Origin of the sequence: Pseudomonas sp. TNT3 (assembly GCF_010095445.2) — a bacterium.
In the GTDB taxonomy this organism is placed as follows: Bacteria; Pseudomonadota; Gammaproteobacteria; order Pseudomonadales; family Pseudomonadaceae; genus Aquipseudomonas.
Window position 1 is genome coordinate 1 of sequence record NZ_WFGV02000013.1, and the last position, 57,671, is coordinate 57,671.

Annotated in this window: 52 protein-coding genes (1 of these 52 running past the window's edge); 24 read left to right on the plus strand and 28 right to left on the minus strand. The window is 58.8% G+C overall.

Features of this window, described 5'->3' with window-relative positions:
* The 3 genes from GBC55_RS10345 to GBC55_RS10355 all read left to right on the plus strand — a co-directional run.
* A partial coding sequence (locus tag GBC55_RS10345; RefSeq protein WP_247266893.1) for a cysteine hydrolase occupies positions 1-446 on the plus strand: 446 nt, incomplete at its 5' end.
* Positions 443-1,231 (plus strand): SDR family oxidoreductase, encoded by a 789-nt coding sequence (locus GBC55_RS10350; RefSeq protein ID WP_162437376.1) that lies wholly within the window; start codon positions 443-445, stop codon positions 1,229-1,231. The genes GBC55_RS10345 and GBC55_RS10350, both read left to right, overlap by 4 nt.
* Before the next feature lie 28 nt (positions 1,232-1,259).
* The gene (locus GBC55_RS10355; protein WP_162437377.1) at positions 1,260-2,492 is read left to right on the plus strand and encodes a dienelactone hydrolase family protein; all 1,233 of its coding nucleotides are present in this window, start codon (positions 1,260-1,262) and stop codon (positions 2,490-2,492) included.
* 66 nt (positions 2,493-2,558) lie between these two features.
* On the opposite strand, the gene GBC55_RS10360 is transcribed toward GBC55_RS10355, so the two are convergent.
* Complete coding sequence (locus GBC55_RS10360) at positions 2,559-4,076, minus strand: nucleobase:cation symporter-2 family protein (RefSeq protein WP_162437378.1); 1,518 nt, start codon at positions 4,074-4,076, stop codon at positions 2,559-2,561.
* Between the two features lie 254 nt (positions 4,077-4,330).
* On the opposite strand from GBC55_RS10360, the gene GBC55_RS10365 reads away from it, so the two are divergent.
* Positions 4,331-4,612, plus strand: a complete 282-nt coding sequence (locus GBC55_RS10365; RefSeq protein ID WP_162437379.1) for a BrnT family toxin — start codon at positions 4,331-4,333, stop codon at positions 4,610-4,612.
* A 3-nt stretch (positions 4,613-4,615) separates the two neighbouring features.
* Entirely contained in the window at positions 4,616-4,948 is a 333-nt protein-coding gene (locus GBC55_RS10370; RefSeq protein ID WP_162437380.1) for a BrnA antitoxin family protein, read from the plus strand.
* Between the two features lie 72 nt (positions 4,949-5,020).
* Here GBC55_RS10370 and GBC55_RS10375 read toward each other — a convergent pair whose 3' ends face one another.
* Both GBC55_RS10375 and GBC55_RS10380 read right to left on the minus strand, forming a co-directional pair.
* Positions 5,021-5,848, minus strand: coding sequence for an arylamine N-acetyltransferase (locus tag GBC55_RS10375; RefSeq protein WP_162437381.1), 828 nt, complete (start codon positions 5,846-5,848; stop codon positions 5,021-5,023).
* A gap of 111 nt (positions 5,849-5,959) precedes the next feature.
* Positions 5,960-6,754 (minus strand): exodeoxyribonuclease III, encoded by a 795-nt coding sequence (locus tag GBC55_RS10380; protein ID WP_162437382.1) that lies wholly within the window; start codon positions 6,752-6,754, stop codon positions 5,960-5,962.
* Between the two features lie 34 nt (positions 6,755-6,788).
* On the opposite strand from GBC55_RS10380, the gene GBC55_RS29805 reads away from it, so the two are divergent.
* The gene (locus GBC55_RS29805) at positions 6,789-6,917 is read left to right on the plus strand and encodes a hypothetical protein (RefSeq protein ID WP_268932847.1); all 129 of its coding nucleotides are present in this window, start codon (positions 6,789-6,791) and stop codon (positions 6,915-6,917) included.
* Positions 6,918-6,940: 23 nt separating this feature from the next.
* Positions 6,941-7,258 (plus strand): hypothetical protein, encoded by a 318-nt coding sequence (locus GBC55_RS10385; protein ID WP_162437383.1) that lies wholly within the window; start codon positions 6,941-6,943, stop codon positions 7,256-7,258.
* Positions 7,259-7,316: 58 nt separating this feature from the next.
* On the opposite strand, the gene GBC55_RS10390 is transcribed toward GBC55_RS10385, so the two are convergent.
* From GBC55_RS10390 to GBC55_RS10400, 3 genes are all read right to left on the minus strand, one after another.
* Complete coding sequence (locus GBC55_RS10390; protein WP_162437384.1) at positions 7,317-8,888, minus strand: GGDEF domain-containing protein; 1,572 nt, start codon at positions 8,886-8,888, stop codon at positions 7,317-7,319.
* A gap of 205 nt (positions 8,889-9,093) precedes the next feature.
* Positions 9,094-9,891, minus strand: coding sequence for a lipopolysaccharide biosynthesis protein (locus tag GBC55_RS10395; RefSeq protein ID WP_162437385.1), 798 nt, complete (start codon positions 9,889-9,891; stop codon positions 9,094-9,096).
* A gap of 10 nt (positions 9,892-9,901) precedes the next feature.
* On the minus strand, positions 9,902-11,650 hold the full coding sequence (locus GBC55_RS10400; protein ID WP_162437386.1) for a L,D-transpeptidase family protein: 1,749 nt from the start codon (positions 11,648-11,650) through the stop codon (positions 9,902-9,904).
* A gap of 81 nt (positions 11,651-11,731) precedes the next feature.
* Here GBC55_RS10400 and GBC55_RS10405 point away from each other — a divergent pair, with 81 nt between their 5' ends.
* A complete protein-coding gene (locus GBC55_RS10405) occupies positions 11,732-12,436 on the plus strand; it encodes a murein L,D-transpeptidase catalytic domain family protein (RefSeq protein ID WP_162437387.1) in 705 nt (234 codons plus the stop codon).
* A 111-nt stretch (positions 12,437-12,547) separates the two neighbouring features.
* On the plus strand, positions 12,548-13,339 hold the full coding sequence (locus tag GBC55_RS10410; RefSeq protein ID WP_162437388.1) for a transporter substrate-binding domain-containing protein: 792 nt from the start codon (positions 12,548-12,550) through the stop codon (positions 13,337-13,339).
* 99 nt (positions 13,340-13,438) lie between these two features.
* Here GBC55_RS10410 and GBC55_RS10415 read toward each other — a convergent pair whose 3' ends face one another.
* Positions 13,439-14,431, minus strand: a complete 993-nt coding sequence (locus GBC55_RS10415; RefSeq protein WP_162437389.1) for a pyridoxal-phosphate dependent enzyme — start codon at positions 14,429-14,431, stop codon at positions 13,439-13,441.
* Positions 14,432-14,604: 173 nt separating this feature from the next.
* Between GBC55_RS10415 and dusA the strand changes: the two genes are divergently transcribed.
* Both dusA and tal read left to right on the plus strand, forming a co-directional pair.
* Positions 14,605-15,600 carry a tRNA dihydrouridine(20/20a) synthase DusA gene (gene dusA, locus GBC55_RS10420; protein ID WP_162437390.1) on the plus strand — a complete coding sequence of 332 codons (996 nt, stop codon included), beginning with the start codon at positions 14,605-14,607 and terminating at the stop codon, positions 15,598-15,600.
* A 178-nt stretch (positions 15,601-15,778) separates the two neighbouring features.
* Complete coding sequence (gene tal / locus GBC55_RS10425) at positions 15,779-16,705, plus strand: transaldolase (protein WP_162437391.1); 927 nt, start codon at positions 15,779-15,781, stop codon at positions 16,703-16,705.
* Positions 16,706-16,912: 207 nt separating this feature from the next.
* On the opposite strand, the gene rssC is transcribed toward tal, so the two are convergent.
* Together rssC and rssB are read right to left on the minus strand one after the other, a co-directional pair.
* On the minus strand, positions 16,913-17,395 hold the full coding sequence (rssC, locus tag GBC55_RS10430; protein WP_123403442.1) for an anti-sigma factor antagonist RssC: 483 nt from the start codon (positions 17,393-17,395) through the stop codon (positions 16,913-16,915).
* A complete protein-coding gene (rssB, locus tag GBC55_RS10435) occupies positions 17,392-18,576 on the minus strand; it encodes a two-component system response regulator RssB (RefSeq protein WP_162437392.1) in 1,185 nt (394 codons plus the stop codon). The genes rssC and rssB overlap by 4 nt, the downstream gene beginning before the upstream one ends.
* Before the next feature lie 274 nt (positions 18,577-18,850).
* On the opposite strand from rssB, the gene GBC55_RS10440 reads away from it, so the two are divergent.
* On the plus strand, positions 18,851-19,150 hold the full coding sequence (locus GBC55_RS10440) for a PilZ domain-containing protein (RefSeq protein ID WP_162437393.1): 300 nt from the start codon (positions 18,851-18,853) through the stop codon (positions 19,148-19,150).
* A 61-nt stretch (positions 19,151-19,211) separates the two neighbouring features.
* Here the strand turns inward: GBC55_RS10440 and GBC55_RS10445 are convergent, their stop codons facing one another.
* Positions 19,212-19,901, minus strand: a complete 690-nt coding sequence (locus GBC55_RS10445) for a VacJ family lipoprotein (RefSeq protein WP_162437394.1) — start codon at positions 19,899-19,901, stop codon at positions 19,212-19,214.
* A 196-nt stretch (positions 19,902-20,097) separates the two neighbouring features.
* Between GBC55_RS10445 and GBC55_RS10450 the strand changes: the two genes are divergently transcribed.
* Together GBC55_RS10450 and GBC55_RS10455 are read left to right on the plus strand one after the other, a co-directional pair.
* Positions 20,098-20,718 (plus strand): HAD family phosphatase, encoded by a 621-nt coding sequence (locus GBC55_RS10450; RefSeq protein ID WP_162437395.1) that lies wholly within the window; start codon positions 20,098-20,100, stop codon positions 20,716-20,718.
* 125 nt (positions 20,719-20,843) lie between these two features.
* Positions 20,844-21,107 carry a DUF4404 family protein gene (locus GBC55_RS10455; RefSeq protein ID WP_162437396.1) on the plus strand — a complete coding sequence of 88 codons (264 nt, stop codon included), beginning with the start codon at positions 20,844-20,846 and terminating at the stop codon, positions 21,105-21,107.
* A 156-nt stretch (positions 21,108-21,263) separates the two neighbouring features.
* Here GBC55_RS10455 and queF read toward each other — a convergent pair whose 3' ends face one another.
* Together queF and GBC55_RS10465 are read right to left on the minus strand one after the other, a co-directional pair.
* The gene (gene queF, locus GBC55_RS10460; RefSeq protein WP_162437397.1) at positions 21,264-22,094 is read right to left on the minus strand and encodes an NADPH-dependent 7-cyano-7-deazaguanine reductase QueF; all 831 of its coding nucleotides are present in this window, start codon (positions 22,092-22,094) and stop codon (positions 21,264-21,266) included.
* 102 nt (positions 22,095-22,196) lie between these two features.
* Positions 22,197-22,724 (minus strand): cupredoxin family protein, encoded by a 528-nt coding sequence (locus GBC55_RS10465; protein WP_162437398.1) that lies wholly within the window; start codon positions 22,722-22,724, stop codon positions 22,197-22,199.
* A 155-nt stretch (positions 22,725-22,879) separates the two neighbouring features.
* On the opposite strand from GBC55_RS10465, the gene GBC55_RS10470 reads away from it, so the two are divergent.
* Positions 22,880-23,560, plus strand: coding sequence for a heavy metal response regulator transcription factor (locus GBC55_RS10470; RefSeq protein ID WP_162437399.1), 681 nt, complete (start codon positions 22,880-22,882; stop codon positions 23,558-23,560).
* A complete protein-coding gene (locus GBC55_RS10475; protein ID WP_162437400.1) occupies positions 23,560-24,909 on the plus strand; it encodes a heavy metal sensor histidine kinase in 1,350 nt (449 codons plus the stop codon). Before GBC55_RS10470 ends, GBC55_RS10475 begins: the two co-directional genes overlap by 1 nt.
* A gap of 273 nt (positions 24,910-25,182) precedes the next feature.
* Here GBC55_RS10475 and GBC55_RS10480 read toward each other — a convergent pair whose 3' ends face one another.
* From GBC55_RS10480 to GBC55_RS10490, 3 genes are all read right to left on the minus strand, one after another.
* Entirely contained in the window at positions 25,183-26,427 is a 1,245-nt protein-coding gene (locus tag GBC55_RS10480) for a lipoprotein-releasing ABC transporter permease subunit (RefSeq protein WP_162437401.1), read from the minus strand.
* Between the two features lie 66 nt (positions 26,428-26,493).
* Complete coding sequence (lolD, locus tag GBC55_RS10485; RefSeq protein ID WP_178114293.1) at positions 26,494-27,177, minus strand: lipoprotein-releasing ABC transporter ATP-binding protein LolD; 684 nt, start codon at positions 27,175-27,177, stop codon at positions 26,494-26,496.
* Positions 27,178-27,184: 7 nt separating this feature from the next.
* The gene (locus tag GBC55_RS10490) at positions 27,185-28,435 is read right to left on the minus strand and encodes a lipoprotein-releasing ABC transporter permease subunit (protein WP_162437403.1); all 1,251 of its coding nucleotides are present in this window, start codon (positions 28,433-28,435) and stop codon (positions 27,185-27,187) included.
* A gap of 94 nt (positions 28,436-28,529) precedes the next feature.
* Here GBC55_RS10490 and GBC55_RS10495 point away from each other — a divergent pair, with 94 nt between their 5' ends.
* Positions 28,530-29,111, plus strand: coding sequence for a PilZ domain-containing protein (locus tag GBC55_RS10495; protein ID WP_162437404.1), 582 nt, complete (start codon positions 28,530-28,532; stop codon positions 29,109-29,111).
* Between the two features lie 14 nt (positions 29,112-29,125).
* Complete coding sequence (locus GBC55_RS10500) at positions 29,126-29,848, plus strand: glycerophosphodiester phosphodiesterase family protein (RefSeq protein ID WP_162437405.1); 723 nt, start codon at positions 29,126-29,128, stop codon at positions 29,846-29,848.
* A gap of 42 nt (positions 29,849-29,890) precedes the next feature.
* Here GBC55_RS10500 and sthA read toward each other — a convergent pair whose 3' ends face one another.
* Positions 29,891-31,285, minus strand: a complete 1,395-nt coding sequence (gene sthA / locus GBC55_RS10505; protein ID WP_162437406.1) for a Si-specific NAD(P)(+) transhydrogenase — start codon at positions 31,283-31,285, stop codon at positions 29,891-29,893.
* Positions 31,286-31,485: 200 nt separating this feature from the next.
* Positions 31,486-32,436: an FAD:protein FMN transferase gene (locus GBC55_RS10510; RefSeq protein WP_162437458.1), complete on the minus strand. Its 951-nt coding sequence runs from the start codon at positions 32,434-32,436 to the stop codon at positions 31,486-31,488.
* A gap of 435 nt (positions 32,437-32,871) precedes the next feature.
* Between GBC55_RS10510 and GBC55_RS10515 the strand changes: the two genes are divergently transcribed.
* Positions 32,872-34,170 (plus strand): MFS transporter, encoded by a 1,299-nt coding sequence (locus GBC55_RS10515; protein ID WP_162437407.1) that lies wholly within the window; start codon positions 32,872-32,874, stop codon positions 34,168-34,170.
* Positions 34,171-34,299: 129 nt separating this feature from the next.
* Here the strand turns inward: GBC55_RS10515 and GBC55_RS10520 are convergent, their stop codons facing one another.
* The 5 genes from GBC55_RS10520 to GBC55_RS10540 all read right to left on the minus strand — a co-directional run bounded on the left by GBC55_RS10520 (position 34,300) and on the right by GBC55_RS10540 (position 42,330).
* Positions 34,300-35,739, minus strand: a complete 1,440-nt coding sequence (locus GBC55_RS10520; protein ID WP_247266894.1) for an efflux transporter outer membrane subunit — start codon at positions 35,737-35,739, stop codon at positions 34,300-34,302.
* A gap of 9 nt (positions 35,740-35,748) precedes the next feature.
* A complete protein-coding gene (locus GBC55_RS10525; RefSeq protein ID WP_162437408.1) occupies positions 35,749-37,899 on the minus strand; it encodes a glycosyltransferase family 2 protein in 2,151 nt (716 codons plus the stop codon).
* A gap of 1 nt (position 37,900) precedes the next feature.
* On the minus strand, positions 37,901-39,145 hold the full coding sequence (locus GBC55_RS10530) for a hypothetical protein (protein ID WP_162437409.1): 1,245 nt from the start codon (positions 39,143-39,145) through the stop codon (positions 37,901-37,903).
* A complete protein-coding gene (locus GBC55_RS10535; RefSeq protein WP_162437410.1) occupies positions 39,142-40,347 on the minus strand; it encodes an HlyD family efflux transporter periplasmic adaptor subunit in 1,206 nt (401 codons plus the stop codon). Before GBC55_RS10535 ends, GBC55_RS10530 begins: the two co-directional genes overlap by 4 nt.
* Positions 40,348-40,866: 519 nt before the next feature.
* Positions 40,867-42,330, minus strand: coding sequence for a glyceraldehyde-3-phosphate dehydrogenase (locus tag GBC55_RS10540; protein ID WP_162437411.1), 1,464 nt, complete (start codon positions 42,328-42,330; stop codon positions 40,867-40,869).
* 363 nt (positions 42,331-42,693) lie between these two features.
* Between GBC55_RS10540 and mfd the strand changes: the two genes are divergently transcribed.
* From mfd to GBC55_RS10555, 3 genes are read left to right on the plus strand one after another with little or no spacing between them, the layout of a single operon-like run.
* The gene (gene mfd / locus GBC55_RS10545; RefSeq protein ID WP_162437412.1) at positions 42,694-46,143 is read left to right on the plus strand and encodes a transcription-repair coupling factor; all 3,450 of its coding nucleotides are present in this window, start codon (positions 42,694-42,696) and stop codon (positions 46,141-46,143) included.
* A 10-nt stretch (positions 46,144-46,153) separates the two neighbouring features.
* Complete coding sequence (locus tag GBC55_RS10550; RefSeq protein WP_162437413.1) at positions 46,154-46,720, plus strand: CsiV family protein; 567 nt, start codon at positions 46,154-46,156, stop codon at positions 46,718-46,720.
* An 11-nt stretch (positions 46,721-46,731) separates the two neighbouring features.
* A complete protein-coding gene (locus GBC55_RS10555) occupies positions 46,732-49,425 on the plus strand; it encodes a DEAD/DEAH box helicase (RefSeq protein WP_162437414.1) in 2,694 nt (897 codons plus the stop codon).
* 336 nt (positions 49,426-49,761) lie between these two features.
* Here GBC55_RS10555 and GBC55_RS10560 read toward each other — a convergent pair whose 3' ends face one another.
* The 4 genes from GBC55_RS10560 to GBC55_RS10575 all read right to left on the minus strand — a co-directional run bounded on the left by GBC55_RS10560 (position 49,762) and on the right by GBC55_RS10575 (position 55,737).
* Complete coding sequence (locus GBC55_RS10560) at positions 49,762-53,061, minus strand: DEAD/DEAH box helicase (protein WP_162437415.1); 3,300 nt, start codon at positions 53,059-53,061, stop codon at positions 49,762-49,764.
* Positions 53,062-53,101: 40 nt separating this feature from the next.
* Positions 53,102-53,848: an S-methyl-5'-thioinosine phosphorylase gene (locus tag GBC55_RS10565; RefSeq protein WP_162437416.1), complete on the minus strand. Its 747-nt coding sequence runs from the start codon at positions 53,846-53,848 to the stop codon at positions 53,102-53,104.
* Positions 53,849-53,860: 12 nt separating this feature from the next.
* Positions 53,861-54,871, minus strand: a complete 1,011-nt coding sequence (gene nagZ, locus GBC55_RS10570) for a beta-N-acetylhexosaminidase (protein ID WP_162437417.1) — start codon at positions 54,869-54,871, stop codon at positions 53,861-53,863.
* Between the two features lie 158 nt (positions 54,872-55,029).
* The gene (locus GBC55_RS10575) at positions 55,030-55,737 is read right to left on the minus strand and encodes a TetR/AcrR family transcriptional regulator (RefSeq protein ID WP_162437418.1); all 708 of its coding nucleotides are present in this window, start codon (positions 55,735-55,737) and stop codon (positions 55,030-55,032) included.
* Positions 55,738-55,966: 229 nt separating this feature from the next.
* Here GBC55_RS10575 and lexA point away from each other — a divergent pair, with 229 nt between their 5' ends.
* Both lexA and sulA read left to right on the plus strand, forming a co-directional pair.
* The gene (lexA, locus tag GBC55_RS10580) at positions 55,967-56,575 is read left to right on the plus strand and encodes a transcriptional repressor LexA (RefSeq protein ID WP_046026989.1); all 609 of its coding nucleotides are present in this window, start codon (positions 55,967-55,969) and stop codon (positions 56,573-56,575) included.
* 10 nt (positions 56,576-56,585) lie between these two features.
* Positions 56,586-57,059 (plus strand): SOS-induced cell division inhibitor SulA, encoded by a 474-nt coding sequence (gene sulA / locus GBC55_RS10585; RefSeq protein WP_162437419.1) that lies wholly within the window; start codon positions 56,586-56,588, stop codon positions 57,057-57,059.
* Positions 57,060-57,148: 89 nt separating this feature from the next.
* On the opposite strand, the gene GBC55_RS10590 is transcribed toward sulA, so the two are convergent.
* On the minus strand, positions 57,149-57,382 hold the full coding sequence (locus GBC55_RS10590; RefSeq protein ID WP_162437460.1) for a hypothetical protein: 234 nt from the start codon (positions 57,380-57,382) through the stop codon (positions 57,149-57,151).
* A gap of 105 nt (positions 57,383-57,487) precedes the next feature.
* Positions 57,488-57,671, minus strand: the end of a protein-coding gene (locus tag GBC55_RS10595) for a DUF6586 family protein (protein WP_162437420.1). 341 nt of this gene lie beyond the right edge of the window; 184 of the gene's 525 nt are visible here — the last part of the coding sequence; its start codon lies off the right edge, out of view; it ends in the stop codon at positions 57,488-57,490.

Sequence of the window (57,671 nt, forward strand, 5' to 3'; positions counted from 1 at the left end):
AGGGCTGGCCCATCGTCCACGTGCGCGTGGCGTTCCGTGCGGACTACGGCGACCTGATCCAGAACGCCCCGATCCTGCGCACGGTCGCCAGCCTCGGCGCAGTCCGGGAAGGCAGTTGGGGCGCGGAGTTTTTCAGCGCCCTGGCGCCGCTGGACAGCCGCAATGAGTTCGTCATCACCCATCACCGGATCAACGCTTTTTTTGGCTCGGCGCTGGAAACCGTGGTGCGCCAGTTCAATCCTTCGCACCTGCTGATCGCTGGCGTGGCGACCCATTCCGTGGTGGAAAGCACGGTGCGCCATGCGGTGGATTGCGGATTCGAGGTGACGGTGGCGGCAGATGCCTGCGCCAGCGCAGACAGCGGCATGCATGCGGCCTCGCTGGCGAGCATGGCGGTGATAGCCCGTATCAGCTCCGTCACGCAAGCACTGGAGGAATGGTCATGATGCTCGAAGGCAAAGTTGCGATTGTCACCGGCAGTACTCAGGGGCTGGGACTGGATATCGCACGGCAACTGTTAGCCGAGGGCGCCCGAGTGATGCTGGTGGGGCGCAACGCCGACGCTGGCCAGGCATTGGCGCAAACAATGAACTGCGCGTTTTCAGCCTGCGACGTGGAGCGTGACGAAGACATCGACGCCTGCATCGCGGCCACGCTGGAGCGCTTCGGCAGGCTCGACATCCTGGTCAACAACGCGTGCCTGTACGCCGATCAGGGACTGGCCTCGGACCGCGCACAATGGCTGAAAACCCTGAACGTCAATCTGGTGTCGGCGGCCATCTTTACCCAGAAAGCCGCCGTGCATCTGCCCGCCGGTGGCGTGGTCATCAACATGGGCAGCACCGGCGGCAAATTCGGCGCGGCCGGGCGCGCGCTGTACCCCGCCTCCAAGGCCGGCATCCTGCAACTGACGAAGAACCTGGCCATGACCCTGGCCCCGGAACACATCCGGGTGCTGAGCGTATCCCCGGCCTGGACCTGGTCGCCCAGCGTCGCCGACTTCAGCGACAACGACCCGGAGCTCGCGGATCGGGTCGGGGCACCTTTTCACCCGCTCGGGCGCATCGGCCGTGGCCATGAGATCGGCAGCGTGGTGGCTTTTCTGTGCAGCGCCGGTGCAAGCTGGATGACCGGTGTCGATGTGCCAGTAGACGGCGGCTTTTCGATTCTCGGGCCAGACCGTGGCGTGTCGCCGCGGGTGTGGTTCCAGCAATACCGTGACAGCCAATAAAACCTGATAACCGAATGGGGTAGATGACATGGGCAAGATGATTGAGATCCAGGCAACGGACAGCAGCGCCACGTTCGGCGCTTACCTGGCCCTGCCCGCCAGCGGCAAGGGCCCCGGCGTGGTGATCGGCCAGGAGATTTTCGGGGTCAACGCCAACATGCGCGCAGTAGCCGATTTCTATGCCGAGGAAGGTTATGTGGCGCTGGTGCCGGACCTGTTCTGGCGCCTTCAGCCGGGCGTTGACCTGGGCTACACCGAAGCGGACTTTGCCGTCGCCATTGATCTGTTTCAGCGCCTGGACATGGACAAGGCCGTCGGCGACATCGACGCCTGCTTCACCGCCCTGCGTGCATTGCCTGAAGTCGAAGGCTCGGGCCTGGGTTATGTCGGGTTCTGCATGGGCGGCAAACTGGCCTGGCTCACCGCCACGCGAACCGATGTGGCCTGCGCCGTCGGCTACTACGGCATGGGCATCGAACACCTGCTGCACGAGTCGGAAAACCTCAAGGGCCGGCTGGTGCTGCATTTTGCCGAAAACGATGGCTACTGCGACGCCAACGCACGCGCCCGGATCAGCGAGCACCTCGGCGGCAACGACAAAACCGAAATCTACGTATACCCAGGCGTCGACCACGCCTTCGCCCGGGCCGGCAGCGCGCACTTCGACAAGTCCGCCTCGCTGATGGCCCATGAACGCAGTATCGCCGCACTCAAGCGCGAGATCGGCCCGCACTTCAACCTGTCCGCCCTGTGGGAAGAACACATCCGCCATGAGTTCGACACCCGCGACGTGCCCGCCACCATGGCAACCATGGTCGCCGAACCCTACGTCAACCATATTCCGACCATGACCGGCGGTGTCGGAGCCAAGGAACTCAGCCGCTTCTACCAGCACCATTTTGTCCACGGCAACCCGCCGGACATGAAGCTCATCCCGATCTCCCGCACCATCGGAGCACTGCAGATCGTTGATGAATTCATCATGTGCTTTACCCACAGCACCGAAATCGACTGGATGCTGCCCAACGTGGCACCGACCGGCAAGTACGTCGAGATTCCGATGCTGGGGGTGATCAAGTTCCGCGGGGACAAGCTGTACCACGAGCACATCTACTGGGACCAGGCCAGTGTGCTGGTGCAGATTGGCTTGTTGAACCCTGAGGGGCTGCCGGTGGCCGGGGTAGAAACAGCGAGAAAGTTGCTGGATGAACAGCGGCCGTCCAACACGTTGATGGGGCGCTGGACGCAAAGCGAGCAATAACGACCGGGTAATAAAAAGGCCGATCTGTCATGCAACAGATCGGCCTTTTTTCATTCACTGCAAACGTCAGACATGTTCACTGCTTTTCGCATGCGACGGCCGCGGTTCTCCGTGCCCGTGATCCACCTCGATCACCGGGATTTCCTTGCCGTCGCAGTCATGCAACTTGCCTTCGCTGAAGTAATCCCCTTCGCGCAACGCTGCCAGATCCTGATAACGCAGAACACGCTCAGTCCCTGCTGCAAACACCGATTGCTGATCGGAGTTGCCGGCAGTGAGGTGGTTGAACGCCAGGTTAAGCACGATCGCCATGATCGCCGACGAACTGATGCCCGAATGGAAAATGGTCGCGAACCAGCTTGGGAAATGATCGTAGAAGTTGGGTGCGGCGATAGGAATCATGCCGAAGCCGATGGAAGTGGCAACGATGATCAGGTTGACGTTGTTGCGATAGTCGACCTTGGACAGGGTGCGAATACCGCTGGCCGCCACCGTACCGAACAGCACGATACCGGCACCACCGAGCACCGAAGTCGGCACCGCGGCAATCACCCGTCCCATGAACGGCAGCAGACCCAGGACCACCAGGAACAAACCACCGGTGGCCACCACAAAGCGGCTCTTGATCCCGGTCACCGCCACCAGCCCGACGTTCTGGGCGAAGGCACTTTGGGTGAAGGAGCCGAAGATCGGCGCGATCATGCTCGACAGCATGTCGGCACGCAGACCATTACCCAGGCGCTTGGAATCCACTTTGGTGTCGATGATTTCACCGACGGCCAGAATGTCGGCGGAGGTTTCCACCAGCGTCACCATCACCACGATGCACATCGACAGAATCGCGGCGAAGTGGAAGGTTGGCATGCCGAAGTGGAACGGTGTCGGGAAGCCGAACATCGGCCCCTGGGCCACGTTCGAGAAGTCCGCCATGCCGAGGAACACCGCGAGAATGGTACCGATCACCATCGCCAGCAGAATCGACAGCCGGGAGATGGTTGCGCTGCCGATCTTGCTCAACAGCAGCACCAGCACCAGGGTCACCGCCGCCAGGCCAATGTTCGCCATGCTGCCGAAGTCAGGGGCATGGCTATTGCCGCCCATCGCCCAGCGTGCGGCCACCGGCATCAGCGTCAGGCCGATGGTGGTGATCACGATGCCCGTCACCAGCGGCGGGAAAAACTTCGTGATGCGCGAGAACACCGGCGTGATCAGTAACCCGATCAACGACGCGGCAATGACCGCCCCAAGAATCGACTGGAAACCACCCTCCCCGCCACTGCTGACAATCGCCACCATGGTCGCAACGCCAGAGAAGGACACGCCCTGTACCAGCGGCAACTGACAACCGAAAAACGGTAAACCAAGGGTCTGGAGTAACGTCGCCAGCCCCCCTGCAAACAACGAAGCAGCAATCAACAAACCGATGTCCGCCGGCGAAAGCCCGGCCGCCTGGCCGATAATCAATGGCACTGCGACGATACCGCCGTACATGGTCAGAACGTGTTGCAGGCCATAAGCCATATTTGCGCCGACTCCAAGATTTTCATCCTCGGGCCGTTGGTGTGAAACATGGGGCGTTTTCATGGTTGGGGGGTTCCCTGGTTTTTATTCTGCGCACACTGTATGCAAGACTCAGGACAAATGTCTATAGAGTTGTATACAACTCATCAGTCAGATAATGGACATATGTCCATTTGCCTCTGCCTGCGTTGACTTTTCCCCCAGAAAAATCCTTGAAACACATCCTGCCTGTCCCGCCTCCTTCCCCCGCTAATCTTCATCACTCCTAGCGACCGTTGGCACGGACGCCTCTCGCTTATACATATAAAGTATGCATAATGAACTCATTCGAAATTCAATATGACAAGGCAAAGAACGCAGCTAACAAATCAAAGCACCGAGGCATCAGCCTGGCAGAGACGGAAGCGGTGTTTTACGACGACCGAGCGATGACGGTGCAGGACAACCATCATGACGAACAGCGGTGGATCATCATGGGGATGGATGCCAAAGGGCGCTTGCTCGTGGTTGCGTTCACTTATCGGGACCCGAATTTCGTTCGAATCATTTCCGCGCGAGTTGCCACAAAAAACGAGCGCCGCAGCTATCAGGAATTCTGACCTATGAAAAACGAACACGATTTCAGCGATGCCAAGCGTGGAGCCATCGCATCCAGCAAAGGAAAAACCCGCATCACCATCATGCTCGATGATGTGGTTATAGAGGCTGCTCGCGCTTTGGCTGAGAGCGAGGGCTATGGCTATCAGACGGTTATCAACAATACCTTGCGCCAGGCCTTGCTCAACGAGAAAGGCAAAACGGTCGGTGCCGATCAACACACCGCTGTTGGCAATGCGCCGCATATCAACGAAGGAATAACGACCGCTGAACTGCAAAATCTCGAGAAAAAACTGGCCGAGGCACTCAACGAAATCCATCGGGTGATGAAGCCTTGAGTCCGATGCCGGTAATGGGCAACCAAGGGCAGACTTGGCAGCGCTGCCCTTTTCAATCTGTCCTGCAGGTATTCATACGCCCTGAATCAACCGCTCCAACACTTGCCGCAAGCGCGCATGCGCCGGCACTTGAATGCCGAATTCCGTCTTCAGCAGATCAATCAACTCATCCACATTCGCCACCTGATGCCGCTCACTTTCAGCGTCCATCCGGTGAATGGCGAAACTGCCGTTGTTGAGCGTGCGTCGCCACCCTTCCCCCGTGCGCGCCACCATCAATTGCCTGGTGAAAGACGATTCAGGATGGGTCGAGACATACCAGTTGCCGACGACGTAATCGATGTCTTCCTGGCGTTGCAGATCGAAGATGTACATCGCGCGCCAATCACCCGCGACGTTGGCGCGAAGCGTGTAGCCATCGGCATGCGGCTCGATGCGATACGGCTCATGCGGCGTGAGCTGTTCGGCAAGTGAATCGAGCAGCAGTGGCGCGGTGGGGACCATGCCACCGAAGCCGACATCAGTGATGTAGCGCACGCCCTCCAGGCTTACCAGACTCAGACGATGCGTGCGGGCGGTCCACGCGCCTTCGGGTTGCCCCATCACCACTCGACCGCTGATGCCCCGCGCATCGAAGCCCAACGTTTGCAGCAAGGCCAGGAACAGACAGTTGAGTTCGTAGCAGTACCCGCCCCGCCTTTCGTGCAGCACTTTGCGCTCGATCGACGGCAAATCGATCAGTACCGGCTCGCCGGCCAAAGTCGAAAGGTTTTCAAATGCAAAAGCGCCGGTATGGCGCAATTGAAGGAGGCGCAGTGTTTCCAGCGTGGGTGCCGGAGGGGTGTCAAAACCGAGTCGTTGCAGGTACTGCGCGAGATGTGTCAGGCGTGGCTCGCTCATTGTTCAGTCCTTTTGAAGTGGCCGCGGATCGCTCCACCGATGGGCCACAGGTATAGGCCAAAAGCTCATCGGACCGACAATTGATTTAGCCAATAGCGCTGCGAGAAAACTTCAACGGCGTTTGCGCGAGCCCAACCTGATCCACGTTGGGGCATGGTCGCTGGCATGGGGCTCGTTGCGCACCCAGGCATCCACGCCCGCCTCCTCCAGATAAGGGCTCAAGGCCGGGTTAAGCAGCAGATGGTCGATGCGCAGGCCGGAATTTTTCTGCCAGTGCTGGCGAAAGTAGTCCCAGAACGTATAGAGCCGATCTTCCGGGTACAAATGACGCAGGGAGTCGGTCCAGCCTTGATCGAGCAGGCGCTGATAACACTCACGACTTTCCGGTTGCAGCAGCGCATCCTTGAGCCACGAGCGCGGGTTGTAGATGTCCAGATCGGTTGGCACCACGTTGTAATCGCCTGCCAGCACCACCGGATGGTCACTGGCCTGCAAGTCCTTGGCGTAGGCGATCAGCCGCTCGAACCAGGCCAGTTTGTAGTCGAACTTCGGTCCCGGTTGAGGGTTGCCATTGGGCAGGTACAGGCAGCCCACCAGAACGCCATGTACGGCGGCTTCCAGATACCGGCTGTGCGTATCACTGTCATCGCCCGGCAAACTGCGCCGACTCTCCAGCGGTTGCGCATCCCGCGCCAGAATCGCCACCCCGTTCCACGACGACTGGCCCTGCCAGATCGCGCCATAGCCGGCAGCCTCAAGCTCGGCGGCGGGAAAGGCACTGTCGACCGATTTAAGCTCCTGCAAGCAAGCAATATCCGGCTTCTCGCGCTCCAGCCAGGCGAGCAGATTGGGCAGTCGGGCACGCATGCCGTTGACGTTGAAAGTGGCGATTCGTAGTTTTTTCACGGGCCAACGCTCCTGATAGCGAGGTGTCTAGCGTGTGACACCTGCGCGTTTGGGTGGTTGCGTCCCGGTATTGAACTGGCTGGATGAAGCGCGCTTGGCGTTGTCGACCACTCGTCATCCAAAAGGCACCAATTACGCGGTCCGTGACACCAATTTCAGGTAACGACTCACTTTTGGAGACGTACCATGATCAATCTCAAAATCTCTTCCCTGATACTGGCAGGCGTGTTGTCCGCGGCTTCTTTCGCCACTTATGCAGCCTCCGGCGATGGCGCTGATGCAACCGGTACCCCATCAGGTTCGACCGGTGGTTCGACGATGTCGCCCAACAACACCAAGGGCGCACCTGCACCGGGCAGCACTTCGGGCAGCAGCAGTGGATCGAGTTCATCAAGCGGCTCAGGCGTTAACTCCAACGGCGGCACAAGCGGTTCTGGCGCAGGCGGAGGTACCGGCGCGGCCGGCGGAGGCACAGGTGGCGCGGGGGGTGGGACTGGCAGCTGAACGCGTAAAGGCAGTCGATAATCAACTGTCGGCTGCTTTGTTCGCCCGCTCGCTCATCTCAACGATCAGACCGCATCAACGCCTCGGCGCCGCCTTCGATCGACAGCGCCGCAGCGCGATTGCGACCTGAATGTTTGGCCTGATACAACGCCGCGTCTGCGCGCTCGACGAACACTTCGAGACTGTCGCGCCCTGTTGGCACGAACGAATAGCACCCCAGGCTAACCGTGAGATTGCCTGTGGGCGAACCCGTGTGGCTGATGTTCTTGTCGATGACACTGCGGCGTATTTGTTCGGCAATCACCATCGCTCCCCGAATGTCCGTGTCCGGCAGCAACACCGCGAACTCTTCCCCGCCGTAACGCACGGCCAGATCAGCCTTGCGATGGCAGCAACCCTTTATTGCCCGGGCCACTTCCGCCAGGCAGTGATCACCGGCCACGTGCCCGTAGGTATCGTTGTAACGCTTGAAGAAATCAATATCGAGCATGATCAGACTCAATGAACTCGCCTGGCGGGCCCCACGTCCGAACTCGATGTCCATCGCCCGTTCGAACAGCCGTCGGTTGGCCAATCCGGTGAGACTGTCATGGGTCGCGATCAACTCCAGCGCTTCCTGAGCCTCACGCAAATCAGCCTCTATTCTTTCGCCATTGCGCACCTGCTGAATGAACACCCAACCGAACAGCCCCACACCGAGCAACACCAACGCGACAATTACGATGGATTGAAACGCTGTGTCGTACCAGTGCTTGAGAATCGCATCCTCGGAGGACGCGGCGGACACGACCAGCGGGTACGCGTCCAGCTGACGGTAGCCATACAACCGCACAATGCCGTCCACTACTGAGCCGATCATGGCGTTGCCGGTGGATGCTTTGGGCAGCAATGTCTGAAAAATTTCCCCCTGGGCCAATGACGTACCGATCTGCGCCTCCACAAACGGTCGTCGAGCCAGCAAGGTTCCATCGGTCAGCGCCAAGAACATCGAACCGTTGTCATCAATGCTGAAGCTTTTGAAGAATTGGTCGAAGTAAGACATCTTGATCCCGGCCATCAAGACGCCCTGAAACTTGCCGTTTCGGTCGTTCACCCGCTTGGACACCGGAATGATCCACTCTCCGTTTTTCTTGCTGCGGATAGCCGGACCGATGTGAGCCACGGATGACACGTTCTGCTGGTGAAACTTGAAATACTCACGATCTGCCACACCCGCACCGCGAGGCAGGTCGTCAAACGAGGTCACCACCCACTGCCCCTGCTTGTCGAACAGAAAGATGCCGTGCAGTTGATCCAGCGCCAGCACTCGCCGCGCGAAGGTTTTGCGTAGGCGTGGTAACTGCGCAGCACCGTAACCGTCGGCCTGAATCCAGTCGGCCAGGCTGCTCAGTACCAGGTCGGCCTTCATGAAGGTGTCTTCGGCCTGCTGCGCCATGGCACGGGTCAGGTTGGACGATGCCACCTGCGCTTCAATCAGGTCATGGCGGCGTGACTGCTCCAGTTGCAGGTACAACAGGCCACAGAGACACAGGCAGACCGCCGCAATAAACAATACCGCGGCCTTACGCAGCGGTAATCGTTTCAACGTACCACCGGGGGTGTGAAGCGGATCGTGAAGGGGAATTGGCAAAAGCTCATCCTGAGAGGGCAAGGCGTGGGCACCGACCCAAAGCCCTTGTTTTTTGTGAGCGTAGTCTACGCCTTAGTGACGAGACAATTGTCCTTTAGAGGCATCGCTTCGCTCTACGCATAGCAGCCGACGACCTTGAACCGCTTTATGTAGCAGCCGGACGCAGGCTTCGCCAGCTGCTACAGGTTTGGTTTCATCAGGGGGGTTAACCAGCAATCATCCTGTCGACGTCCTCAAACGTCACTCGGGAAACCAGTTCGGCGGGAATCCTTGAGGACCTGGACAGGTTGTAGACCTGAAAGTCTTTGTTCATGACGTACTTCGACAAAATCTTGAACGACGGCAGGATACGGGTATGAAAATGCTCGTCCAGCGTACAAGGTGACACGAACGAGCCCGGCGTTTCATAAAAACGATTCGCCGACTGATCGAGATCGACGCCCACCAAAAACACTTTGGTAAATCCCACGTGATAGGCAATTTGCAACGCCAGATAGGCCACGGTGCGGGCATCAAAAAAACCGCGTTTGAGGTTCTTGCTGAACCCCAGGCTTCTATTGCGACCTGCCCCCAACTTTCGACTTCTGATGAGCTCCTCGTCGCGCCGACACATCAGATCGAACCAGGAAAGTTTCGGCGCACGGGTCAATAGATACAGCTGGCCCGCAGGATCAAGTGCCTCGTAATGCATGTGGTTTTGTGGCACGGCCACACGCTGACTAAGGCGCATCGCTTCCCCACTCAGACGGGGCTGCTCCCTGTAGAAAGCGTCATCCGAGCAGATGTAAAAGTACGGTTTGACGCCAGAGCCAATGAACAAAGAAATCGCGCCGTTCATTGTGATCATCGGCACGTCGGCATACTTCGCCAGGGGAAAGTCTTTGGCCGATGCACCCGAGGCGATGATAAAAACCGCACCACTTTCAATATTGCGGCACTCCTCCAGGTCACGCACCTGTCGCGGACTTTTGAGCAGTTCCCTGGCTTCTTGCGCAACATCCATATTCAGCCCCCTATTGTTTCGGGTTGATCACCACGGCGGGAGCTCCTGCCCGCAGCAAATCCAGAATGGGTAACTTCGACGGCAGATTCAAACCCCGCAGGACCGCCGAATCGTAGTCGTAGACATCCGGTTTGAAGGTCACCCGTCCGTCCTTACTCAGGTCCACCGTCCAGTACGCCAACAACACCGGCACTTTGACCGGCAGCTTGATGTTTTGCGTCTTGCCATTGGCCAACTGTTTCCGAATACCGGCACTGTCCCAATGTACCGGGTCGTTAAACAGCAGCTCGACCAGTTGCAACGGGTTCTCTACGCGGATGCAGCCCGAACTGGTGGCGCGCACGGTTTTGGAGAACAACTCGCGATGGGGCGTGTCATGAAGATAAATTGCGTAGTCATTGGGGAACCGGATGACCACCTGACCCAACGAGCTGTCCGGACCGGCGTCCTGGCGCAGGCTGATGCCACGCGGGTTGCTCCAGTCAACGCTCGACGGATCAAGCTCCGCGCCCTGCCGGTCGATCACTCGAATACGGTTCGCGGCGAGGTAACCTGGATTCTTCTGGATTTTCGGTATCACATCTTCCTTGAGAATCGTCGGCGGCACCGTCCAGGTCGGGTTGAACGTCACATAAGTGATCTCGGCCTGAAAAACCGGGGTATTGCGAAACGGTTTACCGACCTGCACCCGGGACCGCCAGATCGGTTTGCCGTCACGGTACATCGCCACTTTGTACCCGGCGATATCGACAATCACGAACGTACCTTGCAGCTTGTACAGCAGCCAACGCGCACGCTCCATGTTCACTCGCACCTGATCGATACGCGCGTCGACGGGCACGTTCAGCGCCGCCAGGGTCGTTGCCCCTGCCACGCCATCGGCGCCAAGGTATTGATCGGTCTGATACTTCTTCACCGCCGCAGTGACGGCGGCATCGTACTGGGTTCCCCGCGCCAGGCGCGGATCAAGAAAACCGCCGGCCACCAGCCGCGCACGCAACTGCGCAACGGCAGGTAGATCCATACCTGGCTTGAGCGATTGACCTTCGGCGACTTTCGGCCAGCCACCGATCTCGCGCACCTTGCGCAACTGCGCCAAGCCTTCACGCAAGCCTACGTAAACGGCCTCTTGAGGCGGCGCCTGGGCAAAGGCCCTGGCCACATCATGCTCATCGAGTGCGATGAAAAACTTGTTCACGTCTTCACGCGGGTCAACATCGGCGGGGTCGAAATTCCAGTGAATATCCAGTCGAGACGGGTCGACCTTGCCCCGGCGCAACTGCAGCAGCGCCGTCAGGAATGTGTGGGTCGCGGCAATATCAAACGCGGCGCGTTGCTCGGGTGTCGACGTCTCGGCCTGCATCAACGGCTGGGACCTGGCCAGCTCATCAATGTGAAAATCCGCCGGGTTCAACCCTTCAACCTGAGTGGCGTGCAAGCTGGTGAACAACTGCGCGACGTCCTTTTCGTTTGTCCAGGCCGCGCGGTAACCGCGATGGGAGTAGAAATCCAGCACCATGCGGCTGATATCGACTCGCTTGTAACGCGACGAAGTCAGCAATGGTGGAAAGGCGGTGGTAAGTGGAGAAAGCTTCGCTTGAATCGCCTGGCCGACGTTGTCGTCGACGGCTGCACCCCTAAGGATGTTCGGAGCAATTGTCGGCTCAATCGACGAATTTTCTGCAAGCGCAGAACCGCTGATCAGAAAGACCATAAAAAACACGCGGCTTATGACGAATAACCTTGTTAATTGCACCATGGATAATCCTTAATCTCCCGAATTAAACGGCTAGCTTCCCGCAAACAGCTAGACTCGAAACTATCACGATGAGACATCTATATGGCGCGAGACCGCATTCGTTCGTTATTCACGGCCCTGCTGCTGACATCCCTTTCAGTACCGGCAGCGTACGCCGATTCACTTGCAGCCGCTCTCGTCAAAGCCGCTCCCGATGCCAACGCCACTGTTATAAACCTCGCCGTACGTGCTTCACAATGCTCACAAGTCCAGGGCGCAATTCCTGCCCAGCGTCTGGCCGTGATCGATTACTCACTGCCTTCGACCGAACAACGCCTGTGGGTGTTCGATCTGAAAAAGCGCAAATTGCTTTTTCATGAACTGGTTGCCCACGGCCGAAACAGCGGCGAGAACATGGCCGTGAACTTCTCCAATCAAAATGAAAGCTTCGCCACCAGTCTGGGGTTGTATCGCACCCAGGCGAGTTATGTCGGCCAAAATGGCTATTCACTGCGCATGGAAGGCCTGGAGCCCGGCTTCAATGACAACGCCTTTGACCGCGCCATCGTCATCCACGGCGCGCCCTACGTCAGCCCGGTGCTGGCCCGTGCCAACGGCCGGATCGGCAGAAGCCTGGGTTGCCCGGCCGTGCGACCTGCGGTTGCCCGCCGACTGATTGATTCGATGAAAGATGGGCAGCTGCTGTTTTCGTATTACCCGGATCAACGCTGGCTGAAATCTTCTTCTTATATTAATTGCAGCGGCGCCACTGTGGCCTCGGCAGGGAAAACCACCCATCGCAAATAGGTTACGCGTGAACTTTTCGCCCTTCCCCAAAGGGCATGGTTCAATGCTGGATTCTGCTCTGCTTTGATGGTTTGATCGGTTCACCCGAACCATCAAATAAGCCCAAAAATAATGAAAAATCTTAAAAGCACGATGCTACTCGGAAGCCTGCTCGCCCTGTCGATGGGCGCGCAGGCCCAGGAAGGCCCCTCTCATCTGGACAGCGTTCTGCAGCAGGGCCAGCTGCGCGTCTGCACGACCGGCGACTACAAACCCTATACCTACAAAGCTGAAGACGGCGAATACTCCGGCATCGACATTGCCATGGCCCGCTCACTGGCCGATAGCCTGGGCGTAAAGGTCGAATGGGTGCCAACCACCTGGAAAACCCTGATGCCCGACCTGATCGCGGGCAAATGCGACATCGGCATGGGCGGTATCTCCGTCACCCTGGAACGTCAGAAGAAAGCCTTCTTCAGCACCACGCTTGATGTCGACGGCAAAATCCCCTTGGTGCGCTGCGAGGATCAGTCGCTGTACCAGACAGTCGAGCAGATCAACCAGCCAACGGTACGTTTAGTTGAACCGGCGGGTGGTACCAACGAAGCGTTTGTTCACGCGTTCCTGCCCAAGGCGCAGCTGCGGTTGCACGACAACGTGACCATCTTTCAGGAGCTGCTCGACAAGAAAGCAGACGTGATGATTACCGATGCGTCGGAAGCGTTGTTCCAGCAAAAACTCAAGCCTGGGTTGTGCGCGGTGAATCCGACTCAATTCATGCAGTACGGCGAAAAGGCCTACTTGCTGCCTCGCGATGACATGACCTGGAAGCTATACGTCGATCAGTGGCTGCACCTGGCCAAGGTCACCGGGAATTATCAGAAAGTGCTGGGACAATGGCTGGCAGCGCCCGCCCCTAACTAACAACGCGTCACCTGTAGCCGCTGGCGAAGCCTGCGTCCGATCGCGAAGCAATCTCTAACTCAGCGCCCTCCCAAAAGCAGGAGGGCCGCTGTCGCCCAATCAGGACATTCGCGGAGCGTCCGCCCACTTCCCCATCTCTTGATGCGATATATTCCCGCCGCACACCACAAGGCCGATGACAGCGTTGTCAGGAAGCTCAGGTGCGGTAGCAAGTACCGCAGGAATAAGCGCCCCCGTCGCGAGCTCTACCCAGAGTCCCGCCTCCTCTCCGAAGGCAAGCATGCCCTCGATCGCCTCCTGATCAGACACGATCACCATGTCTTCTACATAGTGTTGAGCGTGGGCCAGCATCAGCTCATCGATAACCGGCACGCCCAGCGTTGAGATGATTGAACTGATCTCGACGTCAACCGGCTTTCCTGCCTGCAACGCCTGGTACATGGAACTCGCCCCGACGGTCTCGACGCCCCAGATCCGGATGTCGGGTTTGATCGCCTTCAACGCCGTCGCCACCCCCGCCAGCATCGCCCCGCCACCGACAGCAACGAAGACGTCAGTGAGTGCAGGGCAGTCCGCAATAAACTCAAGGGCAAGCGTTCCGTGGCCTTCAGCGATCAGCGTATCGCTGCAATCATCAATGACCACATACCCCTCTTCCTCCAGCGCTTTCGCCCTGGCAAACGCAGCGTAAACATCGCTTTCCACAATGACCGAACTGCCAGAGGCACGAATCCGGTCAATCGACGACGACGGCGCACTCTTCGGGACAATGACCGTCACGTCAGCACCGAAGCGCTTCGCGGCTTCGCCGATGGCAATACCAAAATTACCGCCACTGACCGCGACGAACTTTGCGCTGCTTACATCTTCAGTGGAGGCCGAGAATTTATTGATTACGCCGCGGGCTTTGAACGATCCGCCAACTTGCAAGTTTTCAAGCTTGAGGAAGACGGGCCGTTGGGTCTTTTCAGTCAGACGAGGGCTTGGAACCGTTGGGGTGCGGATCACTGAACCAGCTATTCGTTGCGCGGCGGCGACGATGGAGTTGAAGTTGATGAGATCTGGGCGTGAATTGGGCGATTTTTTAAACATGGAATCCGTTCCTTGAAAAACTCGGTAGGCGGATGCTAGCAGCCTGTTTTATGACTGTCTTGCGTAATCCACCTCGCTGCTACAGGGCATGGAAGCAGGACTCGCCCGAACCTCACAGCCGCAATCCTGATAAACTCCACCACCTCCCAGCCTTACCGATTTCAGATCCCCCCATGCTCCCAATCACCGCTGCACCTGCGCCATTGTCCCGCCGCTTCTCCGTCGCACCCATGATGGACTGGACTGACCGCCATTGCCGCTTCTTCCTGCGCCTGCTCTCCAAGCACGCCCTCCTCTACACCGAGATGGTCACCACCGGCGCGTTGCTCAACGGCGATCACGAGCGTTTCCTGCGCCACAACGAGGCCGAGCACCCGCTTGCGCTGCAACTCGGTGGCAGTGTTCCGCTGGACCTGGCCGCGTGTGCGCGTATGGCTCAGGAGCATGGTTATGACGAGGTCAATCTGAACGTTGGCTGCCCGAGTGATCGGGTGCAGAACAATATGATTGGCGCGATGCTGATGGGGCATCCGCAGTTGGTGGCTGATTGTGTGAAGGCGATGCGCGATGCGGTGTCGATTCCGGTGACGGTGAAGCATCGCATCGGGATCAATGGACGGGACAGTTACGAGCAGTTATGTGATTTCGTTGGCACGGTGCGGGATGCCGGGTGTACGAGCTTTACGGTGCATGCGCGGATTGCGATTCTTGAGGGGCTTTCGCCGAAGGAGAATCGCGACATCCCCCCGCTGCGTTATGACGTGGCGGCGCGGTTGAAGACGGATTTTCCGGAGCTGGAGATTATTCTCAATGGCGGGATCAAGACGCTGGAAGCCTGTCATGAGCATTTGCAGACGTTCGACGGTGTGATGCTGGGTCGTGAGGCGTATCACAATCCTTATGTGATGGCCGAGGTGGATCAGCAGTTGTTCGGCAGCACGGCACCGGTGATCACTCGGGCCGAGGCGCTGGCGCAGTTCCGTCCTTATATAGCCGCGCATATCGATGCGGGTGGTTCGATGCACCATATCACCCGGCATGTGCTGGGGCTGGGCACCGGTTTTCCGGGTGCGCGCAAGTTTCGGCAGTTGTTGTCGGTGGATATTCACAAGGCCAAGGAGCCTTTGGCGTTGCTGGATCAGGCGGCGGAGTTGCTGGAGGGGCGTTAACGGTCGCCCGGGTTGAACCTGTTCACTGTTTCGGCATCGTATTTATCAACACCGCGCCCCACCTTTCAAACAGCTGTTTTCAGGTTGTTGCCGCTGGGGCCTTCGATAGGTACACGCGCCCTTGAGTGGCTGTCAGCGCTCGGGTAATGTCATCAAATCCAAAGGACAGAGCACACTCATGACTTCCAAGCTGGAACAACTCAAACAAATGACTACCGTGGTTGCCGATACCGGCGACTTCGAAGCGATCGCTCGCGTTAAACCGGTGGACGCCACCACCAACCCTTCCCTGTTGCTGAAAGCGGCGGCCATTTCCGGTTATGCCGAATTGCTGAACGCTTGCGTTCATGACTGCAAGGGCGATGTCGGCCTGGCCAGCGACCGTTTTGGCGTGGCCGTAGGTCAAGAGATTCTGAAGGTTGTACCAGGGCGCATTTCCACTGAAGTGGATGCGCGACTGTCGTTCGACACTGACGCCGTATTGAAGCGTGCGCACCGTCTGATCGAGCTGTACGACAAAGCCGGCATTGGCCGTGACCGTGTGCTGATCAAGATCGCGTCCACCTGGGAAGGCATCCGTGCTGCCGAGAAGCTGGAGCAGGAAGGCATTCAGACTAACCTGACGTTGCTGTTTTCGTTTGCCCAGGCAGCGGCCTGTGCCGATGCGGGTGTGTTCCTGATTTCGCCGTTTGTAGGCCGTATCTACGATTGGTACAAAAAGGCTAACGGCAATGACTACACCGGCGCGGATGATCCGGGCGTGCAGTCGGTGACGCGTATCTACAACTACTACAAAGCCAATGACTACAAGACTGTGGTGATGGGCGCGAGCTTCCGTAATCTGAATCAGATTGAGCAACTGGCCGGGTGCGATCGCCTGACCATCAGCCCGGAATTGCTGGAGAAACTGGCGGCGGACAACGGCAAGCTTGAGCGTAAACTGGCGCCGGGGCATGCCGGGGAAGCGCGTTTGAGTCTGAACGAAGCGCAGTTCCGCTGGTTGTCCAACGAAGATGCGATGGCGACAGAGAAACTGGCGGAAGGCATTCGCCAATTTGCCCGGGATCAGGAGAAGCTTGAGGCGCTGTTGCAAGCCAAGCTGTGATCTAGGACTAGGCAATGCAAAAAGGGCGAACCCTGGTGGGTTCGCCCTTTTTTGTGCGCTGGGATTGATGCGAGGTTCAGGCTAATTTGGTTTGCCAGGGGCTGTCTGACGCAACGCCATGAAGGGTTGGGGGCGCAACGCGCCCAGCGGGACGGTGCGACGATTCGACAAGCTCCCTCGCCACAGGGCAATGCGGTGCCTACCGTATCAATGCCGCTCTAGCGCGTTCACGAGGTCGTGGAAGGCTTCACGGTTGGAATCGTTGAGGCCCATCAGGATCTTGTGCGCTTCGAGCACCTTGATCCGTACGATCTCTTCGGACTGATCCTGGTCTGGCAAGTCGGTCAGGCATTCAGGGCATGGGATCGGGCGGTCAACGATGTTGAACACTTGCTCGAAGCCCATGGACTGCAGCAGACGCGTGATGTCTTCGTGGGTGGTCACGACGGTCGGCAGCAGGCCGACCTTTTGCCGCGACAGGATCGACAGTTTGGCCAGCAGGCCAAGGGTGGTGCTGTCGATGCTGCGGGTTTCGGTCAGGTCGATCACGATCGCGTTGAAATTCAACGCGGTGAAGATCCTCTCAATAGTCGCATCCAACGCCGAACATAGGGTCAGGCGAACTTCACCGACGAACTTCAGGACGAAGGTGCCGTCCTGCTCGGCGAACTGGATTCTACCGGTACTCATTGAAGATTCCTGCTCAACACCAACAGGGCGATATCATCCGGCATCTCCCCTAGCGTGGCCAATCCAAAAACCTGCCGCAACCCATCCAGGGTGCCGCCCGCAGCCTTGACCCGTTGGGGCAACGCCGCTTCTTTTTCTTTGAGTGTAGGCTCTGGCAGAAGGTCCAGAATGCCATCGGACATCAGCGTCAGGCTGAACGTCGGCGGCAGCTCCAGCACGTGGTCTTCGTAAGTGGCTTCATTGAAGAGGCCCACGGGCAGACCACGCCCTTCCAGATAACGAACACTGTCCGGCGTGTACAACACTGGCAACGGTAAATGACCACCGATGCTATAGGTCAACAAACCTGTCTCCTCGTCGATGACTCCACCGACCATTGTGACGTGTTTACCCAGCTTACAGCTGATCAGGCCTCGGTTGATATGACCAAGCACCTCTGAAGGCTTGAATTCGGGCAATGTACCGCTGCGCTTGGATTCGAACAGCAAACGCGTGGTCATGAACTTCAACAGCACGGTAACGAAGGCTGATGAAGCGCCGTGACCGGAAACGTCCGCCAGATAGAACGCTACACGGCGCTCGTCGACCCGAAAGTAGTCGACGAAATCACCCGAGAGGTACAGCGACGGGATGATCTGGTGGGCGAACTGGAAATCGTCGATTGTCCACGGGCTCACCGGCAGCATGTTCATCTGCACCTGGCGACCGGCGTTCTGGTCTTCCTGGAGCAGGTTCAGGCTGGCTTCGAGCTCGCGGTTGGCCTTCTCCAGCTTTTCACGATAGCGCTGGTTTTCCAGCAGCAGGCGCGCACGATCAAGAGCCCGGCGCACAGAGTGCTCGAGCACAGCCAGGTCTTCGAGAGGCTTGATCAGGTAGTCCGCCGCGCCCAGGCGCAGGGCCTCGACCGCGTCGTTCATCACGCCGGCGCCCGAAACCACGATCACCGGCGTTTGCGGCGAAAGCTCGGTGACCTGACGGATTAGTTCGAGTCCGCCCATCTGCGGCATGCGCAGATCGCAGATGACCAAGTCGGGCTTGTCTTGCTCGAATACCTGAAGACCTTGCTGACCATTGCTGGCCTGCAGGACGCTGAAACCACTGTCTTCCAAATAGGCGGCGAGGCTCGCGCGCACTACTTCGTCATCATCGATTATCAGCAGCGTGGCACTGGTTTTTGGCATGTGGGCAAACGGCGCCAGAATTAGGTTGGCGTAGCCGGCAGGTTTTCAACCTCACCGTACTACTGGATTCGCTTTCTAGCCTCTCTGTCGCACCGCTTTCAGGCATTTGCCCTACACACAGTTACACCAGAGGTGCCCTTCTAAGGCGCAGACGGTACTCCCATCCGCGGGGCGTTTCAAGCATACGGCGATGGTCGCTTGAGCTCTTTACTTGTCAAATGACCGGGAGTTATAAGAACTGTCAAAACCGTAACCCAATGGAAGGTTGAACCCCATGAGTCAAACCGATCGGGACTATAGCGAAAAACGCGATTTCATCCGCATGCGAGTGGATGCCGAGGTGGCGCTGATTCATGAGGGCGATGAGGTTCCAGCCGTCTGTATCGACCTTTCCAGCAGCGGCATGCAGGTTGAAGCGCCCCGCTTGTTTAAGGTCGGCGACCTGTTGAACGTGCGGATAGATTCAGAACATGCTGCGCTCAAGGGCCTTGAAGCCGACACCGAGGTGGTATGGGTCAAGGATCAGGACGGCGGGAGCCAGAAACTCGGGCTTACAATCTTGAAGATGAAATAACGGCGATTTCAAACGAAAGAAGGCGGCCTGATGGCCGCCTTCCTTGTTTTACCGGTCGAAATCAAAAATCGTCTTCGACCTGACCGTCCTTGACCCTGAATTCGCGGTTTTGCAGGTACGCATTGCGGATGAAGATGTACTTGTCGCCATTGATCAGCTTCTCGGCCGACAGCAAGCTCGCACGGGTATCGACAACATCCAGCGCCATGAACGAGTTACGCACTGGCACATCGTCCACGTAACGATAAGCGCCGACGTAGGAGTCAGCATACTTCGCTGGCGCATCGCGCAAGCTGCTCGGACCGTAGAGCGGCAGCATCAGGTACGGACCGCTCGGTACGCCCCAGTAGCCGAGGGTCTGGCCGAAGTCTTCGTCGTTGCGCTGCAGGCCCATTCGGGTGCCGACATCGATAAAGCCCAGCAAACCAAACGTGGTGTTGAAGATCAACCGCGCGGTATCAACACCCGCCGCGGCCGGCTTGGCTTGCAGCACGTCGTTGGCCAGGTTGCGAACATCACCGATGTTCCTGAAGAAGTTGTGAATACCGTCTTCAACGAACTGCGGCGTCACGTACTGGTAGCCCTGGGCCAAAGGCTTCAGCGCATAGGTGTCGAGCACATCGTTGAATTTGTAGATTGGACGGTTGATGCTTTCCAAAGGGTCATCTTCCGATGCTGCCTGAGCAACAAACGGAATCAGCAATACGCTGGAACACACACAAAGCTGAGCTAGAAGATTGCTCCAGCGCATAGAAAAACTCCTTGGATTGTACTGACGTGGGCTCACGGCCCAGACGTTAAGCTCGACAGTATAAGACGGAAACGCCGCTTTAGGCAGCATCGGCGTCCGCTGCTTTAGGGACAGTGGCGATGTCAGGCGATTCACTTGATTGTCACTCAACTGTCATCGGCGACGCATAGCCTCGTACTATTTCAGGGACGTTGATATGCCGCACGCCGAAGTCTTGCCCCTCGTTGCTCCGCGCCTGACCGCCGTTTTGTTTGGTCTCAGTGGTTGCCTGGTGGATTTCGGCGCCCGAACCCGTGAACGCCGCGACCTCTGCACCACTCACGCGGAACTGACTCCCGGCGCATTGGATAGCCTGCACAGCCTGCAGCGCCAACAGATTCCATGCGCATGGGTGGATGAATTGCCCCCTTCCCTCAGCCATTCCCTGGCCCTCGCACTGCCGGAATGGGTCAAACCGTCGAAACAAATCGAAACAAACAATCCATGGCCGGCGCCTCACGCCTGCTGGGAAGCGTTGATGTCGCTCAACGTTGATCGACTGGAGGGGTGTGTCCTGGTCAGCGGTGAACCACGCCTGCTGCAATCAGGCCTGAACGCCGGGTTGTGGACGATTGGCCTGGCGTCGTGCGGTTCGCTCTGCGGACTGGCACCCACTGAGTGGCAGGCATTGACGGCACAACAGCGGGAAATCAAACGTGGCAAAGCGACGGTTCAGCTGTTCGGCCTGGGCGTGCATTCAGTGATCGATCACCTGGGCGACCTCGATACCTGCCTGGCAGACATCAATCAGCGCCGACTCAAGGGCGAAAAGCCCTGAACGCCACCTCTTTGACATGAACACATGCAGCTTATACGCGAGTGGATTAATCTAGAGGCAAGCCATAGACCTTTGGCATGCTGCTGCGGTCTATGCCAGTGCCTATCGATAAAAGGAAGAACGCCATGCCTGCCCGCGAACTGCAAGAACAGCTCAATACTCTGCGCGAGCAATTGGAACAGAATCCGCCACTGTCCGAAGCCGAGCGCGAGAACCTCCACGATCTGATGCAACAGATCGAGCTGGAGATCGAGCTTGAGACCAAGACCCAGGATTCCAGCCTTGCCGACGGTGTAAACCTGGCGGTAGAACGCTTCGAACTCGAACACCCTGCCATTGCCGGCACGTTGCGCAACATCGTGCTGACCCTGGGCAATATCGGGATCTGAACCCGTTAAATGCAAAAAAGCCCCGCCAGTGATGGCGGGGCTTTTTGTTTTCAACGGCCGACAAAATGTTTTGAACTGCTCACCCTTTGTAGCAGGTGGCGAAGCCTGCGTTGAAGCCAAACGCAGGCTGCGCCAGCTGCTACATAAACAAGATCGTTACTGACGGACCAGACGATGGTTCGGCAGTTGCACCTCTTCAGTGCTGCGATACGGGTTGATGTCCAGCCCGCCGCGTCGTACGTAGCGCGCATACACCGTCAATTTCTCCGGTTTCAGCAGCCGCTGCAGATCAAGGAAGATCCGCTCGACGCACTGCTCATGGAAATCCGAGTGCTGGCGGAAACTCACGATGTATTCCAGCAAGCTCGCGTGATCCAGAGCCGCGCCGCGGTATTCCACAGTCACACTGCCCCAGTCCGGCTGGCTGGTCACCGGGCAGTTGGATTTGAGCAAATGGCTGTGCACGCTCTCTTCCACAATGCGTGAATCGTCACAACGCAACAGCTCCGGACGTGGGTGCTCGTAGTTGCTGACAGTGATATCCAGATCGTCGATGCACACGCCCGGCAATGCCACCACGCCTTCGGCTTCAACGTCTTTCAGGCTGCGGATGCGCACGCCGACGGGTTTGCCGGCAGCGGCGGACAAATCCTTGACCAGCGCAGCTTCGAGGCTCGAAGTATCGGCAAACGGTGTCTGATTCAGCGAATTGAGATACAGCTTGAACGACTTGGATTCGATGATATTCGGCGAATCCGCCGGGATGCTGAACTCGCCGATCGCGACGACGGGCTTACCCGATGGCAGCAACCAGGACAGCTCGAAGCAGTTCCAGAAATCCACACCTTTGTAAGGCAAGGTTTCTGCGGTCAGGCCCAGCTCGGCCCATTTCGCGGTGCGCGGAATCGGGAACAGCAGGGACGGTGTGTACGTGGCGATGTATTCGCTGGATTTGCCCAGCGGCGAGTGTTCGGCTGCGGGATGCATGGCGGAAACCTGACTGAAGAATCAGCCGATTCTAACAGCCTTTGCGCCCGCCTTTGAGTGCTGTTACAGAGGGTTTTCCTCTACACCGGTTTCCGCGGTGTTTTACTTAGCTGCGTCTACGGTCAACTTGCCGACCATGCCCGCCTGGTAATGGCCAGGAATATTGCAGGCAAATTCCAGGTTGGTGGCTTTGCTGAACGTCCAGGTCAACTCGGCGGTTTTGCCGGGCTCCACCAGTACGCTATTGGGGTCATCGTGCTTCATACCATGATCCATTTTGCCCATGGCGCCGTGGTCCATTTTCTTCATGCCTGTCGGCGTCAGCATGCCGCTTTGCTGCATTTGCAGCATTTCCTGTTGATGACGGGCATGCATCGCCGCGTCACCCAGGTTGAATTCGTGCAGCAGCTGACCTTTATTCACCAGCACAAAGCGCACCGTTTCCCCTGCCTTAACCTCGATGGCCTTGGGGTCGAACGACATATCGCCCATCACCACTTCAATGCTGCGCGTCGCCTTGGACGCTGGCGCCGGCTGACCGAAATCGTAAGAGTGCGCGGGCGCCGCCCATGTCGGCGTGCTCAGCGCCAACAGGCAGGCGCACAGCAGAAGAGGTTTGTGCAAAAACATAGTCATACTCCAACAAGATAAGGTTCAGCCTGCAGAAGACATTAAACTGCTGTCACTGGCTTGAACCTGACAGCCAGATTACAACTTTGTCAGGTTGGCCAGCATTCACGCTGCCCACGGTATAAAGCATTCGCTCCATTAGCCTCGAGTTATCCATGAAACTGCTGATCGTCGAAGACCAACTGAAAACCGGCCACTACTTGCGCCAGGGCTTGACCGAGGCCGGGTTCAACACCGAACTGGTGGCCGATGGCAGCACTGGTCAGCAGCTGGCATTGAGTGGCGATTACGCCCTGTTGATCCTCGACGTGATGCTGCCCGGTCGCGATGGCTGGCAGATCCTGCAAGCGGTCCGCGGTGCCGGACTGGATACGCCGGTACTGTTTCTGACCGCCCGTGACGCAGTGGAAGACCGGGTTCATGGTCTGGAGCTGGGAGCCGACGACTACCTCGTCAAACCGTTCGCCTTTTCCGAGCTCCTGGCCAGGGTCCGCAGCCTGTTGCGGCGCGGCAGTGCGCCGCCTCAGGACACCAGCCTGCAACTGGCTGACTTGCGCCTCGACCTCATCCGCCGCCGGGTCGAACGCAGCGGTCAGCGCATCGACCTGACAGCCAAGGAATTCGCCCTGCTGGAGATGCTGTTGCGCCGACAGGGCGAAGTGCTGCCCAAGTCATTGATCGCGTCCCAGGTCTGGGACATGAATTTCGACAGCGACACCAACGTCATCGAAGTGGCCATCCGCCGCTTGCGCCTGAAAGTCGATGATGAATTCCCCAACAAATTGATTCATACCGTACGCGGCATGGGTTACGTCCTTGAAGAGCGCCCCGCCTGATGCGTCGATTGTCCTTGAGCAGTCGCCTGGCGCTGTTGTTTGCCGCCTGCACGGCCGTGGTGTCGTTGTTCGCTGGCGTGTTGTTCAACCGTGCCAGCGAGGCGCACTTCATCGAACTTGATCAACAGTTGCTGGAGGGCAAGTTGATTGGCCTGCGCCGGTCGCTGCAGGACATTCAGTCCAGTACTAGCGAAGTCAAACTGGCAGATGAGTTGAGTCGACAGGCGGATCTGTATCTGCGGATCACGGGCAGCGATGGTCAGCGCTGGTACGACAGCTCGGCGCACCTGCCGGAGACACTTGCGCAGACACCAGGCCTGTCGACCCTCAAAGGTGATGGCACGGACTATCGAGTCCTGAACGCGCCACTCTACCCCGACAAACCCGATTCGCCGCAACTGACGCTGTTGCTGGACATCACTCATCACCAGCACTTTCTACAGCGCATGCAGCACTTGATCTGGTTGACTGTCGGACTCTCCGCATTGGCCACTGCGTTGCTCGGCGCCTGGGCGGCGCGTAGCGGGTTGCGACCATTGCGGCGCATGAGCGCGGTGGCTCGCGGGGTGTCGGCGCAATCGCTCAACGCGCGTTTGCCCGAAGAAAACATGCCACCAGAACTCGCGGAAATGGCCCACCACTTCAACGCCATGCTCGGGCGCCTGGACGACTCCTTTCAGCGACTCTCTGCGTTCTCCGCCGACATTGCCCATGAACTGCGCACGCCGCTGTCGAACCTGCTGACCCACACGCAAGTCACCCTCACCCGCCCACGTCCGATCGAGGACTATCGCGAGGCACTGCACAGCAACCTCGAAGAGCTGCAATGGATGGCGCAACTGGTCAACGACATGCTGTACCTGGCCAAGGCGGACCACGGGTTGTTGATGCCCAGTCGCGAACCGCTGAACCTGGCGGACGAGGTGGATGTGTTGCTGGAATTTTTTGCGCCTTTGGCCGATGACTCCCACGTGACGGTGAGCCGTGAGGGCACTGCACGCATGGTGGGCGATCGCAGCATGTTGCGGCGCGCGCTTTCCAACCTGCTGGATAACGCGTTGCGGTTCACGCCGGTCGATGGCGAAGTGCGGGTGCGGATCACTGATCAACCGCAAGGGTTGAGCCTGACCATTGAGAACACGGGCGACGAGGTTTCCGAGGCGTTGTTGCCGAGGTTGTTTGATCGTTTCTACCGGGCTGATCCGGCACGCCAGGAAGGCAGCAGTGAGCACGCGGGCTTGGGGCTGGCGATCACCCGTTCGATCATACGTGCCCATGGCGGGCAGATCTGGTGTGAATCGGAGAAGGGTTTGACGCGGTTTGTGATCGAGCTGCCAAGGGGAGATTGAGGCCAGCAGCGCCGGCCTCATCGCGAGCAAGCTCGGCTCCCACAGGGATCGAGTTGAGCCACAGATTCAGGGTCAACTCCAAAACCTGTAGGAGCCGAGCTTGCTCGCGATGGCGGTCTACCGGCTACGAAAAACGCAACGCGTGAGCCTGCTCAAAACCTGTGGGAGCCGAGCTTGCTCGCGATAGCGGTCTACCGGCTACGAAAAACGCAACGCGTGAGCCTGCTCGAAACCTGTGGGAGCCGAGCTTGCTCGCGATGGCGGACTGAAGTCTTACGAATACCGCAACGCGTGAGCCGGCTCGATCTTCGCCGCTCGCCAGGCCGGGTAAACCGTGGCCAGAAAACTCAGGACAAATCCCGCCGAGCAGATCAACAACACATCCCCGCCCTGCAGTTCCGAAGGCAGGTTACTGACAAAGTACACATCCGAACTGAAGATGTGCTGACCGCTCACCCGCTCCACCCAGCCCACCAGCTCACTGACGTTCAGCGCCGCAATCACGCCCAACACGCCGCCGATCAAGGTGCCGACGATCCCGATCACCGTGCCCTGCACCATGAAGATGGCCATGATCTGCCGAGGTGTGGCGCCAATGGTGCGCAGGATCGCAATGTCCGCGCCTTTGTCGTTCACCACCATGATCAGGGTGGCAATGATGTTGAACGCCGCCACGGCGACGATCATCAGCAACAGCAGGCCAATCATGGTTTTTTCCATCTTCATCGCGCTGAACAGACTGCCCTGGGTGTGGGTCCAGTCGTCAGCCCGATAATCAGCCCCCAAACCGGCGGCGATGTCGCCGGACACTTTCGGCGCGGCATACAGGTCCTTCACCGCCAGACGCACGCTTTGTACCTGATTCGGCTGCCAGTGTTGCATTTGCGCTGCATCGGCCACATGAATCAGTGCCATTGAACCGTCCAGCTCGGCGCCGACCTTGAACACACCGACCACGTTCAGGCGCTGCATTCGCGGAGTAATACCGCCTGGAGCAGTGCTGACTTCCGGCACGATCAGGGTGATCTTGTCGCCGACGTTCAAGCGGAAACGCCGCGCGGTAATCTCGCCGATCACCACGCCGAACTCACCGGGCTTCAAGTCATCCAGACGTCCCTGGACGATGTGCTGGGCAACGATCGACACCTTGCCTTCCAACGCCGGGTCGACGCCGCTGACCTGGATCGGCTGCATCGTGCCCTTATAGGACAGCATGCCTTCCATCTCGGTGAACGGCACGGCAGCGGTGACTTCGGGATTTTTCATCGCCGCCGCGGCAACCGGTTGCCAATCATCAATAGGATTGACGCCGACGATCGTCGCATGAGGCACCATGCCGAGGATCCGCGAGCTCATCTCGCGCTGAAATCCGTTCATCACCGACAGCACCACAATCATCGCCAACACGCCGAGGGCGAGGCCGATCATCGAGGTCATCGAGATGAAGGAAACAAAGCGATTGCGACGCTTGGCGCGGGTATAGCGTGCGCCGATAAAGATCGATAACGGTCTGAACATTCGCTTGGGCACCGTATAAAAATAAAAGACCCGACGCACTGTTCAGTGACGTCGGTCTTGGGCCAGTCAGATGGCGGTCAGGCAACCTTCCTGCAAATGCAGGACGCGATCCATCTGGCGGGCCAGGTTCATGTCGTGAGTCACCACCAGGAACGCCGTGCGCATCGAGGTGCTGAGCTCCAGCATCAAGTCCTGAATGCCCTGGGCAGTGTGGGAGTCGAGGTTGCCGGTCGGCTCGTCGAGCATCACCAGGCCCGGATTGTTCACCAGGGCGCGGGCAATCGCCACGCGCTGGCGTTCGCCACCGGACAATTCGGACGGTTTGTGCTCCAGGCGATGGCCCAGCCCTACCCGCTCCAGCAACGCCGTCGCGCGTTTACGCGCTTCCGGGATCGCCGTCTTGCCGATCAGCAACGGCATGCAGACGTTTTCCAGCGCGGTGAATTCCGGCAGCAGATGGTGAAACTGGTACACGAACCCCAAGGACCGGTTACGCAGCAGACCGCGATTCTTCTCGCTCAGTGCCGACAGCTCTTCGCCGTCCAGCCACACACTGCCCTTGGTCGGCGTGTCGAGGCCGCCCAACAGGTTCAGCAAGGTACTTTTGCCCGAACCCGAAGTGCCGACAATCGCCACACGCTCGCCCGGGTGCAACTCCAGTTGCAGGCCGGCCAGAACCTCCACCGATTCCGGGCCTTCCTCGTAGGACTTGCCCAGGTTGCGGCAGCTCAGGATTGCTTTTTCACTCATGCCCAACTCACTCATAACGTAGCGCCTCCGCAGGCTGGGTGCGCGCGGCACGCCAGGCTGGATACAGGGTGGCGAGGAAACTCAGGACCAACGCGGCGGCGCAGACCATCAACACGTCCTGGCTCTGCACTTGCGACGGCAGGTAATCAATAAAGTACACGTCGGCGTTCAGGAACTTGTGCCCGATCAGCCCTTCGAGGGCCGAGATTGCGGCGCTGACGTTCAGGGCGGCAAAGATCCCGACCACGGCGCCAATCGCTGTGCCGACCACGCCGATGACCGTGCCCTGCACCATGAACGTGCGCATGATCGTGCCCGGCGTAGCACCCAAGGTACGCAGAATCGCAATGTCGCCTTTCTTGTCATTCACCACCATCACCAGCGTGGAAATGATGTTGAACGCCGCCACGGCAACAATCAGCAGCAACAGCAGGCCGATCATGGCTTTCTCCATGCGGATCGCCTGATACAGATTGCCGTGGGTACGGGTCCAGTCGCGAGCGTAGAAATGGTCCTGGCCCAACTGCTGGGCGATGTTCCACGCGGTGCGCGGAGCCTGGAACAGGTCATCGAACTTGAGGCGGATGCCCTGTACCTGATCCGGTTTCCAGCGGTGCAGCCTGGCCAGATCCTGCAGGTTGGTGACGCCGAGGTAACCGTCAATCTCACCGGCGCCAACGTGGAAAATGCCCACCACGGTGAAGCGTTTCATGCGCGGAAACATCCCGGCCGGGGTGACGGTGACTTCCGGGGCGACAAATGTCAGCTTGTCGCCAATGGCCGCACCGAGCTTGGCAGCAGCCTTGTCACCGATGACGATGCCGAAACTGCCCGGCGTCAGGTCGTCGAGTTTGCCCTGCAGCATGAACTTGTCGATGATCGAGACCTGTCGCTCCAGTGCTGGATCGATCGCATTGAGCAGGACCTTGGAGACTTTGCCGTTATTGGTCAGCAAACCCTGCATTTGAGTAAACGGCGCTACCGCCGTCACCTGCGGGTTCTGTTTGACTTTGTCAGCCAGGCTTTGCCAGTCGTTGATCGGCTCACCGGACTCGATGGTCGCGTGGGGCACCATGCCCAGCACGCGGGTGCGCATCTCATGATCGAAGCCATTCATGACCGACAGAACGACAATCATCACGACTACGCCCAGGGCGAGCCCGATCATCGAGGTCAGGGAAATGAATGACACAAAATGATTGCGACGCTTTGCACGGGTATAACGCGTGCCAATAAATACGAAGAGAGGTCTGAACATGTCGGGGCTTGTTCGGAGGGAAAAGGAACGTCCTTGTGGCGGGGGTCGATAACCAGCTTTACACTCAGACCACCGCCGCTACCATGGGTTCGCCATGTCGACATTAGATGAAGAAGATCGCCGCGAATACTACCGTATCGAGGACATGATCGCACTGGAAATTCGGCCCCTGTCCGCTGCCGAGGCCGCAGGCCAGGAAGTGTTGCAGGATGCTTCTCCACTCTTCAACTTGCTCAGCGAATTGCACCTGAGCGAATTCGAGTCGCAGCACCTGTTGCGCCAGATCAGCGAGCGGGACCGCAACCTCGCGGCGTTCCTGAAATCCCAGAACAAACGCATCGATTTGCTCAGCCAGGTGATCGCGGTCACCGTGCTTGGCCAGATCGGCGAGCCACAACCCGTGATCATCTCCGAAGGTGGCATCGACTTTCAGCACCCTACCCCGATTGCCGCCGGCGCACACCTGTCGATCAAGCTGGTGCTGATGCCTCAAGCACTCGGCCTGTTGCTGCGCGCTCGCGTCACCCATTGTGATCCCAAGGGCGACGCCTACGACATCGGCACCGAATTCCAGATCCCGACCGACGCCCAGCGCCAACTGCTGGCCCGCTACATCTTGCAAAAGCAGGCCCAGGAACGACGTCTGGCCCGCGAACAAAACGAATCAGGCCTCTAATTTAAGGAAGAACCGTGACCCTCATCTACGGCCATCGCGGCGCCAAAGGCGAAGCACCGGAAAACACCCTGACCAGCTTTCAGCAATGCCTCAAGCACGGCGTGCGCCGTTGCGAGCTGGACTTGCACCTGTCCAAGGACGGCGAACTGATGGTCATCCACGACCCGACCCTCAAGCGCACCACCGACCGGCGCGGCAAGGTCGTCGAGCATTCGGCGGCCGAGCTTTCGACCTACGACGCGCGCAAGGGCGGCCCGGGCTGGATCAAGCCATGCCCGATTCCAACGCTGGAAGAACTGTTCGAGAAGTGTGATTTCGAGCACTGGCAACTGGAAGTGAAAAGCGCTTCACGCACCCGCGCAGCAACTACCGTGCTGGCGATTCGCGAAATGGCGCAACGTCACGGCCTGCTCGACAAAGTGACTATCACTTCGAGCTCCCGTGAAGTATTGAAAGCCGCGCTGGACCTGGTACCGGATGTTTCTCGCGGACTGGTGGCCGAATACGCCTGGCTCGACCCATTGAAGGTCGCACAAAGCTATGGCTGTGAAATTCTGGCGCTGAACTGGACCCTGTGTACGCCGGAACGCCTGCAGAAGGCGCAGCGTCAAGGGCTGCATGTGTCGGTGTGGACAGTCAACGAGCCCGCGCTAATGCGCAGACTCGCCGACTTCGGCGTTGACAGCCTGATTACAGACTTTCCCGGTTTGGCCAGCGCCACGCTCGAGAATTGCTGAAATCGGTCTCCCCGGCCGGCTCAGGCCACCGGCCGGAGCCGCTCAAAAAAGCCGGTTGAGGCCATCGTACGCCGCTACCCGATAGGCTTCGGCCATGGTCGGGTAGTTGAACGTGGTGTTCACAAAGTACTTCAGCGTATTCAAGTCACCCGGCTGGCTCATGATCGCCTGACCGATGTGCACGATCTCCGACGCCTGATAACCGAAGCAGTGAACGCCCAGCACTTCCAGCGTCTCGCGATGGAACAGGATCTTCAGCATGCCTTGAGGCTCGCCGGCAATCTGAGCACGCGCCATGCTCTTGAAGAACGCCTTGCCCACTTCGTACGGCACCTTGGCCTGGGTCAGCTCCTGCTCGTTCTTGCCGATCGAGCTGATTTCCGGAATGGTGTAGATGCCGGTTGGCACGTCATTCACAAAGCGCCAGCTGTTGTTATCCACGATGGTGCCAGCGGCCGAACGCCCCTGGTCATGCGCGGCACTGGCCAGGCTTGGCCAGCCGATCACGTCACCGGCGCCATAGATATTCGGCTTGCAGGTACGGTAGGTCTCGTCCACTTCGATCTGGCCACGGCTGTTGACCTTCACGCCGATGTTTTCCAGACCCAACTGGTCGGTGTTACCGGTACGGCCGTTGCACCAGAGCAAGGCATCGGCCTTGATCTTCTTGCCGGACTTGAGGTGCAGGATCACACCGTTGTCCACACCTTCGACGCGGTCGTAGTCTTCGTTGTGGCGAACCGTGATGTTGTTGTTGCTGAAGTGGTAGCTCAGGGCCTGGGAAATTTCCGAATCCAGGAAGCTCAGCAACTGACCGCGGTTGTCCACCAGCTCGACCAGCACACCCAGACCACTGAAGATCGAGGCGTACTCGCAACCGATCACGCCGGCGCCGTAAACGATGAGTTTACGCGGGGTGTGACCGAGGCTGAGGATGGTGTCGCTATCGTAGATACGCGGGTGGTGGAAATCGATGTCCGCCGGGCGATACGGGCGCGAACCGGTGGCGATGATGATGTGCTTGGCCACCAGCTTTTCGACGACGCCATTGGCGCAGACCACTTCGATGGTCTGCTCGTCGGCAAAACTGCCGGTGCCGAAGAACACGTCGACGCGGTTTCGGGCGTAGTAGCCAGTGCGCGAAGCGACTTGCTTGGAGATGACTTTTTCAGCGCTTTTCAGCACGTCCGGGAACGAGAACCAGCGCGGCTCACCAATGGCCCGGAACATCGGGTTGGTGTTGAACTGCATGATCTGCCGGACCGAGTGACGCAGTGCCTTGGACGGGATGGTGCCCAGGTGGGTGCAGTTGCCGCCGACCTGGCGACGGCTATCGACCATTGCCACCTTGCGCCCTGCTTTGGCGGCGTTCATTGCCGCGCCTTCTCCTGCCGGGCCAGAACCCAGCACCACCACGTCGTAGTTGTAGACAGCCATGCGTACTCCTCAGAACAGGCCGCGGCGCCATCGGCACCTGCGGCTAAATCACGCCGATCTGCGGCGTGAAGGAACAATTTGGGGTCAATGCAAAACCCGGACACAGTCTATAGAAGCGTCAACGCCGCGCACATTAACCCTTGGTCGCGTCGTAGGCTACTTTTGCCTGCACTACAACGCCAGTTTTCAATCCTCGCGACTCAGTGATCACTCGGTTTTCCAGTGCTCAACCGTTCGAAAGCCTGATTGGTTCGTGTGACGAAACCGCTGTCGGTGCGAATCACAAAAAATGCGCCGATGTCGTGTTTTTCGGCGTAGTCCCACCCGCGCACGGGTCCGAGAATCAGCAGCAGCGTCGATAAGCCATCGGCCATCATGGCCGAAGGATCAATCACCGTGACGGACGCCAGGGTGTGGGATACCGGCGCGCCAGTACGAGCATCGAAGGTGTGGGAATACCGCTTGCCGTCTTTCTCGAAATAATGACGGTAGTCGCCTGAGGTGGACACTCCATACCCGTCGATATTGATTATTCGCTGGGCGACTCGCTGATCGTCGCGGGGCTCCTCCAGCGCGATACGCCAGGGTGAGCCATCGAGTTTCCTGCCCGCCGCCTTCAGCTCCCCGGTGGCTTCGGCGAGGTAATTGTGGATGCCCATCGCCTCAAGCTTTGCGGCGATCCGGTCAACGGCGTAACCGGCGGCGATGCTGTTGAAGTCGACTTCCACCGCAGCGTCCTTGCACAGTTGATCACGCTCGATGCGCAGGTGTTGGTAGCCGATTCGCTGGCGTACTTGCGCCAGCGCTTGGGCGTCGGGGACCTTTTCCTCACGCGCCTGGGGACCGAAACCCCAGAGATTGAGCAGCGGCTCCACCGTCAAGTCGTAGGAACCTTCGCTTTGTTCCGACAGTTGTTCACCGACGCGGATCAACTTGAGGACCGGCGCAGGCATGTGCTGACAGCGGTTAGCGGGCAGATCGTTGAAGCGTTCGATGTCGGAATCACTGCGGTAGGTGGACATCTGCTGATCGACTTCAGCGAGGATTTTCTCGACCTGGACCTGCACGTCTGCCGAAGAAGGAAGACCGTCCTGGCGCAGGTATTTGATCGAATACGTACTGCCCATGGTCGGGCCGCTGAAGCTTTCCATGGAATCGCCGTTGCCGCAGCCGGACAACACTATGATCAGGCTCAAAAGTCCGCACTGCTGCCATTTCGACAATTGAAGCTCCCTCTGACACACCACTGAAGCCAGCCATTATGCGATAGAAACTGTTGGAGTGAGCCTGCTCGCGAAGCGGCGTGTCAGCCGACATCGATATCAACTGAACGACCGCTATCGCGAGCAGGCTCACTCCCACACTGGATCTAAGTCGTTGCTGATTATTTATTCACTGAAGTGCGCAATTCATGCCGCGTAATGGCAATAACGTTTAAGCAGCAAGCTAACTAGTTGTTGCCTAACGATCTATATACACATATCGTTACAAAACTGTTCGCCCAAGGAGCCTGGCTTCCTGAAAGCGCCGAGGACGCCTCTAGAACAAGGATTTCCAACCAGCCAGCCAATAGTGAGTACGTACAAATGTCCTCGAATACGGGCAAAGGCAAGGCGATTTTTCGCGTTGTCAGCGGCAACTTCCTCGAGATGTTCGACTTCATGGTCTATGGCTTTTACGCCACGGCCATCGCCAAAACCTTCTTCCCCGCCGACAGCGCTTTCGCATCGCTGATGTTGTCCCTCGCCACCTTCGGCGCCGGTTTCCTGATGCGTCCGCTGGGCGCCATTTTCCTGGGTGCCTACATCGACCGTCATGGCCGTCGTAAAGGTTTGATCATCACACTGGCCATGATGGCGGCCGGCACGGTGCTGATCGCCTGCGTGCCGGGATACGCCACATTAGGCGTGGCGGCGCCGCTGCTCGTGCTGTTTGGGCGCCTGCTGCAAGGTTTCTCGGCCGGTGTCGAGCTCGGCGGCGTGTCGGTGTACCTCGCCGAGATTTCCACGCCGGGGCGCAAAGGCTTCTTTGTCAGCTGGCAGTCCGCCAGCCAGCAAGCGGCCGTGGTCTTTGCCGGTTTGCTGGGGGTGGGCTTGAACCACTGGCTCAGCCCGGAAGAAATGGGTGACTGGGGCTGGCGCGTGCCGTTCCTGATTGGTTGCATGATCGTGCCGGTGATCTTCGTGATCCGCCGTTCGCTGGAAGAGACCCCCGAGTTCCAGGCGCGCAAACATCGCCCTACCCTGCAGGAAATCATCCGCTCGATCGGTCAGAATTTCGGCATCGTCATCGCCGGCATGGCGCTGGTGGTAATGACCACCGTGTCGTTCTACCTGATCACGGCCTACACGCCGACCTTCGGCAAAGCCGAACTGCATTTGTCGGACCTGGACGCATTGCTGGTGACGGTGTGCATTGGCCTGTCGAATTTCTTCTGGTTGCCGGTGATGGGGGCTGTGTCGGACAAGGTCGGGCGAAAACCCTTACTCCTGGCGGCGACGATTCTCGCGATTTTCACTGCGTACCCTGCCCTGTCGTGGCTGGTGGCAAACCCGAGCTTCAGTCATTTGCTGATCGTCGAGTTGTGGCTGTCGTTCCTGTACGGCTCGTACAACGGCGCGATGGTCGTGGCGCTGACCGAAATCATGCCGGTGGAAGTTCGTACGACCGGCTTCTCTTTGGCCTACAGCCTGGCCACCGCGACCTTCGGTGGCTTCACGCCGGCGGCCTGCACGTACCTGATTCATGTCCTGGATAACAAGGCGGCGCCGGGAATCTGGCTCACGGGCGCGGCGGTGATGGGACTGATCGCGACGCTGGTGCTGTTCCGTGGTAACCGGCACGAACTGCGGACAGCGCAGGCGGCGGTGGTTGGCGGCGCCTGACCAATCGCCATCGTCGGAATGCCGCCCAGACCAGGCCTGCTCCCACAGGTTCGTGCGCGATTTCAAAATTAGCGCATAACCTGTAGGAGTGAGCCTGCTCGCGATGAGGCCCGAAAACTCACCGCAAACTCACCGCTCCGCCACCTTCAACGAACGACTCCACCCCCCGCCCAACGCCTTGTACAACGTCACCTGGTTAATCTCCCGCGCCAACTCAAGCTGTGCCCATTTCTGCTGCGCATCAAACAACGAACGCTGCGCATCCATGGTCGAGAAATAGCTGTCGAGCCCCGCCTCGAAACGCAGGCGCGACTGGCGATACGCCTCTTGATAATCCCCCACCAGTCTTTTCTGGAACGCCACCTGAGTGAGCATTTCCTGCCGCGCATTCAAGGCATCGGCCGCTTCACGAAACGCATTCTGCACCGTGGCTTCATACGCCGCCGTTCGACCGTCGAACCGCGCATGACTGGCATCCACTTGCGCCCGCCGCGCACCGCCGTCAATCAACGGCAACGACCCCGCCAACGCCACCGACCAGAATTCCGCTGGGCCACTGAGCAACCGCGAAAAATCGCCAGTCAGGCTGCCCAACGCCGAGGTCAGCGAAAACGTTGGAAAGTACGCACTGCGAGCGGCGCCGATATCAGCGTTGGCGGCTCGCAACTGGGCTTCGGCTGACATGATGTCCGGCCGGCGCTCGACCAGTGACGACGGCAAACCCGCCGGAACGTCAAGCGTTGCCAACTGTTCGCCCAGCACACCCGTGGGCAACAAACCCACCGGCACCGGCTGCCCCACCAGCACCCGCAAGGCATTGCTGTTCTGCGCCACTTGCATGCGGTAGGTGTTGACCTGCACTGCGGCGGTATTCGTTTGCGCATCCGCCTGGTGAACGTCAATGCGCGCACTGGACCCGAGATTGAAACTTTTACGCAACAGCTGTCCGTACTTGTCCTGGGACTGGTAAGTGTTCTGTGCAAGATCAAGCAGATGCTGATTGGCCTTGAGACTCAACCAGGTGCTGGCAACTTCGCCAATCAATGCCAGGCGCGCCGTCTGGTAATCCGCTTCGGACGCCTCGAAACGCGCCCCGGCGGCGTTGCGCTGACTGCGGATACGACCAAACAGATCAAGCTCGTAGGACGTGAACCCACCCGTCGCCTGAAACGTGTTGGCGATGCTGCCGGCGCTGTCACCGCCTCCCGGCGTACGCACCAACGGCGGTAATTTGCTGCGTCCCGCATAGGTGTCGATGCCAATCGTAGGAAAAAGTCCCGACTGCGCACTGTCGTACCCGGCCCGCGCTTCTTCGACGCTGGCTGCGAATTGTCGCAAGCTGCGGTTGTTGGTCAGCGCCATTTCGATCAGTTGACGCAGACGATCATCGACCACAAAACCGTGCCAATCCTGGTCGAACGCCTGCTTGCCCGCGCAACACTCACCCGCTGTGTTCGCTGGCCACTGCTGGTCGATGGGCGCATCGGGCTTCTCGTAAGTCGGCTCCAGGGAACAGCCACCGAGCAATAACAACATGAAACATGAAGTGGGCAAGTACCTGTTCATCATGGCGCGCACCTACAAGCGTTGGCCGAGCAAAGCTCGCAAGGGAGAAAGAAGCAAAGACCACAAACCTGAACGTCCGACACTGATGTGCGGCAGTGCCGGTTCCCGCGAACGCACACGCACCGGACGCCACCTTGGCAATGGCGAGTAGGACGGAACCTTGTCCTGCGCAGGCAAACGCGACTTCGTACGCTTATCTCCAAGTAATGACCGACGCAGCAACGTACCGAACGCCAGCGCAGGCTCAGCCTTGCTCACCACATTGATCGTCGCGTCGCTGAACAGGCGCGCAATCAGTTGCCGGCGCAGCGGTTCATCGAGGTCGAGAAACCTCAAGCCCAACTGATCGTCGTCGTGATTGCGCATCACCTCGACGTCGAGCCAGCCCAGTTTGTCGATCCACAATTGGCCGCACAGCCCGGGTTTGATCGAGGACGCGAAGGCGCATTTCAATGACGTGCCGCTGAGGGAGATATCCACCAAGCGCCCGGGCAGGACTTTGCCGCCGAAGCGAAACCCGGTGGGCTTGTCGAACGGGAAGCGCTCTTCACCGTGCAACCGTGGGCGGTCGACGCACGCCACCAGCGTCGCCAGGTTGTACACCAGCGCGACCACCGTCCAGCAAAGGTTGAACAGCATGTTGCCGTCGAACGAAGCCGCTGTGCTGATGGCGATGTACGCGCCGATCTGTGAAAACAGCGTCAGGGCAAAAAAGAAGCCGAAGAGCTTCCAGTGGACCATTGTTTTCGTCCGGTCGAGCCCTTTCGCGGTGACTTTGAAGGGACGTCCAAAGGGCCGGATCATGGCGCTGGCAATGGTGGCCGTGACCGCCAGCGAGGCGACGATCTGGGTGACCTCGGTGAAAATCGGCAAGGTGCGCCGATCCGTGACCCAGGTGCCGTATCCCCAGAACGCGATCAATGCCGGCATGCCGAACGCAAGGAAATCCACTGGGTTGGCGTAGAACCCGGCAATGCCGAAGTACCAATACAACACCGGGGACACCAGCATCATCAAAATGAACGGCTTGGAAAACCAATGCATCAGCCCGTGGATATAGTGCAACCGGTCATTGAGCGTGTAGCCGCTGCCCCGCAACGGGCCGTCCTTGAGCAGCGCCACCTGGATGGTGCCGAGGCACCAACGCCCACGCTGATTGATGTACTCGGTCAAACCTTCGGCAGACAAACCGATCGACAGACGCTCATTCAGCCAGCGCGTGACGTAACCTTTTTGCAGCAATCGATACGTCGTGTAGATGTCTTCGCAGACCGAGCCTGTGGGAAAACCGCCAATCTCGTTGATCAAATCCCGTCGCACGACGAAAGACGTACCGACGCAAAACGCCGCGTCCCACCCATCTTTCGCCGGCTGGTAGACGTCGAAGAACACCCGCTGCTCATCGACCCAGCAGGCCGAAGTGCCGAGGTTGTGCTGGATTGGATCGGGGTTGTAATAGAACTGCGGCGTCTGTACGAGGCCGACTTTCGGGTCGTCGAACAGCCCGAGCGTGCGCAACAGAATCGGTTGCTGCGGGGCAAAGTCGGCGTCGAGGACCAGAATGTATGGCGCGTTGCTGCCTAGCGCCGATTGACGCAGACCGTTGTTCAGATTGCCCGCCTTGGCGAAGGAGTTGTCCGGGCGTCGCGCGTATTGCACGCCTACCTCGGCACAGTAATCGCGCAACCAGTCGCGACGCGTGTCGTCGAGCACCCAAATAGTGAAGTTGGGGTAGTCGATGGCCTGGGCGGCAATAATGGTTTTTTCGAGGATCTCCAGGCCTTCGTTGTAGGTGGCGATAAACACGTCCACCGCGGGCACATTCGCCCCCCTGGCGCGCAACCCTCGCTCGCCGGCGTCCGCGTCCTTGCTGTGATCCGATCGACAGAGCATCACGACAATGGAGAACAGCGTGTAACCGATCGCCAGCATTTCAAAAAACAGAAAGGCGTACGCCCACACCGTTGCGAAGCCCGAGTGGCTGTCGGGCAAGGTGTCGCGAATCCGCCAGGCAGCGTAGTTGAGCAACAACAACGCGGTGACGGCACCGAAACCTGCCCGCGCCGCCCATTGGTCCCGATGCGTCAAGCAGGTGAACAGAATCACCGCCGCCAGTGTCCAGAAATTGATTTGCAGCAGTTGCAGCGAGTCCAGTGCCTGCATGTCAGTCAGCCTCTAGCGAACCAGTAAAGGGATTGACGCCGGTGGCCGCAATCGCCGCCCACGCCGTAGCGCCCAAGTGAGGCAGGTGGTAATAGAAAAAGTCGTTGGTGACGGAGTCCGGGCCTATGGCCAGTCCGGTACTGATGCGCGCTGCCGGCGTTGCGAACAGCCAGCCATTACTGGCTTCCTGGGCTAACAACACGCTCCATAACGGTTGGGCCATGTCGCTCAAGCCACTCAACTGTGCGACAGCAGCAGCCTGCGCGGTGCCTTCGGTCCACAAACCATCGGGGTCGCGGTTGAAGCCATAACCTTCGCCAGCACGGTGTGCGTGATCGATAAATGCGAACACCCGACGCCAATCCTTGGGCGGATCGTGCAAGGCAATCAGCGGCCAGATCTGTGCGTCCAGCCCCGAGCGGATGCGGTCGGATGTCTGCCCATCCTCCCCGGTGCCGATCAGAAACCGCCCTTCTTTCGAGTCCCACTGGCTTGAGACAAATTGCCGGGCGATCTGCGCCTGTTGCGCCGACACTTGGTCTGGCGCCACCGCATTGAGTGCCGACCAGGCGGCGGCCAGGTCGACATTGTGCTCGGTGGACTTCCAGTTCTGCTGCACCTGCTGGGCAAAGTAACCGTAATAGCCGCCGCTGAAGCCGGCTGGCGATTGCCCGTCGTAGGTGTTTTTCTGCGACCACTGCAGGACTTTGCGTGCGGCCTCGAGGTAAGGCGCCTCCCCGCTCTGACGAAAAGCCTCCAACAACGCCAACGCGGCCCACGCCTGATTGCCCGTGGCACTGCTGACCTGATAGGCATCCTGATTCCAGGCGTTACGTTCAGTGCTCCAATAGCCCGGCAACTTCATCGACGGTGCACCCACCGGGCCGGCGGCGTAGGCGTTGCGCAGGCGGCCGTCCTGATATTCGGGATCGTGATTTGTCGCGAACGCCAGGGCATCGGCTATCCGTCGCGCTGACACCGCTTTGCCACAGGCGAACAACGCGATGCTCGCCAAGGCGTTGTCGTAGGTGAAGGCGACACCGCGCAGGGCCAGGATCGGTGAAGGTTGCCCCTCCAGTGGCGGATAGCTGGCCAACAACACCGGGCCTTCAGGTTGTGAAGCCACCGCCCGATCCAGCGCCGCGCAGGTCATCGCCACCAGTTGCGGCCGAGCCTGCGCCGCCAGTGCGGACGCCCCGCTGCTGATCAGCATCACGCCGACCATTCCCTTCAGGAGGTTATTCATCGCCGCGACACCTCGGCACTGGCCCACAACCCCGGGTTGCAGGTCATGGCTCGCTGGGTGTCCGTCAGGTCCGAAGCAAAGGTCCCGACCACGTACACCGAGTTTTGCTCGGCATAGGGGAACGGCACGCTGTAGGTGTTGGCGCGGATGTCCGACGTGCTCGACAACAACTGCACCACACTGGCCTTGAGAGGTTCATCCAGGCCGCGGATCTTCACCGTCAGCACACTGTCACGGTCGATCTTGCTGGCCATGCGTTCGGGAAACACCGCGATCACGTAGCTCTGTCCGCAATCAGTGGCGCGCAACAAGGTCGACCCGGCCTGCACCAGCGTGCCTTGGGGTGCCAACAACTCCTGGACGGTACCCGGCGAGTACGCCACGACGTCATAACCGGCCATCAGCCTGACCCGATTTTGCTCGGTTTCGATCAGTTGGTTGAGGTTGTCGAGTTCCTGTTGATAGGTCGCCCGATTGCGCGCCTGATTCTCGAGACTGAGCTTGAGCGTGGTCATTTGTGCACTGAGGTCGAACATCCTCAATTGATCCGGATCGAGGTAGACCTGCTTGTTGGCAGCGCTGACGTCACCATCGTTGATCCGCAACTGCGAGCGAACCGACTCGGCCGCGCCTTGCAACGAGGCCAACTGGGCTTTGGATGACGCGACCACCGCGCCACTCACTGCCCCCTGCACAAACAACTCCAGATTGCGTTCGACGGTTTCCTGGGCATCCATCAACCGAGCGCTGGCAGCGCTGTTCTCGGCTTTCAGGGCTCTTTGGGTGAACAGCTGGCGGGTATGAAACGCCGTCTGGTACTGCTGGCTGGTCTTTTCCAGCGCCTCGTAATACCGCTGATCGTGCTCGGCCTGACTCGCCGACGAGGACAGCTGCTGCTCAAGGGTCAATCGTCGCGTTTGCAAGGTGAGCAATGTTTCCTGGTTTGCCCGAGGGTTTTCCACGACCGCGATTTTCTGTCCCTGCACAAAGGTCGCACCGGGTTTGACCTCCAGCGTGCTCACCACACCGTCAATCGGTGTCGTGAGCAGAATCACCGGTGCATTCAAAATCGCCCGCGTTGCGGAAGCTGAAACCAAAGGCATCAACAACGTCGACAACAACAGCCAGATGATGAATCCAAGAACGCCCAGACCCACCAGGCGCGGTAACAATGACAATAGCTTTGAGCGCTCTTCAGCCATGTTCAACTCTCCCGATAGACCAACCGCGTAAAAGTCAAGCAATAGCAGGCCGTGACTGCGAAACACTTTTGGCAGGGTGAGCGAAAAACAAAGAGACTTTATGGACGGCAACTAAGCCGACACTTTCTTATCAGGATTTATTTGATGTGAGCAGGAATGGGATTCCTGTCTTGCTGGAGAGATACACGACAGCGCAGTGACGGTAAAAGCGTGTGTTGCCCGAGGCAGAGCGGGCGCCGACAGGGAAGACACTAGATTCAGTGTTATAGAGTGTCAAGCATTTGTGCAGAGCAATTAAATGGCGCCAAATATATAGCGATTTTCGGATTGGATCCGCTTGGATCATCCACACGCGTTTGCGCGACAACTGTTTATTTTTATTAGGGGTTTTTATTTTTAGTACTGAAATAAACTTTGTATCGAGTTCGAGACAATCATTAATTTCAAAACAAACAGATTAAAACGTTATAAAAAAAACGCCCCGACAAGTGCCGGGGCGTTTTCATTTACCTGTGACGCTTAGCGTGGGAACGCTGGCGGGTTTACACCGGCCATGTCTTCCATCACGCGAACAACCTGGCAGCTGTAGCCAAACTCGTTGTCGTACCAAACGTACAGTACAACGCGGTTGTCCTGGCTGATGGTCGCTTCAGCATCCACAACGCCTGCGTGGCGCGAGCCAACGAAGTCAGTGGAAACCACTTCCTGCGAATTGACGTAGTCGATCTGCTTATGCAGATCGGAGTGCAGCGCCATGTAGCGCAGGTACTCGTTCATCTCTTCGCGGGTAGCGGCTTTCTCAAGGTTCAGGTTGAGAATGGCCATCGACACGTTAGGCGTCGGAACGCGGATCGCGTTACCGGTCAGCTTGCCGGCCAGCTCAGGCAATGCCTTGGCAGCAGCGGTAGCAGCACCGGTCTCGGTGATCACCATGTTCAACGCGGCGCTACGACCACGGCGATCGCCTTTGTGGAAGTTGTCGATCAGGTTCTGGTCGTTGGTGTACGAGTGAACCGTTTCAACGTGACCGTTGATGATGCCGAACTTGTCGTTCACAGCTTTCAGCACCGGCACGATGGCGTTGGTGGTGCAGGAAGCGGCGGAAACGATCTTGTCGTCAGCGGTGATTTCGCCGTGGTTAATGCCGTGAACGATGTTCTTCAGCTTGCCTTTGCCAGGCGCGGTCAGAACAACGCGGTCGATACCCGGGCAGGCCAGATGCTGGCCCAGGCCGTCGGCGTCACGCCATACACCGGTGTTGTCCACCAGCAGCGCGTCTTTGATGCCGTACTGGGTGTAGTCCACTTCAGTCGGGTTCTTCGCGTAGATAACCTGGATCAGGTTGCCGTTGGCGGTGATGGTGCTGTTGGCTTCATCGATGGTGATGGTGCCGTCGAACGGACCATGAACCGAGTCACGACGCAGCAGGCTTGCACGCTTGACCAGATCGTTCTCGGCGCCCTTGCGGACAACGATGGCGCGCAGACGCAGGCCGTCGCCACCACCGGTTTTCTCGATCAGGATACGCGCCAGCAGACGGCCGATACGACCGAAGCCGTAAAGAACAACATCGGTGCCTTTGCGAGCGGAAGCGTTTTGCTGACCAACGACGTCGGCCAGTTCTTCACGGACGAACTGCTCGGCAGTACGGCCATTGCCTTCGGCCTTGAACTTGACCGCAAGCTTGCCCAGGTCTACCGAAGCGGCGCCGAGCTTGAGCTCGCTCATCGCTTTGAGCAGCGGGAATGTTTCGTGGACGGACAATTCGCTGTCATCGGACTGACGATGACGAGCAAAGCGGTGAGCTTTGAGAATCGCAATGACTGAACGATTGATCAGGCTGCGGCCATAGATCGAGCTCACCACGTTGTTATTGCGGTAGAGCTGACCGATAAGCGGAATCATCGCTTCTGCGAGTGCTTCACGGTCGATCCATTCACCAAGACACTGGTCGGGCTTCTGAGTCACGGGAACCTTCCACATGTAGGGGCAGAAAAAAGGGGCTACATTATGCCGCCCCAACCGTCACGTAGCAATGCGATCCTGTCGAACGGGCCGTAACAAATTCCCATCGAAAAAAATTACGCCTCGCTCAAACCCAGTAAAACCGTGGCTTCCAGCGTTGCGTATTTTTTGGAGACAGCGCTGCCTTATCCGTAACCATCCGTAACACTCACCCATTTCGGCACTACATAATCCCTAAAAAACTGCAAAAAACAGCCGGTTTTTGTCTTTACCACTACATTTCGCCAAACCTGCGTAATAGACGCAGTCTTCAACTGACAGGCGGCACCCGGGACCGCTACAATTACCGACTTTGTCGCAACGCTTGGAGCTCAACCTTCCGTGCCCGTTCTGCGTCTACCGATTCTCCCTGCTGCGGCAGGTAAACAGCATTGGGGCAATCTGCCCGGTGCCGCCCTGAGCCTGGCCATCGCCGAGGCTGCCAGCGCTGCCAAGCGCTTTACCCTGCTGCTGACCGCCGACAGCCAAAGTGCCGAACGGCTGGAACAGGAGCTGAGTTTCTTCGCCCCGGACTTGCCAGTGCTGCATTTCCCGGACTGGGAAACCCTGCCTTACGATCTGTTTTCGCCGCACCAGGACATCATTTCCCAGCGCATCGCTGCCTTGTACAGGCTGCCGGAGCTGAGTCATGGCGTGCTCGTCGTGCCAATCACCACGGCCCTGCATCGCCTGGCACCCACCAAATTCCTGCTGGGCTGCAGCCTTGTTCTGGACGTCGGCCAAAAGCTGGATGTCGAACAAATGCGCACCCGGCTCGAGGCCAGCGGTTATCGCTATGTCGATACGGTGTACGAGCACGGCGAATTCACCGTACGCGGCTCGCTGATCGATCTGTTTCCGATGGGCAGCAAGCTGCCCTTCCGCATCGACCTGTTCGATGACGAAATCGAAACCCTGCGCACTTTCGATCCGGAGAACCAGCGTTCCATTGACAAGGTGGACACCGTCCGCCTGTTGCCGGCCCGCGAATTCCCGCTGCAGAAAGATGCCGTCACTCGCTTCAAGGCGCGTTTTCGTGAGCGCTTCGATGTCGACTTCCGTCGCTGCCCCATCTTTCAGGATCTGAGCAGCGGGATTACGCCGGCCGGTATCGAGTACTACCTGCCGCTGTTCTTTGACGAAACCTCAACCTTGTTCGATTACCTGCCACAGGACACCCAGGTGTTCTCCCTGCCAGGCATCGAGCAAGCCGCGGAAAACTTCTGGAACGATGTGCGCAATCGCTATGAAGAGCGACGCGTCGATCCGGCGCGTCCTTTATTACCGCCCGCCGAGTTGTTCCTGCCGGTGGAAGATTGCTTCGCACGCCTCAAGAGCTGGCCGCGCGTAGTTGCCAGCCAGCAAGACATTGAGACCGGCGTCGGCCGCGAGCGCTTTCCGGCGCGCGAATTGCCCAACCTGGCCATCGAAGCCAAGGCCACTCAGCCATTGGCGGCGCTGGCCGGTTTCCTCGACGAGTTCCCCGGCCGCGTGTTGTTTACCGCCGAGTCTGCGGGTCGTCGCGAAGTGCTGCTGGAATTGCTCGAACGCCTGAAGCTGCGACCGAAGACCGTCGACAGCTGGCCCGATTTCGTCGCAAGCAAAGAACGCCTGTCGATTACCATTGCGCCGCTCGACGAAGGCCTGGTGCTCGACAATCCAGCCTTGGCGCTGGTGGCGGAAAGCCCGCTGTTTGGCCAGCGCGTGATGCAGCGCCGTCGTCGCGAAAAGCGCGCCGATGCCAACAACGATGCCGTTATCAAGAACCTCACCGAGCTGCGCGAAGGCGCGCCGGTGGTGCACATCGATCACGGCGTGGGCCGCTACCTCGGGTTGGCGACACTGGAGATCGATGACCAGGCGGCAGAATTCCTCACGCTGCAGTACGCCGAAGGCGCGAAGCTGTATGTGCCGGTCGCCAACCTGCACCTGATCGCGCGGTACACCGGCAGCGACGATGCGCTGGCCCCGCTGCACCGTCTCGGCTCCGAGACCTGGCAGAAAGCCAAACGCAAAGCCGCCGAACAGGTGCGCGACGTGGCCGCCGAATTGCTCGACATTTATGCGCGCCGCGCCGCTCGCGAGGGGCACGCCTTCGAAGACCCGAAAGCCGATTACGCGACCTTCAGCGCCGGCTTCCCGTTCGAAGAAACCCCGGACCAGCAAACCACCATCGACGCCGTACGCGCCGACATGCTCGCGCCCAAGCCGATGGATCGCCTGGTCTGCGGCGACGTGGGTTTCGGCAAGACCGAAGTGGCGATGCGCGCCGCCTTCATCGCGGTGCATGGCGGTCGCCAGGTGGCGATTCTGGTGCCGACCACCCTCCTCGCCCAACAGCACTACAACAGCTTCCGCGACCGATTTGCCGACTGGCCGGTGACCGTGGAAGTGATGAGCCGCTTCAAGTCGACCAAGGAAGTGAACGCCGCCGTTGCCGACCTCGCCGAAGGCAAGATCGACATCGTGATCGGTACGCACAAGCTGTTGCAGGACGACGTCAAAATCAAAAACCTGGGGCTGGTGATCATCGACGAAGAGCACCGTTTCGGTGTCCGTCAGAAGGAACAGCTCAAGGCCCTGCGCAGCGAAGTCGACATCCTCACGCTCACCGCGACGCCGATTCCCCGGACGCTGAACATGGCCGTCTCGGGCATGCGTGACCTGTCGATCATCGCCACGCCGCCAGCGCGACGCCTGTCGGTGCGCACCTTCGTCATGGAACAAAACAAGAGCACGGTCAAAGAAGCCCTGCTGCGTGAGTTGCTGCGTGGTGGTCAGGTCTACTACCTGCACAACGACGTGAAGACCATCGAGAAGTGTGCCGCCGACCTCGCCGAACTGGTGCCGGAAGCACGGATCGGCATCGGCCACGGGCAGATGCGCGAGCGCGAACTCGAACAGGTGATGAGCGACTTCTATCATAAGCGTTTCAACGTGCTGATTGCCTCGACCATCATCGAGACCGGCATCGACGTGCCGAGCGCCAACACCATCATCATCGAGCGTGCCGACAAATTCGGCCTGGCGCAGTTGCACCAGTTGCGCGGTCGCGTCGGTCGCAGTCACCACCAGGCGTACGCCTACCTGCTGACACCGCCGCGCCAGCAAATCACGCCGGATGCGGAAAAGCGTCTGGAAGCCATCGCCAACACCCAGGATCTGGGCGCGGGCTTCGTGCTCGCTACCAATGACCTGGAAATCCGCGGCGCCGGTGAACTGCTGGGCGACGGTCAGAGCGGACAGATTCAGGCCGTCGGTTTCACGCTGTACATGGAAATGCTCGAGCGCGCGGTGAAGTCGATCCGCAAGGGCGAACAACCGAACCTGGACCAACCCCTTGGCGGCGGTCCGGAAGTCAATTTGCGGGTACCCGCGTTGATTCCCGAAGACTACCTGCCGGACGTTCATGCCCGGCTGATTCTCTACAAGCGCATAGCCTCGGCCACCGATGAGGAAGGCCTCAAGGACCTGCAAGTGGAGATGATCGACCGCTTCGGCCTGTTGCCGGAACCGACCAAGAACCTGATGCGCATCACCGCGCTGAAGTTGCAGGCGGAATTGCTCGGCATCAAGAAAGTCGATGGAGGCCCGCAAGGCGGCCGCATCGAGTTCGCCGCGCAGACGCCGGTCGACCCGCTGACACTGATCAAACTGATCCAGGGCCAGCCAAAACGCTACAAGTTCGAAGGCGCCACGATGTTCAAATTCATGGTCCCGATGGAGCGCCCGGAAGAGCGCTTTAATACTGTAGAGGCGCTGCTTGAATGCCTCATTCCGAAAACTGCTTGAAGGACGCCGCATGCGCCTGTTTCGCTCACTGACCTTGTTGATGACCCTGGTCACACCCACGGCGTTTGCCGACGATCTGTATCAGGTCGAAATGATTCTGGTCCGGCAAAATGCCGTGCCGGCCATCGTCAGCCGTGCGGCACCGGAAGACTGGGCCGCCGGTGCACAACGCGTCAGCCCCGACAGCCTGCGCACACCGACGTTGAACGGTGAAGTAGAGAAACTCACCGCCAGCAACGATTACACGGTGCTTTTGCATAAGGCCTGGCAGCAGACCCTTGGCGAAGAAGCCAGCAAAATCGCGATCAGCGACGGCGCGGAGCAGTTTGGTCAATTCCCGATCGAGGGCACGTTGAATCTCAAACTGGGGCGCTTCACCGACGTCGACGCCGACTTCTGGGTCAACCAGATCGACGCCAACGGCCTGGTGACTGCCAGCGAACGCCTCAAGCAGGAAAGCCATACCAAGAACGGTCAGCTAAACTTTCTCGACAACGGCCACCTCGGCCTGCTGATCAAAATCACTTCGTTGACCGCCCCTGCACCTCGGCCAGTCCCCGATGAAATTCCGGACTGATTGAAGTCTTTATGCCCCCGACCCTGAGCAAACCCCTGGCACCTTCCTGGGTCAGTCGATTCAAGGAACAGAGCCTGGAGCGCGGCCGTCGCTATGCGCTGGAAAATCGCGTCAGGTTCGTCGAGGTCGGCGACGCTACGATTGTCGCCGCGTGCGAAGGCTCAGGCGGCAACGTCTACCGTCAGACGATTCGTCTGCGCGAGTCGGCAAAATCCACGCTGCTGATGGTCGACGCCACGTGCAGTTGCCCTGTGCGCAACAACTGCAAGCACTGCGCCGCCGTGCTGCTGCAAGTGCAGGAAACCCTCGCGTACCCTGCCGCCGCCAAGGATGCCGAGCTGCTGGAAAAACTCTCCGCCGTGCTGGAAAACCGCAGCCCGAAAGCATCGCCACAGGTGCTGGTGGATGACGTGCAGCCGGTGCCGCGCCTGTGGCTGGCGAGCATCGAGTTCAGCGCCTTCGAACCGCGCAACGGCAAGATGCAGCGCTATATCCAGCACCGTGCAGCGCTGTCTTTCAACTATCTGGACGAATACGTTTCCGGACAGAAGAACGCCGACGTACTGATTCGCCAGGAAACCCAAACGCTGCGGATAAAACGCCACCCGGAAGTGGAACAGTCCTACAGGGAACAACTGCGAATTCTCGGCTTCAAGATTGCCACTCGGCAAAGCAAAGCCCTGCCGGAAAGCGCCGGCGAACTCTTCGAGATGGTCAACGACAGTGCCTGGCTGACCTTCACGCTCAACGAGTTGCCGAAACTGCGCAGCCAAGGTTGGGAGTTGCAGATCGATGAGGATTTCGGTTTTGACCTCACCGCCGTGGATGATTGGTACGCCACCGTCGATCAGGCGCCTGAGCGGGACTGGTTCGATCTGGAGCTCGGCATCATCGTCAACGGCGAGCGCCTGAGCCTGCTGCCGATCCTGTTGAACCTGATGCGCTCACACACCGAAATTCTCAATCCGGAACGCCTCGCCCGCCGTCGCGACGACGAACTGATTCTGGTGAACATTCCCAATCGACCGAATTCCGAGTACGGGCCTTTGCAGGTCGCCCTGCCCTTCGGCCGGCTGAAACCGGTGCTGGCCACCCTCGGCGAGTTTTACCTGCAAGAGCCGGGCGAAACCACGCTGCGCCTGAGCAAGGCCGACGCCACACGATTGAACCCCCTGGAAGGCATGCCGCTGATCTGGGAAGGTGGCGAGCACATTCGCTCCTTCGCCCAACGCCTGCGTGACATCAAGGATTTCACCGCCACCGCACCTGAAGGGTTGAACGCGACCTTGCGCCCCTACCAACTCGAAGGCCTGAGCTGGATGCAGTCGCTGCGCCAACTGGAAGTCGGCGGAATTCTCGCGGACGACATGGGGCTGGGCAAAACCCTACAGACGCTGGCGCACGTTCTCAGTGAGAAAAATGCCGGCCGCCTCGATCGTCCCTGCATGGTGGTGATGCCCACCAGTCTGATTCCGAACTGGCTGGACGAGGCGGCGCATTTCACGCCCCAGCTCAAGGTGTTGGCGCTGTACGGTGCCAGTCGCAGAAAACATTTCGACACCCTGGCCGATTACGACCTGATCCTGACGACGTATGCGCTGCTGCCCAAAGACGTCGAACGCCTGTCCGCGCAGCCCTTGCATGTATTGGTGCTGGATGAGGCGCAATACATCAAGAACCCCAACAGCAAAGCCGCCCAGGCCGCCCGCGAGTTGAACGCGCGCCAGCGTCTGTGCCTGAGTGGGACGCCTCTGGAAAACCACCTCGGCGAGCTGTGGTCGCTGTTTCACTTCCTGCTGCCCGGCTGGCTGGGCGACATCAAGAGTTTCAACCGCGATTACCGCGTACCGATCGAAAAGCGTGCCAGCGAAGTTCGGCTTCAGCACCTCAACGGTCGGATCAAGCCGTTCCTGTTGCGCAGAACCAAGGAACAGGTCGCGACAGAATTGCCGCCGAAAACCGAGATCATCCATTGGGTCGAACTCAACGAAGCACAGCGCGATGTCTACGAAGCCATGCGCCTGGCCATGGACAAGAAGGTCCGCGACGAGATCACCCGCAAAGGCGTGGCACGTAGCCAGATCATCATTCTCGAAGCGCTGCTCAAGCTGCGTCAGGTGTGTTGCGACTTGCGCCTGGTCAATGATGCCGTGCTGCCTATTCGCGGGAGCACGTCGGGGAAGCTCGACAGCTTGATGGAAATGCTCGAGGAGCTGTTCGAAGAAGGTCGGCGGATTCTGCTGTTCTCGCAGTTCACCTCAATGCTGGCGCTGATCGAAGACGAACTGAAGAAACGCGGCGTCGAATACGCGATTTTGACCGGACAAACCCGTGACCGCCGCGCGCCGGTGAAAGACTTTCAAAGCGGCAAGCGGCAGATCTTTCTGATCAGCTTGAAGGCTGGGGGTGTCGGCCTGAACCTCACCGAAGCGGACACGGTGATTCACTACGACCCGTGGTGGAACCCGGCAACCGAAAATCAGGCAACCGACCGTGCGTATCGAATAGGCCAGGAGAAACCGGTATTCGTCTACAAGATGATTGCCCGGGGCACCGTGGAAGAGAAGATTCAGCACCTGCAGAAAGAAAAGTCCGACCTGGCGGCTGGCGTGCTGGATGGACGCAGCGCCGGCGACTGGAAGCTGCAGAGTGATGATATCGAGGCGTTGTTTGCGCCGTTGCCGGAGAAGCTGGAGAAGCGCTGAGAGAGTTGGCGCCTGTCAGGCCGCCATCGCGGGCAAGCCATGCTCCCACAGATTCAGTGGTCTCTCTGTGGGAGCGTGACTTGCCTGCGATGGCATAGGCATATACACCTCTTTCAGGAGCTAGCAAACACCGTGGCGAGGGAGTTTACCCCCGCTGGGTTGCGCAGCGGCCCCAATAGGGCGGCTCCGGTCCTTCAGAAAAAACTTCGCGACCTGTTTCAGGGCTGCTACGCAGCCCAGCGGGAGTAAACTCCCTCGCCACAATTCCGGTGTGTGCTACGACGAGATGTGTAGACACTTATGCCGCGATGGGGCCATTACTCAAGCGAACTGCTCTCATGAATCGAGAGTGGGCAGCGGAGCAAACAGCGCTTCAATGTCACTCTGCTCGAGCTTCCACCCGCCGCTTGTTCCACCCTCAAGTATCGCACCGGCTAAAGCCGCTTTCTCCTGTTGCAGCGCCTGTATCTTCTCCTCCACCGTACCCCGGGCAATCATCTTGTAGACGAACACCGGCTTATCTTGCCCGATTCTGTAAGCACGGTCGGTGGCCTGGTTTTCAACAGCAGGGTTCCACCACGGATCAAAGTGGATCACGGTGTCGGCCGCTGTCAGGTTCAGACCTGTGCCACCCGCTTTCAAACTGATCAGAAACAACGGCACCTTTCCGCTCTGGAAGTCTTTGACAGGAGTACGCCGATCCGTCGTATCCCCGGTCAACAACGAGAAACCAATACCACGCTGCTGCAGTTCTTCTTCTATCAATGCGAGCATCGAAGTGAACTGCGAGAACAACAGAATCTTGCGGCCTTCCGTGAGCAACTCTTCGAGCATTTCCATCAAGCCATTCAGCTTGCCGCTACCTGCCTTTAGCGCTTTCGCAGTCAGGGACATTTTGACTAACCGCAAATCGCAACACACCTGACGCAACTTGAGTAACGCGTCGAGGATGATGATCTGACTGCGCGCAACGCCATTGCGGGTGATTTCGTCGCGGACCTTTTTGTCCATCGCCACGCGCACGGTTTCATACACGTCACGTTGTCCATCGCTGAGTTCAACCCAATGCACAATCTCGCTCTTGGGCGGTAACTCCGTGGCGACCTGTTCCTTCTTGCGCCGTAGCAGGAAGGGTTTTATCCGGGCGCTCAGGTGCTGCATCCGTTCGCTGTTGCCATGTTTCTCAATCGGTGTGCGGTAGTCGCGATTGAACGTCTTACTGTCGCCAAGCCAGCCGGGCAACAGAAAGTGAAACAGCGACCAGAGTTCGCCAAGGTGGTTTTCCAACGGGGTGCCCGATAGACACACGCGCTGCCGGGCGCTCAGATCCCGGGCCGCCTGAGCCGCTTTGCTGATCGGGTTCTTGATGTTCTGCGCCTCATCGAGAATCAGCACGCTCCAGAGTTGCGGCTGCAAAATCTCCAGATCACGTGGTAACAACGCATACGTGGTCAAGACCAGATCGTACTCGGCAAGACGGGCAAAATCCTTTTGGCGGGAAGAGCCATGCAGCGCCAGGACTTTCAGTTGCGGGGTAAAGCGTGCCGCTTCATCGAGCCAGTTGGGAATTAGGCTGGTCGGCATCACCGCCAGCGCGGGCAGGTCGAGGCGGCCTGCCTGTTTCTCCAAGAGCAAGTGAGCCAGGGTTTGCAGGGTCTTTCCCAGCCCCATGTCGTCGCCGAGGATGCCGCCGACTTCGAGCTCTCGAAGCGTCTGCAACCAGTTCAAGCCTTCGAGCTGATAGGGCCGCAGTACTGCATTCAGGCCCTCTGGAGCAGCAACGTTGCTTTGAGTGGAGTCGCGCAAACGTTTCGCGAAACTGCGTAACCGCTCACCGCCTTGCCACACCAACGGCAGGCCATCAAGCGCGCTCAAGCGTGCCGCATCAGGGCCATTCAAGCGCAGGGAATGACCGCTGTTCACACCTAAATACAACTCGCTGAGCGTCGCCATCAACGGCTTGATCCGCCCGAGGGACAGTGCGACCTTGATGCCAGGTTTGGCACCGAATTGCCCACTGTTGAGATCGATCAGCACCTGATCATCATCGTCACGCAAGGCCAGATTGGCCGGCTCCATCAACTGCGGTTGCCTGCGCAACAGCTGCAGCAGGATAGGCAGCAAACTGTGCCGCTCACCGTTGACGACGATGCCCAATTGAAGATCGAACCACTCGCGCCCGGGAGATTCTTCAACATCGGCATACCATTCATCTACTGGCTGTAAATTGAAATGAAAGCTGTCGGTGATGCTGATCTGCCAATTGGCATCTTTGAGCGCTGGAACGCCGTTTTGCACAAAGGCAAGCCACGCCGATTCGTCTGGGAGATCGAACATCTCTCCCGCACTGTCGGGTAAGGCATCACTCTTGCGGGAGGCTTTTTTCAAGCCATGTCTCTGCAAGGCCTGGCGCAAGGCTTTTTCCGCGGCGGGCTTACGTTGAATATGCTGGGTTTCGGTGCCGGACAGGATCAGCACTTCGGAAGACTTTTTGCCCGTCGCCAAGTGACCGTTGTAAGTGAACGCCAGGGCAGCGCGATGCTCGGGTTCGTACTTCCACTTTATATAACGCCTGGTCGAGGCAAGCGTCAGTACAGGCTGGGGCTCAACGTCATCAATGAAACTGTCGGTCAATACCCGCGGCGGCGGTGCGATCTTCGTTGCTGCGCCCATTCGATGACTGAACTGCGCGGCTTGTCGACCAGGGATCGCGGGAGCCAAGGACAGATGGCACGCCAGTTTTGCATCAAACCCGGTTTCAAGCGGCCCGACCTGCATTCGCTCGCGGTCCAGGTAATACAACGGTTCCAGGGCCAGGATCGTCTCTTCCGGGACGTCTTCACTGCCCCATTGAGGCCGGAAACTGCCGTTGGCTTGTTCGGCCCAGGCGAACTGCGCCGGCCTGCTCATGCCTAAGCTCAAAGGCTGTAATTGTTCGAAATCGAGGAACAACCTATTGGTTTTCAGCGCCAACTGGAGCACTTCGGCCCCACTGCTGCCTTGCAGCGGGTAACCGCTGTAATGAGCATGGTATGAATGGATGGCGACCAGCAACCTGGCGATTCGCAGGTCCAGCTCGGTGAGATAGGCAAACTCTCGCATGAGAGCGTCTGACAGCGAGATCACCGACTGAATGTCCTGCAATCGTCCATCGCTCAGCTGACGAGCCTTGCAGATTTCCAGCAGCCATTTGCCCGAGGTCGACGTCGCCTTGAGCTTGTACACCCAACAAGTGCCGGCGCCTTTAGTGACCCCGTCGCGATCGTCATCGGGAATACCGTCGAGCCAACGCTCCAGCTCACGGTTCAGGCGAACAGGCGCAGTGCTGTCGGGCGCATCAACGGCGAGCGTCTGCAAGTGGTAAATCACTGTCGCGCAATGCTTGCAATCGACCCCTACAGGACAAGTACAGGAGCAATGCAGCGCAAATGCACCGTTCGGCATTTCCAGCAGCTCGATGGACTGCTGGTAAACATGACCTTGGGAACCTCTGCAATCGGCGCTGACCGACACATCGTCAAGGTCGCCAATGTGAACCCGATGTTCGTGGGCATACCGGCGCGCTTTATCCAGCGCGCGATGACTGAATTCTTCTTCCCACGGAATGTGCTGAATTTGCTCGATAATGGCCGACATTAAATCAACGCTTCTGAATATGACTGAACGGTAACGGACATCAAACCGCCTGACCTTTAAGCACCCGCGCCAACGTCGACTGAACCTTCCCCATCCCGTCCCGCAATGCCTGCTCGATATCGGCCATGCTGATTATCGCCGCCGACTTCCCCGCTGCCGGGTTCACCACCAGTGCGAGACAGGCGTAATCCAGATCCAGCTCCCGAGCCAATGCCGCTTCCGGCATGCCGGTCATTCCGACGATATCGCAGCCATCACGCGCAAGCTTTGCAATTTCGGCGATTGTTTCCAGGCGCGGCCCCTGAGTGCAGGCGTACACACCTTGACTGCTGTGGTCGACACATTCAGCCGCCAACGCCGCAATCAATTGCTGACGCAACGTTTCGCTGTAGGGAGAGCTGAAGTCGATGTGCGTGACCTGTTCCAGATCATCAGCGAAATAGGTGTGTTCGCGACCGCTCGTGTAGTCGATCAACTGATGCGGTACGCAGAAATGGCCCGTGCCCATCGAGCCATGAATCCCGCCCACTGCATTGACCGCAAGAATGGCTTCGGCTCCCGCCTGTTTCAGTGCCCAGAGGTTTGCACGGTAATTCACCTTATGCGGGGGCAAGCGATGAGGATGGCCATGACGGGCCAGAAACAACACGTCCTTGCCTGCGTACTCGCCGATCTGCACCTCGGCCGAGGGTGCGCCGTAGGGCGTGTCCACGGCCAGTGACTGACGAATGCTCAGGCCTTCAAGTTGCCTCAGTCCGGTACCACCGATAATTGCGTAAACCGTCATAGCGAAACGTCCTCACTCGATCAGTTGAGCCTCTTTGAGCGCGCCGACCGCTGCCAGCCAGCGCGGGTTTTGACGGTATTCAGAGTTGGCATGGGATTGGCCACGCATCCGCGCAATCCGCGGCGAAGGTTTGACCTTCAAGCGTTGCGCGGCAGTCAGGGCAAGTTCGGCGGCGGCGCGATCGTTGCACACCAGGCCCATGTCGCATCCGGCGGTCAGTGCGGCTTCAATTCTGCTCGCCGCGTCGCCGACCACGTGGGCACCGGCCATGGACAGGTCATCGCTGAAGATCACGCCATCAAATTGCAGCTCGCCGCGCAAAATATCCTGCAACCAGCGCCGAGAGAAACCGGCGGGCTGGGAATCGACTTGCGGGTAGATCACGTGAGCTGGCATGACTGCTGCCAGTTGCTTGCTCAATTTGGCGAATGGCACCAGATCGTTGGCGCGGATTTCGTCGAGGCTGCGCTCATCGTTAGGGATGGCGACGTGGGAATCCGCTTCGGCCCAGCCATGCCCGGGGAAGTGTTTCCCGGTGGCGGCCATACCGGCGCTGTTCATCCCGCGAATAAAGGCACCGGCGAGCAGCGCCGCGCGCTCCGGATCACCTTCAAACGAACGGGTGCCCACGACGGCGCTGCGCTGGTAATCCAGGTCCAGCACCGGGGCGAAACTCAGGTCAAGGCCAACGGCGAGCACTTCGGTGGCCATGATCCAGCCGCACTGCTCGGCCAGGTACTCGGCATTCGGGTTGTCGGCAATGGCGCGCATCGCCGGCAATCGCACGAAGCCCTGACGCAGCCGTTGCACGCGCCCGCCCTCCTGGTCCACCGCCAGCAACAGGTCGGGGCGGATGCCGCGGATCGCCGCACTCAGCTCGCGGACCTGACGAGGGTGCTCGATGTTGCGGGCGAAAATGATCAGGCCACCCACTTCAGGTTGACGCAGCAACTGGCGATCTTCAGCCGTCAACCAGGTACCGGCGACGTCCACCATCAACGAGCCTTGCAGGCCAGCAGTCATAGAGATTCCTTGATAACAGTAAATCCGGCTCGCGCGAATGCGCCGCCATGGGCAAGGCCCGGCAGGTCGGCGGTATCAATGGGGAGCGGGTTCAGAACGGGAGTGGGCATGGGCGGCTAGCTTAGCGGATGTCAGCTGCCGCGCCCACCCGTGCGCGGTTAAACCTTGGCGGCAACCGGCGTCGATTTACTGCGCGGACGCAGTTGCGCAGTGGCCATGGCGGTGTCAGTGACCCCGGTTTCGGCACGCATGCCAGCGGCCAGGAACGGAACCATCAGACGCATGACCTGCTCAATGGACGTATTAACGCCGAAGTCGGTCTCGGCAATCGCGCGCAACGCTTTAATGCCCGACATGCTGAACGCAGCGGCACCGAGCATGAAGTGCACGCGCCAGAACAGTTCGATCGGCGGGATGCGCGGCGCGGCTTCGTTTACCAGCGTCATGTAGCGGCGGAACACCTTGCCGTACATGTCTTCCAGATAACGACGCAAGTGGCCCTGGCTTTGACTGAACGCCAACCCGAGTAAGCGCATGAAGATGGAGAGATCGTTGCCGCTGCGTGGCTGCACCACAAGGGCTTGCTCGACGAGGATTTCCAGCAGCTCTTCAAGCGTGGGCTTGTTCTCAGGCTTGGCCTGGCGTCGCTCCAGCTCTTTATCGAGGCTCAGGCAGAACGGCCCGAGGAACCGCGAGAAGACGGCTTGAATCAGCGCCTTCTTTGACCCGAAGTGATAGTTCACCGCTGCCAGATTGACACCGGCCTTGCTGGTGATCAGACGCAATGAGGTTTCAGCGAAACCTTTTTCCGCGAACAACTGCTCGGCTGCATCAAGAATGCGTTCAACGGTTTCCGACTGGGCCATGGCTACTCCGCCTGACAAACACTTGTTTGAAACATACGTTTCAGACTATGTATTGTCAAGCCTGTCGGTTCGTTTTGGGAATGGTCAGTCAGCTATTTAACCATACAACGGCAAAGCTTCAATCAGAGGGTAAACCGACCGTCCAGCGGCAGCTAAAAAAACGGGCATTGCCAAGCCCGATTCACTGTATATAATCCCAGTCACTGTATAAAAAGACAGAGCGATCAATATGCTAAAGCTGACGCCACGCCAAGCAGAGATTCTGGCCTTCATCAAACGCTGCCTCGAAGACAACGGCTACCCGCCGACCCGTGCGGAAATCGCTCAGGAACTGGGTTTCAAATCCCCCAATGCGGCGGAAGAGCACCTCAAGGCGCTGGCCCGCAAGGGTGCAATCGAAATGACGCCCGGCGCTTCACGGGGTATTCGTATCCCCGGCTTCGAAGCCAAGGCGGACGACTCCACCCTGCCGATCATTGGCCGGGTTGCTGCCGGTGCGCCGATCCTGGCCCAGCAGCACATCGAAGAGTCCTGCAACATCAACCCTGCCTTCTTCCATCCGCGCGCCGATTACCTGTTGCGCGTGCATGGCATGAGCATGAAGGACGTCGGTATTTTCGACGGTGACTTGCTGGCGGTCCACACCACCCGCGAAGCCCGCAACGGCCAGATCGTGGTCGCCCGGATCGGCGACGAAGTGACCGTCAAGCGCTTCAAGCGCGATGGCAGCAAAGTCTGGCTGATTGCCGAAAACCCTGAATTCGCCCCTATCGAAGTCAACCTGAAAGATCAGGAACTGGTGATCGAAGGCTTGAGTGTTGGCGTTATTCGCCGCTAAAGGAGGCTTTATGCAGTTCCCACACACATCACAGCAAGCCCAACTGCCGTTGTTCGAGGCGTTCATGGTGCAACCGTTGGCACCGATTCTGAAGGACGTAGTCGAGTCGCCCTGGAGCGCCGAGCCGGAAGTCTTCAGTGAGTTGTCGTTGCGTGGTGCGGCCGGGAACTGCCTCAACCTTCTCGCGCCGATCCTCAGGGAATTGAGCCAGGATCAGGATGCACGCTGGCTGACCCTGATCGCCCCGCCCGCCAGCCTGACCCAGGCCTGGTTGCGGGACGCCGGACTCAATCGCGAACGCATCCTGCTGCTGCAACCCCGTGGCACCCAAAGCGCTCAACAACTGACCTGTGAAGCGCTTCGACTGGGTCGCAGCCACACCGTTGTCAGCTGGATCAACCCGTTGAATACACCCCAACGGCAACAGTTGATCAGCGCCGCCCGCATCGGGGACGCACAAAGCCTGAACATTCGATTGGGTTAAGCGAGAAAAGCTACGCGCCCGAAACTGCGCGGGGCTTCTCCAAAAGGACAGAGAAGCCGAATTGAAGGACAGGAAACCGACGGGCGGGATCAGTGCAGAACCCGCGACCCGTCATCTTTCTCGAATTCGCCTTCAACCATGCGCCCGGCCATCTGAACACCGACGCTCAACATCGCCTTGGCGACTTCCACGTGCTGACCTTGCAGAAAGGCTTTGGCATCCTCGGAGAAATCCAAAGTAACCAGAGAACCCTCGTCCTCGGCCCTGCGCAGCTCGATACGGCCGTCTGGTAACTCGACAATTTCTAGAAAGGACGTTGGCATAAAAGTCTGTTCTCCACGAAAGGCGGGGATTATATAGGCATCGGTCATGCTTCGCTCGGGATCTTGACCAGCAGCACTGTTAATTGCGCGCCGGACCCACGGCAATCAGCACTCGTTCAAACCCTCACGAAAACGGATCGCCAGACCTTTCAGGTTCTGACGCCAGCTCTCGAGCTCAGCTCGGCTCAGCTCTTGCGGCGCCTCTTCTTCATCCAGGTTAACCGCCAGAATCAGTGGCTGAGTGACATCGCCCTTGGGCTTGTGCGGAGCACGAGGCGGTTGAAACAAA

Bases quoted from the DNA above. Each gene is read 5' to 3' on its own strand.
- GBC55_RS10470 (WP_162437399.1), top strand. From the start codon at position 22,880: ATGAAACTGCTGATCGTCGAAGACCAACTGAAAACCGGCCACTACTTG.
- GBC55_RS10450 (WP_162437395.1), top strand. From the start codon at position 20,098: ATGCCGCACGCCGAAGTCTTGCCCCTCGTTGCTCCGCGCCTGACCGCC.
- GBC55_RS10525 (WP_162437408.1), bottom strand. From the start codon at position 37,899: ATGCAGGCACTGGACTCGCTGCAACTGCTGCAAATCAATTTCTGGACA.
- GBC55_RS10475 (WP_162437400.1), top strand. From the start codon at position 23,560: ATGCGTCGATTGTCCTTGAGCAGTCGCCTGGCGCTGTTGTTTGCCGCC.
- lexA (WP_046026989.1), top strand. From the start codon at position 55,967: ATGCTAAAGCTGACGCCACGCCAAGCAGAGATTCTGGCCTTCATCAAA.
- GBC55_RS10480 (WP_162437401.1), bottom strand. From the start codon at position 26,427: ATGTTCAGACCGTTATCGATCTTTATCGGCGCACGCTATACCCGCGCC.
- GBC55_RS10560 (WP_162437415.1), bottom strand. From the start codon at position 53,061: ATGTCGGCCATTATCGAGCAAATTCAGCACATTCCGTGGGAAGAAGAA.
- rssB (WP_162437392.1), bottom strand. From the start codon at position 18,576: ATGCCAAAAACCAGTGCCACGCTGCTGATAATCGATGATGACGAAGTA.
- GBC55_RS10515 (WP_162437407.1), top strand. From the start codon at position 32,872: ATGTCCTCGAATACGGGCAAAGGCAAGGCGATTTTTCGCGTTGTCAGC.
- GBC55_RS10510 (WP_162437458.1), bottom strand. From the start codon at position 32,436: ATGGAAAGCTTCAGCGGCCCGACCATGGGCAGTACGTATTCGATCAAA.
- queF (WP_162437397.1), bottom strand. From the start codon at position 22,094: ATGCATCCCGCAGCCGAACACTCGCCGCTGGGCAAATCCAGCGAATAC.
- nagZ (WP_162437417.1), bottom strand. From the start codon at position 54,871: ATGACTGCTGGCCTGCAAGGCTCGTTGATGGTGGACGTCGCCGGTACC.
- GBC55_RS10405 (WP_162437387.1), top strand. From the start codon at position 11,732: ATGGCGCGAGACCGCATTCGTTCGTTATTCACGGCCCTGCTGCTGACA.
- dusA (WP_162437390.1), top strand. From the start codon at position 14,605: ATGCTCCCAATCACCGCTGCACCTGCGCCATTGTCCCGCCGCTTCTCC.
- rssC (WP_123403442.1), bottom strand. From the start codon at position 17,395: ATGAGTACCGGTAGAATCCAGTTCGCCGAGCAGGACGGCACCTTCGTC.
- GBC55_RS10520 (WP_247266894.1), bottom strand. From the start codon at position 35,739: ATGATGAACAGGTACTTGCCCACTTCATGTTTCATGTTGTTATTGCTC.
- GBC55_RS10375 (WP_162437381.1), bottom strand. From the start codon at position 5,848: ATGAGCGAGCCACGCCTGACACATCTCGCGCAGTACCTGCAACGACTC.
- GBC55_RS10440 (WP_162437393.1), top strand. From the start codon at position 18,851: ATGAGTCAAACCGATCGGGACTATAGCGAAAAACGCGATTTCATCCGC.
- GBC55_RS10350 (WP_162437376.1), top strand. From the start codon at position 443: ATGATGCTCGAAGGCAAAGTTGCGATTGTCACCGGCAGTACTCAGGGG.
- GBC55_RS10410 (WP_162437388.1), top strand. From the start codon at position 12,548: ATGAAAAATCTTAAAAGCACGATGCTACTCGGAAGCCTGCTCGCCCTG.
- GBC55_RS10565 (WP_162437416.1), bottom strand. From the start codon at position 53,848: ATGACGGTTTACGCAATTATCGGTGGTACCGGACTGAGGCAACTTGAA.
- GBC55_RS10355 (WP_162437377.1), top strand. From the start codon at position 1,260: ATGGGCAAGATGATTGAGATCCAGGCAACGGACAGCAGCGCCACGTTC.
- GBC55_RS10575 (WP_162437418.1), bottom strand. From the start codon at position 55,737: ATGGCCCAGTCGGAAACCGTTGAACGCATTCTTGATGCAGCCGAGCAG.
- GBC55_RS10590 (WP_162437460.1), bottom strand. From the start codon at position 57,382: ATGCCAACGTCCTTTCTAGAAATTGTCGAGTTACCAGACGGCCGTATC.
- GBC55_RS10495 (WP_162437404.1), top strand. From the start codon at position 28,530: ATGTCGACATTAGATGAAGAAGATCGCCGCGAATACTACCGTATCGAG.
- GBC55_RS10400 (WP_162437386.1), bottom strand. From the start codon at position 11,650: ATGGTGCAATTAACAAGGTTATTCGTCATAAGCCGCGTGTTTTTTATG.
- tal (WP_162437391.1), top strand. From the start codon at position 15,779: ATGACTTCCAAGCTGGAACAACTCAAACAAATGACTACCGTGGTTGCC.
- GBC55_RS10465 (WP_162437398.1), bottom strand. From the start codon at position 22,724: ATGTTTTTGCACAAACCTCTTCTGCTGTGCGCCTGCCTGTTGGCGCTG.
- GBC55_RS10490 (WP_162437403.1), bottom strand. From the start codon at position 28,435: ATGTTCAGACCTCTCTTCGTATTTATTGGCACGCGTTATACCCGTGCA.
- GBC55_RS10415 (WP_162437389.1), bottom strand. From the start codon at position 14,431: ATGTTTAAAAAATCGCCCAATTCACGCCCAGATCTCATCAACTTCAAC.
- lolD (WP_178114293.1), bottom strand. From the start codon at position 27,177: ATGAGTGAAAAAGCAATCCTGAGCTGCCGCAACCTGGGCAAGTCCTAC.
- GBC55_RS10530 (WP_162437409.1), bottom strand. From the start codon at position 39,145: ATGAATAACCTCCTGAAGGGAATGGTCGGCGTGATGCTGATCAGCAGC.
- GBC55_RS10555 (WP_162437414.1), top strand. From the start codon at position 46,732: ATGCCCCCGACCCTGAGCAAACCCCTGGCACCTTCCTGGGTCAGTCGA.
- GBC55_RS10455 (WP_162437396.1), top strand. From the start codon at position 20,844: ATGCCTGCCCGCGAACTGCAAGAACAGCTCAATACTCTGCGCGAGCAA.
- GBC55_RS10550 (WP_162437413.1), top strand. From the start codon at position 46,154: ATGCGCCTGTTTCGCTCACTGACCTTGTTGATGACCCTGGTCACACCC.
- GBC55_RS10385 (WP_162437383.1), top strand. From the start codon at position 6,941: ATGATCAATCTCAAAATCTCTTCCCTGATACTGGCAGGCGTGTTGTCC.
- GBC55_RS10395 (WP_162437385.1), bottom strand. From the start codon at position 9,891: ATGGATGTTGCGCAAGAAGCCAGGGAACTGCTCAAAAGTCCGCGACAG.
- GBC55_RS10370 (WP_162437380.1), top strand. From the start codon at position 4,616: ATGAAAAACGAACACGATTTCAGCGATGCCAAGCGTGGAGCCATCGCA.
- GBC55_RS10365 (WP_162437379.1), top strand. From the start codon at position 4,331: ATGAACTCATTCGAAATTCAATATGACAAGGCAAAGAACGCAGCTAAC.
- GBC55_RS10360 (WP_162437378.1), bottom strand. From the start codon at position 4,076: ATGAAAACGCCCCATGTTTCACACCAACGGCCCGAGGATGAAAATCTT.
- sulA (WP_162437419.1), top strand. From the start codon at position 56,586: ATGCAGTTCCCACACACATCACAGCAAGCCCAACTGCCGTTGTTCGAG.
- GBC55_RS10535 (WP_162437410.1), bottom strand. From the start codon at position 40,347: ATGGCTGAAGAGCGCTCAAAGCTATTGTCATTGTTACCGCGCCTGGTG.
- sthA (WP_162437406.1), bottom strand. From the start codon at position 31,285: ATGGCTGTCTACAACTACGACGTGGTGGTGCTGGGTTCTGGCCCGGCA.
- GBC55_RS10445 (WP_162437394.1), bottom strand. From the start codon at position 19,901: ATGCGCTGGAGCAATCTTCTAGCTCAGCTTTGTGTGTGTTCCAGCGTA.
- GBC55_RS10540 (WP_162437411.1), bottom strand. From the start codon at position 42,330: ATGTGGAAGGTTCCCGTGACTCAGAAGCCCGACCAGTGTCTTGGTGAA.